The following is a 46,780-nucleotide window of genomic DNA, read 5'->3' as shown; positions in this document are numbered from 1 at the left end:
TTTCCCCCCCTCTCCCCCCCCCCCCGGGCGCCTGACCCGCGGCGCCGTCGCCTGGTCGCTGTTCGAAGGGGCGCGCAACCCCTACGTCATCCTGATCACCATCTATGTCTTCATGCCCTACGTGGCCGCCACCATGGTGGGCGATCCGGTGCGGGGCCAGGAGATCGTCTCGCGCTGGAGCCAGTATTCCGGCTGGCTGGTGATGGCGACGGCGCCCTTCCTCGGCGCTTCCATCGACCAGCTGGGGCGGCGCAAGACCTGGCTCGGCCTCTGCGTGGCGCCGATGGTCGTGATGACCTGGGCGCTCTGGTGGGCGAAACCCGACGGCTCGGGCCTATCGGTGACCATGGTCATGCTGCTGACCACCCTCGTCGGGGTGCTGTTCGCCTTCACCGAGGTGCTGCACAATTCCCTGCTGGTCCGCGCCGCCGGCCTGAAGGCGGCGCACAAGGCCTCGGGCTTGGCGCTGGCGCTCGGTAACGCCTTCGCCCTCCTGGCCCTGGTCTTCGTGGCCTGGGCCTTCGCCTTGCCGGGCAAGGTGGACTGGGGCTTCGTGCCGGCTCAGCCGCTGTTCGGCCTCGATCCCCTGGCCCACGAGCCGGAGCGTGTGGTGGGGCCCATATCGGCGCTGCTCTTCGGGCTCTTCGCTCTGCCGCTCTTCCTGTTCACCCCGGATGCGGCGCCGACGGGCGTGCCGGTCCTGCGGGCGCTACGCGCGGGGGCGATGGAGCTCTGGCGCATGGTGGCGGGCATGCGCCGCTATCGGGACGCCGCCGTGTTCCTGGTCAGTCGGATGTTCTTCGTCGACGGCATGACGGCGATCCTCATCTATGCCGGCATCTATGCGTCCGGCGTCATGGGCTGGGGCGCGCTGGAGATGCTGTTCTACGGCATCGTCCTGACCATCCTGGCGGTGCTGGGCGGCTTCGTCGGTCGCTGGCTCGACGCAGGCCTCGGGCCCAAGCGTGCGGTGCAGGTGGAGATCGGCATGTCGATCCTGGGCATCGTGGCGATGCTCGGCATGGCGCCCGACCGGATCCTCTACTTCTGGACCTTCGATGCGGCCACTCGCGCCCCGCTGTGGAACGGGCCCTTCTTCACCACCCTTCCGGAATGGATCTTCCTGCTGATCGGCTTCTCCAACGCCGTCTTCATCACCGCCCACTACGCCTCCAGCCGCACCCTGCTGGTGCGCCTGACCCCGCCGGAACAGACCGGCGCCTTCTTCGGGGTCTATGCGCTGTCGGGCACGGCCACGATCTGGCTGGGCTCGTTCCTGGTCAATCTGGGCACCAACATCTTCAAGACACAGCAGGGCGGGTTCGCCATGATCATCCTGCTCCTGACGGTGGGGTTTGCGGGCCTGTTCTTCGTGCGCGGCGGCGGGCGGCGGATCTGACTTCCCAGGGCGACGCCCGGGGTCTAAGGCGCACGCCATGCGCAGCCTCGCCCAGATCGAGTTGGCCTGGCGGGATCCCGCCGAGGCGGCCCAGCCCTTCGCCGAGGAGCCCTGGACGCTGGCCCTGTTCTCGGGCGGAAACGACGAGCGCGCACGCTGGTCCTATCTGGCCCGCGCGCCGGACGCGACCCTGATCCTCTCCGCCGACGAGCCGCGCGACGCCTTCGCAGCCCTGCGCGAGCTTCTGGGGTCGCCGGTCCCCTCCGGCCAGGACGGGCCGCCCTTTCAGGGCGGCGTGGCGGGGCTCGCCGCCTATGAGTTCGGCGACCGGACCGAACCCGTCGGGCTTTCGCGCCAGCCGGACTGGCCGGATCTGGCCGCGGCCCGGTATCCGGCGGTGCTGGCCTTCGACCATGCGCGCGGGCGAGTGCTGGCCCTGGGCCGCGGCGCCGGGGCGAAAGAGGCGGAGGCGGCCGCACGGCGCGCCGCCGGCTGGCTGGATGGGCCGAGGCCTTCCAACGGTTCGCCCATGCCTGCGACCGCCCTGGAGGCGGCGAATGGAGCCGCCTATGAGTCCGCGGTCGCCGAGGTGGTGGGCCGCATCGCCGCCGGCGAGATCTTCCAGGCCAATATCGCCCGCGCCTGGAGGGGCCGGCTGGCGGCCGGCGCCTCGCCCTTCGACCTGATGCGCCGCCTGCGCGCCGGGAGTCCCGCGCCTTTCGCCGCCTATCTCCGCCTGCCCGGCCGGGCGGTGGTCTCCAACTCGCCCGAGCGGTTCCTGTGCGTTCGGGACGGGCTCGCCGAGACCCGGCCGATCAAGGGCACCCGGCCGCGCGGCCGCTCGCCGGCGGAGGACGCAGTCCTGGCCGCCGAACTCCTCGTCAGCGCCAAGGACCGGGCCGAGAACCTGATGATCGTCGACCTGATGCGCAACGACCTGGCCCGCGTGTGCGCGCCCGGCAGCGTACGGGTTCCACAGCTCTTCGAGATCGAGAGCTTCGCCAACGTCCATCACCTGGTGTCCACGGTACAGGGCAAGCTTGCGCTCGGCCGCTCGGCGCTGGACCTCCTGCGCGCCGCCTTCCCGCCCGGCTCGATCACCGGCGCACCCAAGGTGCAGGCCATGAAAGTTATTGCTGGGTTGGAGCCGCCGCGCGGCCCCTATTGCGGCTCGATCTTCTGGGCCGGGTTCGACGGGGCGCTGGATTCGAGCGTGCTGATCCGCACCGTCGCCTGCATCGAGGAGGCCGAGGGTTGGCGAATCGAGGCTCGCGCCGGCGCCGGGATCGTCGCCGATTCCGATCCGCACGCCGAACGCCTGGAGACGGAGGCCAAGATCGCCGCCATCGTCCGCGCGCTGGGGGGCTGCCCTGGATGACCGGCGCCGTTCCCCTGGACGACCGCGGCCTGCTGCTGGGCGACGGCCTCTTCGAGACCCTGCTCGCCCGCGAGGGGCGCCTGCGGGACCTTGAAGCCCATCTCGATCGGATGGATCGGGGTTGCGCCGCCCTGGGTCTGCCCGCGCTGGACCGCCGGGAAGCCGAGGCTGCGATGGCCCGGGCCGTCGAAGGCGTCGGGGGGCTGGCGGCGGTCCGCCTGACGCTGACGGCCGGGTCCGGCGGCCGGGGGCTCGACCGCCCGGCGAACGTCACCCCCCGGATCTTCGCCTCGGCCTCGCCCTACGCCCCGCAAGAAGGGTCCGCGCGGCTCGTCACCGCCTCGGTTCGGCGCAACGAGGCTTCGCCGGCCTCACGGCTGAAGACGCTCGCCTATCTGGACAACGTACTGGCCCGTCGGGAGGCCGCGGCGGCGAGAGCCGACGAGGCCCTGATGCTGAACACTCGCGGCGAGGTCGCTTGCGCCGCGGCGGCCAACCTCTTCTGGATCGCCCAAGATCGGCTGTTCACGCCGGCCCTCGCCTGCGGCGTGCTGGACGGGACGATGCGGACGAAGGTCCTTACCGCAGCGACAGGCCTCGGGGTGGAGATCGCCGAAGTCCAGGTCGGGGCCGAGGTCCTGGCGCAGGCCGAGGGGCTCTTCCTGACCAACAGCCTGATGGGCGTCCGCGAGGTGGGCGAGCTGGACGGGCGGCGCCTGCCCGCCTTGCCCCTGGCCGCGACACTGGCGCGGCGGGTGGAAAACTAGTTCCGCACCACCGCCACGCCCTTGCGCGGACGCAGGTACATCGTGTGGCGGAAGGTCAACGGCGTCGGGATCACCTGCTGGATCGGCGACTTGTAGGAATAGATGGTGTCGGTGCGCACCAGGGCCTCGCTCGGCAGCAACAGCGCCGGCGGCAACCCGACAAGGGCGCCGGAGAACTCGCCGGTTCCCCGGGTCTGAGACCACACCACCTTCGGCGTGCCGGCCGCATCCGTCTCGATGCTGGTGACTCGGATGGAAAGGGCGGCCACCGGTTGCGGTCGCAACAGGGCCTCGCTGACGTTGAAGACGTCCTCGATTTCGGAGGTTTTCCACTCGCCGCGCTGCGCGATCAGGTCGCCGATGGTGGTCGCCACGTGGCTGGCGCGACGGTTGGCCATCAGCCCCTGGGTCACCTCGACCATGCCGAAATAGAGCAGGATCAGGATAGGGGCGACCAGGGCGAATTCGACGGCCGAGGCGCCGCCGCGGTCCTTGACGAGGCGCTTCAGCATTTCGCACCCACCGGGCCGTCGTTGCTGTAGGGCTCGTTGCGGAAGGCGCGCGCCGATCCGATCAGGCGGGTCCCGTCGCCGCGGTTCTGGAGCGAGGCGTCGAGCAGGGGCGTGAACAGCGGCCAGACGTAATAGGCCCGCACCAGCACGATGTCGCCCGGCGCGCCTACCGACCAGCAGCGGGGGCTGTCGTCCTCGAACTCGTCCGGCGCCTGCGGCGTGGACGCGCCGGCCGCGGTGAAGGTGGCGAAGGTCTCGGCCTCCACCGAGAGCCGCGAGGTGCAGCCGGAAGCGAGCCAGGTCATGTTGCGGCAGACCCTCTCTTCGAAGTCCTTGGCGGTGATCTTGCCGCTGGTCTGGAAGTTGCCGGTGCGGATGTCGCGCGAGGCGAAGTCGATGGCGGTGTCCAGGGTCGCCGAGACCAGCAGCACGAGGCCGAGCTCCAGCAGCCCGAACACCAGCATGAACAGCGGGATGCCGATGATGGCGAATTCGATCGCCGTCGCGCCGCTGCGGGCGCGGGTGAAGCGCCGAAGCCTTGCGAGAGGTGAAGCGATGCGCGTCATGCCGGTCCCGGATCCAATGGCCGCGACCCTAGCTGGAGCTTGCCTAACGCCGCGTTTAAGGCGCCGCTACTTGCCGTCTGCGTCGCCCGCGCGCTCGCAGCCGGTGGCGCAGGCATATTCCTCGACCTTCGGCCCGCGGATGACCGAGACGCGGCCCGCCTCCGGCGCGGAGACCACGATCTGGCGTTCCATCACCGTGCGGCCCAACTGGTCGATGACCAGCAGGTTGGTCACCCCATAACCCTTGCCCAACACCACGGCGTTGCGCCCGTCCAGCACGCTGACGTCGGCGATGGCCGGATTCCCGATCATCACGTCGCGCGTTCCGGCGGGCAGGGCGACGCGCGCGCTCTGGTCGATGGGCACAGAAAGGGTCGGCGCGGCCGCCTGCGAGCCGCCGGCGAGGGCGGCGAAGGCGACCGAAAGGCTGATCAGGGCGTGGCGCATGGAACCATCCGCAGGGGTGTCTGGCCCGCCGAGGGTCGCCCGGAATGGTCAATAAAGGCTGAAAGAATCACGACTCGCGCGCGCGCGAGAATCATTATGTCGAAACGGCGATTTTAGCCGGATTCCGCGCCATGGTTAACCAAAAATAACAGTAAACTAAAGTAAACCATAGAAATTTTTCCGTCAATACTGTGCTGTTTACTGGCAATTAAGCGTGGCCTGCGAAAGTGAAGCTGCAATTCGGGGCGAGCAGGCCAAAGGCTTGATCCCTCAACTGGCTGCTCGCAACAAAGGAGATCGAGCAATGTCGAAGTTCATGAATCGCTTCCTCAAGGACGAATCCGGCGCCACCGCCATCGAATATGGCCTGATCGCCGCCCTCATCGCCGTCGTGCTGATCACCGCCATGAGCGCCCTGTCGGGCAAGATCGGCGGCCTGTTCGACAGCATCGGCTCCGAGCTGGACGCGGCCGGCGGCGGCGGCGGCGGCGGCGGCGAAGGCTAATTCGCCCTAGTTGAGTGAGAACGGAGCCGCGGCGGTTCGCATCGCCGCGGCTCTTTTTCTAGGCGGCTCCGCAGCCGAAGGGAGAAGACCATGAAGACCTTCCTCGACCGCTTCATGCGGGATCAGACCGGCGCCACCGCCGTGGAATACGCCCTGATCTGCGCCCTGATCTCCATCGTGCTGATCAGCGCCTATTCCGCCCTGACGCCGAAGATCGCCGCGGTGTTCGAAAAGGTCGGCAACGCCGTGCCGCAGTCGGACGGCTGAGGCTCGCCCTCGCCATCTGGCCGGCGCCGGCACTAACGCTCCATTCACCGCCGGGCGTGATCATCCGCGGGTCAGGCTCCTCGCCGTTCGGTTGGATATGCTTTCACTTCAGGTCGCCTTCCTGCTGGTCTTCCCCGCCCTCGTCATCGTCGGCGCCTTGAAGGACGCGACCAGCTACACGATCCCCAACTGGATCTCCGCCGTACTCATCCTGGCCTTCTTTCCGGCCGCGTTCGCCTTAGGGGCCGCGCCGGCCGCCATCGGCGTTCACGCAGCCATCGGTGCGGTCGCGCTTGTCATCGGCATCGCGATGTTCGCCCTCGGCTGGATCGGCGGCGGCGACGCCAAACTCTTCGCTGCAGCCGGGCTCTGGCTCGGCTGGCCGGCCGCCTCGACCTACCTCTTCGTCACCTGCATTGCGGGCGGCGTGCTGGCGGTGGGCCTGCTCAATCTCCGTTCCACGCAGATGCGCTCCCTGGTCCAGATGGGCCCGCCCTGGTTCGTGCGCCTGGCGACGCCGGGCGAGAACGTGCCCTATGGCCTGGCCATCGCCATCGGGGCCCTGGTCGCCTTCCCCGGCTCCACCCTGATGCAGGCCTTCGCCGCCGGCTGAGCGCCGCCTTAGGCGCGCGTTAACTATGCCCCCGTCAAATGGCCCGAACGTCCGCGAGAACCGCGGATTTCAGATCATGCGCGCGCATCGCCTGAAGGCGGGCCGCCGCCCGTCCTCCGTCAAGAGCGGGAGCTTCGAGCCAAGACCATGGGCGCCGTCCGGATCGCCATTCTCGCCAGCGCGGCGCTTGCGGCCATCGTGCTGGCCTTCCTCGTCCGCGGCATGCTGTCCCCGCCGTCGGCGCCCCAGACCGCCGCCGTCGAGGCGCCGCCCAAGCCGATGGCCAAGGTGCTGGTGGCCAAGCGCGACCTGCCGGTCGGCGCACGCCTGACGCCCACCGACATGGGCTGGCAGGACTGGCCGGCCGAGGCGTTGAACGAAGCCTTCGTCACCGACGGCTCGCCGCCTGCGGTCCCCGCCCAGGGCGCCGACAAGGCCGTGGAGGCCGCCGGCCGCGCCGCCGCCGAACTGGTCAAGACCCAAGGGCCGATGCAGGCCTTCGAAGGCGCCATCGTCAAGGAGCCGTTCCTGAGCGGCGAACCCATCGTCGCCCGCAAGGTCATCCGCGCCGGACAGAGCGGCCTGATGGCCGTGGTGGTCCAGCCCGGCATGCGGGCGATGGCCGTGCCGATCAACGCCGAAACCGCCGCCGGCGGCTTCATCCTGCCGGGCGACCGGGTGGACGTGATCCAGAGCCGCCAGGCCGAGGAAGGCAAGGGGCGGATCACCGAGACCCTGATGCGCAACGTGCGCGTATTGGCCATCGACCAGCAGACCGCGCCCGGCAAGGACGCCAACGCCATGGTCGGGGCCGTTGCGACCCTGGAAATTCCCGCCTCCGACGTGGAGGTGATCGCCCGCGGCCGCAGCCAGGGCGAGATGCAGCTGGCCCTGCGCTCCTACGCCGACATCGGCGGCGCGCCGGGACGCGGCGTGGCCCGCGGCGACGAAGTGAGGGTCTATCGCGCCGGCGCCATGAAGGAGGTGGCTTCCCAATGAAGTCGAGACGCCTGATCGCCCTCCTCGGCCTCGCCGCCGCCCTGCTGTCGCCGCTCGCTGCGTCGGCCCAAGCGCCGGCGGCCACCACCGCGGTGGTGCGGGTCGACCTGGCCGCCGCCGGCGGCGGGTCGCAGTCGCTTTCCCTGCCTCAGGGCAAGTCGGCCATCGTCGAGCTGCCGGTGGACGCCCGCGACGTGCTGGTGACCAATCCCGGCGTCGCCGACGCCATGCTCCGCTCCCCGCGGCGCATCTTCATCATGGGCATGAAGGGCGGCCAGACCGACGCGGTCTTCTTCGACAACGCCGGCCGCCGGATCCTGACGCTGGACATCCGCGTCGACCAGGACACCGCCGCCGTCGCCCAGACCATCAACCGCATCGTGCCGGCCGCCCGGGTGCGGGTGGACGCCATGAACGAAAGCCTGATCCTTTCGGGCGAAGTGCCGAGCCTGGCCGACGCCGATCGCGCCGTGCAGATCGCGAGAGCCGCCGTGGCCAAGCCTGAGCAGGTGCTGAACATGCTGAGCATCGCCGGCAAGGACCAGGTGATGCTGAAGGTCCGCGTCGTCGAAATGCAGCGTACGGTCATCAAGCAGCTCGGCCTCGATATCAATGCGGTGATCGGCCAGCTGGGAGAGACCCAGTACGTGATCGGCACCGCGGCTCAGTTCGCGGTGAACGGCGCCCTGCTCGGCGGTCTGACAGGCGGGTACCAAGCCGACACCACCAAGCAGCCGACTATGCTGATGCCCTGCATTGGGCCGGGCTGGCAGCCGGACGACAAGTGTCCTGTCGTTGTCCGCGACGGCAATCTCCGGCCCGATGGTACTCGCGGACCCGACAATTGGGATACGGCCACCATCCAGGACACGGCGGGCGATCCCGGCCTCAACAAGGCCGAAGCCAAGATCAAGGCGTTCGAGCGCGTCGGTCTGGTCCGCACCCTGGCCGAACCGAACCTTACCGCCGTTTCCGGTGAAGCCGCCCGCTTCCTGGCCGGCGGCGAGTTTCCCGTGCCGGTGGCCCAGGACAACACCGGTCAGATCAGCGTCGAATTCAAGCCCTTCGGCGTCGGTCTCGGCTTTACCCCCGTGGTGCTCTCCGGCGGCCGGATCGCGCTGAAGCTCTCCACCGAAGTCTCGGAGCTCACCACCGACGGGGCCTTCACCCAGCGCAGCTCCAGCACCAATACCGCCCTGGTCATCCCGGCGCTGACCGTGCGCCGCGCCGAAACGGCCGTGGAGCTGCCCTCCGGCGGCTCGATGATGATCGCCGGCCTCCTGCAGGAAAAGACGCGCCAGAACATCGACGCCCTGCCGGGCATGACGACCCTGCCGGTGCTGGGTTCACTCTTCCGGTCGCGCGACTATCTCTCCGGCGAGACCGAGCTGGTCATCATCGTCACGCCCTATCTGGTCCAGCCCACCAGCCCCGACCGTCTGCAGACGCCGGTGGACGGCCTGCGCATCGCCGACGATTCCTCCACCCTGCTGCTCGGCCAGCTGACCAAGGCCTATAAGGCCAAGCCGCCCTCGGCCGCGGGCCGCGCCTATCAGGGGCCCTACGGGTACGTGATCGAATGAGCCGCAAGATGATCCGCCACGCCGTCCTTCTCGCCGCCGCGGGCGTGCTGGCCGCCTGCGCCACCACCGTGGACCAGCAGGGCCAGGTCGCCGAGCCCCTGACCCCGACCGAGCAGTGGCGGGCCGAGCTCTCCACCCATCCGGAGGAGATCCTGCTGGCGGCCCACGCCTCGGGGCTGTCGCCTCGCCAAGCCGACGCCCTGGCCGCCTTCGCCGCCGGCTGGCGGGAGGTGGAGGGCGGGACGATCACCATCCAGGCGCCCTCCGGCGGCGCGGAGCCCGCGTCCGCCTATCGCGCCGCCGAAGCCGCCCGCGCCTTCCTGGTGGCCCAGGGCGTGCCGGGCGACCTGATCCGTACCGTCGGCTATCGCCCGGGCGACGAGGGGCCGGCGCCCCTGCGCATCGGCTATCTGCGTCACTCGGTCCTGCTGCCGGAATGCGGGCGGGAATGGACCAACATCGCCCGGTCAGCCTCCAACCGGGTGCAGCCCAACTTCGGCTGCGCGGTGACCGCCAACATGGCCGCCCAGATCGCCAATCCAGCCGATCTGGCGGGGCCGCGGAGCTTCGAGCCGGGCGACGCCCAGCGGCGGGGCGTGGTGCTGGACAAGTATCGCAAGGGCGAGCCGACCGCGACGGCGGTGGACAAGCAGGCCAACGGCGCGGTCTCGCGCGTGGTCAACTGATGCGGGGCAGGATGTGATGAAGCCGCAGCCGGACAGGGACCCCTTCGACCTCGAGTTCGAGTCCGACGACGAGTTCGCCCCGCCTCAGGAGGAGGTCTGGCGCGGCGAGGCGGCCGACCCGTTCGCCGACCTGCCGCCGCCGCGCCCGCGGCCGGAGCCCGTGGAGGCGGTCGAGGAGACGCCGCGACCGGCCGCGACTGGCCTGGCCAACCCGGTGCATGAGATGATCTCGGGGGCGGAGGCCGCCTTCGGCGAGGTCAGCCTGCCGCGCATCACCATCCATGTGTTCTGCGAAACCCAGGCGACGGCCGAGCTGGCCGACCGCGCCGCCGGCGACCGCCGCATGGAACGCGCCGTGGTGGTCAACCGCATGGGCGGGCTGGCCGCGGCCTGCGAGCTCTACCAGGGCCAGCCGACGCCCTCCCTGGTCATCGTGGAGAGTCTGGACGCCGGCCCCGGCCTGCTGGCCGGCCTCGATCGCCTGGCCGAGATCTGCGATCCCGGCACCAAGGTGGTCGTCGTCGGCGCGGCCAACGACATCGCCCTCTATCGCGAGCTGATGCGCCGGGGGGTGTCGGAATACCTGGTCCCGCCGCTCAACCCGCTGCAGCTGGTCCGCGCGGTCACCGGGCTCTACGCCGATCCGTCCGCGCCGTTCGTCGGGCGGCAGATCGCGTTCTGCGGCGCCAAGGGCGGGGCCGGCGCCTCGACGGTGGCTCACAACATCGCCCATTCCATCACCGAGCGCCTGCAGACCGGCGCGGTGCTGGTGGACCTCGACCTGCCCTTCGGGACGGCCGGCCTCGACTTCAATCAGGACCCGCTGCAGGGCGTGGCCGACGCGCTCACCCAGCCGGACCGGCTCGATCCGGTGCTGATGGATCGGATGATGGTCCGCTGCACCGAACGCCTGTCGCTCTTCGCCGCCCCGGCGACCCTGGACGCCGACTACGACATCGGCCCGGAGGCCTATGAAGAGGTCACCCAGAAGATCCGCACGGCCGCGCCCTTCGTGGTGCTGGACCTGCCGCACGTCTGGAGCGCCTGGAAGCGCAAGATCCTGCTCTCCTCCGACGACCTGGTGATCGTGGCGACGCCGGACCTGGCTTCGCTCCGCAACGCCAAGAACATGGTCGACCTGGTCCGCCGGGCCCGGCCGAACGACGCCCCGCCGCGACTGGTGCTGAACCAGGTGGGCGTGCCCGGCCGGCCGGAGATCCCGGTGAAGGACTTCGGCGAGGCGCTCGGCCTGACCCCGGCCCTTTGCCTGCCCTTCGATCCCAAGCTGTTCGGCCAGGCGGCGAACAACGGCCAGATGCTGGCGGAGGTGGCGCCCAAGTCCCGCTGCGTGGAAGGCCTCGACGCCCTGGCCCAGCAGATCGCCCGGCGGGACCCGCCCGCGTCGCCCAAGACCTCCCTCTTCTCGAGCTTGTTCAAGAAGAAGTAGATGTTCGGCAAGCGTCCCTCGGCCACCGACACCCTGGCGCCCCGCCAGCCGCCCCCGCCCACCGCGGGGAGCGCGGCCATCGCCACCCGGCCGCCGCGGGCCGAACCCGCCGCCGCTCCGCCGGAGGCGCCGGCCAAGCCCGAGCGCGCCGCGGCCGGCCCCAAGCCGACCCTGGGTTTCGAGCAGCTTCGCGCCGCCCAGGGCCCAGCGCCGGCGACCCAGGTCGTGCGCGAGCAGAGCGACTATTATCACGCGACGAAGACCACCATCTTCAACGCCCTGATCAACACCATCGACTTGGCCCAGCTCGCCCAGCTGGACGCCAAGCAGGCGGCGGAGGAGATCCGCGACATCGTCGCCGAACTGGTGGCGATCAAGAACGTCTCCATGTCGGTGGCCGAGCAGGACCATCTGGTCCAGGACATCATCAACGACGTCCTCGGCTATGGGCCGCTGGAGCCGCTGCTGGCGCGCGACGACATCGCCGACGTGATGGTGAACGGCGCCAACCGCGTGTTCATCGAAGTCAGCGGCAAGGTCCAGCTCACCAACGTCCGCTTCCGCGACAACGCGCAGCTGATGAACATCTGCCAGCGGATCGTGAGCCAGGTCGGTCGCCGGGTCGACGAAAGCTCGCCGATCTGCGACGCGCGCCTGCCCGACGGCAGCCGCGTGAACGTCATCGCCCCGCCGCTGGCGCTCGACGGCCCGACGCTCACCATCCGGAAGTTCAAGAAAGACAAGCTGACGATGAAGAACCTGGTGGAGTTCGACTCCATCAGTCCCGAGGGCGCGCGGGTGCTGGGCGTGATCGGCGCCTGCCGCTGCAACGTCATCATCTCCGGGGGCACCGGCTCGGGGAAGACGACCCTGCTCAACACGCTCACCGCCTTCATCGACCCGACCGAGCGCGTCATCACCTGCGAGGACGCCGCGGAGCTGCAGCTTCAGCAGCCGCATGTGGTGCGCCTCGAAACCCGGCCGGCGAACCTGGAAGGCCAGGGCCAGATCACCATGCGCGACCTGGTGAAGAACTGCCTGCGGATGCGCCCGGAACGGATCATCGTCGGCGAAGTTCGCGGGCCCGAGGCCTTCGACCTGCTGCAGGCCATGAACACCGGCCACGACGGCTCGATGGGCACGCTGCACGCCAACAGCCCGCGCGAAGCCATCAGCCGCCTGGAGTCCATGATCACCATGGGCGGCTACGGCCTGCCGTCCAAGACCATCCGTGAGATGATCGTCGGCTCCGTCGACGTGATCATCCAGGCCGCTCGCCTACGCGACGGCTCGCGCCGCATCACCCACATCACCGAGGTGGTGGGGCTGGAAGGCGACGTGATCATCACCCAGGACCTGTTCGTCTACGAGATCACCGGCGAAGACGCCGAAGGCCGCGTGCTGGGCCGCCACCGCTCGACAGGCATCGCCCGCCCGCGGTTCTGGGACCGCGCCCGCTACTACGGCCTGGAGCGCGAGCTCGCCGAGGCCCTGGACTCGGCGGAATAGGCGGTGGGCGGAAACCTGACCATCCTGCTGGCGGCCGTCCTCGGCTTCGTCACCATCGCTGGGTTGGGCTTCGCCCTGGCCGGCCCCAGCCAGGGCGGCGGTCGTGCGGCCAAGCGCGCCCAGGCCATCGCCGGATCGCGGGAGCGCGACGGGCCCTCCGCCCGGCGCAAGGGTTCCGCGGCGGCCCAGGACCAGCGGCGGCGGCAGATCCTGAAGACCCTGCGCGACCAGGACCGGCAGCAGAAGAAGGCTACGCTCAGCATCGCGGCCAAGATGCAGCAGGCCGGGCTCGGCGATAACCTGCGCGGCTTCTGGATCGCCAGCGGCGTGGTCGGCGTGGTGGTCTTCCTGGTCGTCCTGCTGCTCGGCCAGGCGCCCTGGGTGGCGCTGGGCCTCGGCTTCGGTGCGGGGCTGGGCCTGCCGCGCTGGGTCTTGGGCTTCCTGGCCGGCCGGCGTGTGAAGAAGTTCACGGAGGCCTTTCCGGACGCCATGGACATCATCACCCGCGGCATCAAGTCGGGCCTGCCGGTGCACGATTCCTTGCGGGTGATCGGGGCCGAGGCGCCCGAGCCCCTGGCCGGCGAGTTCAAGCGCATGGTCGAGTCGCTCGGCATGGGCGTCTCCGTCGACCAGGCGCTGGAGAAGATGTACGAGCGGATGCCGACGCCGGAGGTGCGCTTCTTCTCCATCGTCCTGGCCATTCAGCAGAAGACCGGCGGCAACCTGGCCGAGGCGCTGGGCAACCTCTCCACCGTCATCCGCGCGCGCAAGCTGATGCGCGAGAAGATCAAGGCGCTGTCGGGCGAGGCGGTGGCCTCGGCGTTCATCATCGGCAGCCTGCCGCCGGGCGTGGTTGTGCTGATCTCGATGCTGGCGCCCGACTACATGAAGCCGCTCTTCACCGATCCCCGCGGCCATCTGATGCTGCTCGCCGGCGGCTTCTGGATGTCGATGGGCGTCTTCGTGATGCGCAAGATGATCAACTTCCGGATCTAGGGGGCGGCCATGGACATCGTCGGCCTGCTGACCGATCCGGACAACCTGCTCACGGGTTTCGTGGCGGTGGTCTGCTTCGCCACCATCCTCACCATCGTCAATCCGATGATGAACCGTTCGAGCCTGGAAGCGCGGCTGAAGTCGGTTTCGACGCAGCGCGAGGAGTTGCGGCGCAAATCCCGGGAGGCGCTCGCCAAGAAGCATGGCGGACAGCTGCGTCACGCCGACGAAGGCCTCTACAAGAAGGTGGTGGAGCGGTTGCAGCTCTCGCGCCTGCTGGAGGACCCGCAAGTGGTCGACAAGCTGGCCCAGGCCGGCTACCGCGGCCCGCGCCCGGTCTCGACCTTCTACTTCTTCCGGTTCGTCCTGCCGTTCGTCTTCGCAGGCGTCACGGCCATGTACCTGTTCCTGATCAACGACTTCGGCCTGCCGCCGATGACGCGGGTCGCGCTTTCCGTCGGCGGCCTGACGCTGGGCTACTATGCGCCCAACGTCTACATCCAGAACGTCGCCCAGAAGCGCCGGGAGTCGATCGTCGGCGCCTTTCCCGATGCGCTCGACCTGCTGCTCATCTGCGTGGAAAGCGGCATGTCCATCGAGGCGGCGATCCAGAAGGTGAGCCAGGAGATCGGCGGTTCCTCCATCGAGCTGGCCGAGGAACTGACCCTGCTCACGGCCGAGCTCTCCTACCTGCCCGAACGCCGGCAGGCCTATGAAGGCTTGGCCCGGCGCACCAACCATCCGGGCATCAAGTCGGTGACCACGGCGATGATCCAGGCCGAGCGCTACGGCACCCCGCTGGGCGCGGCCCTGCGGGTGATGGCCAAGGAGAATCGCGAAATGCGCCTGGCCGCCGCCGAGAAGAAGGCCGCCCAGCTGCCGGCCAAGCTGACCGTGCCGATGATCGTGTTCTTCCTGCCGGTGCTGTTCGTGGTGATCCTCGGGCCGGCGATCATCAAGGTCCAGGACATGATGTCCACCAATCCGGTGGGCTGACGCGAAACAGCTGTCGAAAGGTCTACTGGGGGCTTCTCAGCGAGTCCCAGCTGCGCGTGGTCTCGCCGCCGGCCGCCACGGCTCGCAGCCAGGCCAGGTTGTTGGCCACCGCCTCCGGCGGCAGGTCCTGGCGCGCCAGGCGTTCGGCCTCGTCGAAACGGCCCTGCAGGCCCAGCACCAGGGCCAGGTTCTGCCGTACGGCGATGGGGGCGTTCGGCTGGGCGGCAGCGCGGCGCAGCAGGGCCTCGGCCTCGCGGGCTTCGCCGCGGTTGGCGTAGAACAGGGCCAGGTTCGACACTGCCGAAGGTTCGTTCGGCGCCAGGGCTACGGCCTGGCGGTGGGCGGCGAGCGCCTCCTCCTCCCGCAACGCCTGCTCGTAGGCGACTCCCAGCAGTGAGGGCGCGCGCCAGTCCTTCGGCGCCAGCGCCTGGGCCCGGCGCGCAGGCTCGATGGCGTAGAAGCCCTGGCCGCGGCCGATGTGCGCCCGGGCTGACTCCAGCAAGGCCTCCACGTGGTCCGGCTGCACCACCAGCACCCGTTGGGAGGCCTGCAGCGCGTCCGCATGGTTCCCCATAGCCCGCAGGGCCTGGGAGAGCTGGACCCCGGCCTCGGCGTCCCGCGGGTCGAGATTGGCCTCCCGCGCCCAGAAGGCGGCGCGCGCCAGCGGATCGAGGCGGGCCACCTGGGCGCGTTCCTCCGGCGTCGCCCGGCGCGGGGCGGGGACAGCCGGGGCTTGGGCCGCCGCCGCGGCGGGCGCCTCCGGCTCGGCCTTCTTCTTCCCCCAGGGCGCAGCCAGCGCAGGCTGGGCGGCGATCAGGGCCGCGGCGGCGGTTGCGGCGAGGGCCGACATGCGACACATGGAATTCGACGGGCTCCGGATTGCGGAAGGCCAGCATCCGCCGCCCGCTTAAAGGAAGCGTTAAGCATAACCGCGCGGGCGACGCCCGCCGGGCGGAGGCCCAGATGTCCGATACGGTTGTTGCGTCCCTGGAAGGCGCCGTTCCCGTCCACGCCCTCTTCGAGGAGGGGCTGGAGGCGTTCCTGGCGGGCCAGAGCCCGTTCGTGGCCGGCTTCGCGCGGATGTCGGAGTTCAAGGCCAAGGCGGGCCAGCTCCTGGCCGTGCCGGACGGCGACGGCGCGCTGCAGATGGCGCTGTTCGGCCTGGGGGCCGAGGCCCGCGCCGACGCCATGGGCTTTCGCGCCCTGGCGGCCCGCCTGCCCAAGGGCGACTTCCGCATCGCCTCCGCCCCGGCCGGATTCCAGCCCGACGAGATCGCCCTGGCCTTCGCGCTGGGGAGCTACCGCTTCGATCGTTACAAGAAGAAGGATGAGCCTCGGCCGCGCCTGGCGGTGGAGGGCGCCGACCTTGCCGAGGTGCGCAGCATCGCCCACGCCTGCGCGCTCGCCCGCGACATGGTCAACACGCCGCCCAACGACCTGGGCCCCCTGCAGATCGAGACCATCGCCCGGGAGATCGCCGAACAGCACGGGGCGCAGATCACCGTGATCGTCGGCGAGGGCCTGCTGGAGGGCAACTATCCCGCCGTCCACGCGGTCGGCCGCGCCGCCGCGCCGGAGCGGGCTCCGCGGATGATCGAGATCGCCTGGGGTGAGGCTGGCGCGCCGCTCGTCGCCCTGGTCGGCAAGGGGGTCGTGTTCGATACCGGCGGGCTGGACATCAAGCCGGCCGCCGGCATGCGACTGATGAAGAAGGACATGGGCGGGGCGGCCCATGTGCTGGCGCTGGCCCGAATGATCATGGCCGCCAGGCTGCCTGTCCGCCTAGCGGTGCTGGTTCCGGCCGTGGAGAACGCCATTTCCGGCGACGCCATGCGCCCGGGCGACGTGCTGGACAGCCGCAAGGGCCTGACCATCGAGGTGGGCAACACCGACGCCGAGGGCCGGTTGATCCTGGCCGACGCTCTGACCCGCGCCGCCGAGCTTGAACCGGCCCTGACCCTGGACCTCGCCACCCTGACCGGCGCGGCGCGCGCGGCGCTCGGGCCGCAGCTTCCGCCCTACTACACCGACGACGAGGAACTGGCCGCCCAGATCGAAACGGCGATGAAGGCGGTCGCCGATCCGATGTGGCGCATGCCGCTGTGGAAGGGCTACGCCGAGGCGCTCGATTCCGACGTCGCCGACCTGAAGAACGATCCCGATGGCTGGGCTCAGGCGGGTTCGGTCACAGCCGCGCTCTTCCTGCAGCGCTTCGCGCCGCCGGGGCCCTGGGCGCACTTCGACATCTTCGCCTGGAATCCGAAGGGCCGCCCTGGCTGGCCCGCCGGCGGCGAGGTCCAGGCGGTGCGCGCCCTTTACCGCATGATCCGGGATCGGTTCGCGTGAGCTTCGACCCGCGCGTCACCCTGGTCCGGCCGGATCTCGCCGCCCGGGCGCTGGAAGGGATCGCGCCGGCTGGGCGATACGCCGACCCGCAGGCCACGGTCGCGCACATTCCCGCCGCCGCCGTCCGGCGCGCGCCCGATCCGGCCGCCGAGCAGGTCGACCAGCTGCTGTTCGGCGAAACCTTCGACGTGCTGGAGGAAGCTGACGGCTTCGCCTGGGGGCAGGCGCGCCGGGACGGCTATGTGGGCTTCGTCGAGGCGGTCTCGCTGGCCCCGCCGGAAAGCCGACCGAGCCACCGGGTGGCGGCGATCCGCACCTACGCCTTCGCCGAACCCAGCATCAAGTCGCGGGCGCTCGGCCCCTATTCGATCAACGCCCTGGTGGTCGCCGAGGCCGAAGAGGGCCGTTTCCTGAAGGCGGCGGGCTCCGGCTGGTTCGTGGCCGATCATCTGGCGCCGGTCGGCGTGTTCGAGCACGACCCTGTCGCCGTCGCCGAACGGTTTCTCGGCGCGCCCTATCTCTGGGGCGGGCGCGAGAGCCTGGGGCTCGATTGTTCGGGGCTGATCCAGCAGGCGCTCTTCGCTTGCGGCCGATCCTGCCCGCGCGACACCGATCAGCAGCAGGGCCTGGGGCGGGAGATCGGCGAGGTCGATCTCGCACGGGGGGACCTGGTCTTCTGGAAGGGGCACGTGGCGATCATGCTGGATCGCGAGCACATCCTGCACGCCAACGCCCATCACATGGCCGTCGCTATCGAGCCCTTGGCGGAGGCGCGCGCGCGCTATCTCGCCGCCAGCGTGGGCGAGCCGACGGCGTTCCGCAGGATTTGAAAGCGACGCGTTAAGCGATCACGCCGCGGGCGCGGGTTCCGGGGCCGCAGCAGGCGCTCCGCCCTCGACGGCGGTCGGCGCGCCCTCGGGGGCCGCGCCTTCGGCCGGGGCCGCCACCGGGTTCGGCGGCGGCGGCGGCAGGTTCGAGCCCTGGGCGTTCAGATAGGCGATCATGTTGACGCGTTCGTCGGTGCGCTTGAGCCCGACGAAGGTCATCTTGGTGCCGGCGATGTGCTTCTGCGGCGCCTTCAGGAACTCCGACATGTCCTCGAACTGCCAGGTTCCGACCTGGTTGCCGTGCTCGATCATGGCCGGCGAGTAGGCGAAGCCGGCGTGGGTTCCGGGCTTCTGGCCCATCACGCCGTAGAGGTTGGGCCCGGTTCCGTTGGCGCCGCCCTGGTTGATCGTGTGGCAGGAGCGGCACTTGGCGAAGGAGGCCTCGCCCGCGGCGATGTCGGCCACCGGCAGGACCGTGCCCCAGTCGATCGGCGCCTCGGCCGCCGCGGCCCCGCCGCCGCCGGCCTCTTCCGGCACGTCGATCGCGTAGCCGGGCTTTTCCAGCGGATGAGGGGCGAACACGGCGGTGGAGACTTCGCGAAGGCCGACGATGGCCAGACCGGTCGCCAGCACGGCGCCGGCGATCTTGTTGAACGTGAGGTCGCTCATAGTCCTAGAATCGGCCCTCTCCAAAGCCGGCCGTGTAGGCCGGCTCAAGCACGGGAATCCCCGCCCCTTATTGCGCCCGGCTCTCTTACACGCTACCGCCGCTCGCGCAACCGGCCAGTTGGTCGCCGTGAAGCCCATGAACCCGATCGTCCTCATTCCCGCGCGCATGGCGGCCACCCGGCTGCCCGGAAAGCCCCTCGCCGATATCGCCGGTCTTCCGATGATCGTCCGTGTGCTGCGCCAGGCTGAGCGCGCCCAGGTCGGACCTGTGGCCGTCGCCGCCGGCGACATCGAAATCGTCGAAGCCGTTCGCGCTGCGGGCGGCCAGGCGGTGCTGACCGATCCGGGCCTGCCCTCCGGCTCCGACCGCATCGTGGCGGCGCTGAAGGAGCTGGACCCGGGCGGCCGCCACGACGTGGTGGTCAACCTGCAGGGCGACATTCCCTTCCTGGCGCCCGAGGTGACGGCCGCCAGCGTGGCGCTTCTGGCCGACCGGCCCGCCTGCGACATCGGCACGGTGATGGTCGCCGAGAGCGGCCCGACCGACCGCGCCAATCCCGACATGCCCAAGGTGGTGGCGGCCATGCAGCCCGACGGCCGCAGCGGCCGGGCGCTCTACTTCACCCGCTCGGTCCTCTATGGCGACGAGCCGGTCTGGATCCATCACGGCGTCTACGCCTATCGCCGCGAGGCGCTGGAGCGTTTCACGGCCGCTCCGCCCTCGCCGCTGGAACGCCGTGAGAGGCTGGAGCAGCTCCGGGCGCTGGAGCTCGGCATGCAGATCTGGGCGGCGGTTATCGAGGAGGCGCCGATCTCGGTGGACAGCCCCGCCGACCTCGAGCGCGCGCGCGCCTATGCGAAGGAGCACCCATGACCACCGGACGGATCGCCTTCCAGGGCGAGCTCGGCGCCAACAGCCACGAAGCCTGCGTCGCCGCCTTTCCGGACATGGAGCCCGTTCCGCACGCCACCTTCGAAGAGGCGTTCGAGGCGGTGAAGTCGGGCGACTGCCAGCTCGGCATGATTCCGGTGGAGAACTCCATCGCCGGCCGGGTGGCCGACGTGCACCATCTCCTGCCGTCCTCCGGCCTGAAGATCGTCGGCGAGCGGTTCAAGCCGATCCACTTCCAGCTGATGGCCAATCCCGGCGTGAAGCTGGAGGATGTGAAGACCGTCGCCTCGATGCCGATCGCGCTTGGCCAATGCCGCAAGACGATCCGGCGGCTGAAGCTGAAGACCGAGGCGGTGGGCGACACCGCGCTCGCCGCCAAGCTGCTGGCCCAGAACCCCGATCCCACACGAGCGGCGATCTCGCCGGCCCTGGCGGCCGAACTCTACGGCCTGGAGATCCTCGCCCGCGACATAGAGGACGAGCACCACAACACCACCCGCTTTCTGGTGATGACCGCCGACAAGGCGCCGCCGTCGCCGCCCTTCACCAGCCCCTGCATCACCAGCTTCGTCTTCCGGGTGCGGAACCTGCCCGCCGCGCTCTACAAGGCGCTCGGCGGCTTCGCCACCAACGGCGTCAACATGACCAAGCTCGAAAGCTACATGGAGAACGGCGCCTTCACGGCGACCTTCTTCTACTCGGAAGTCGACGGCCGGCCGGAGGATCGGGGCGTGGCGCTCGCCTTCGAGGAGCTGCGGTTCTTCTCCGAGAAGTTCGAGATCCTGGGGGTCTATCCGGCCGACCCGTTCCGCTCGCGCGCCTAAGCGGCCGCTCTGCTAGGCTTCCGCCGTGACGCGGATCAGCCTGAAATTCCATTTCGACAACGGCGAGCGCCTTGGCCCCGGCCGGGTGGAGCTCCTGGAGCACGTGCGCGAGCTGGGCTCCATCGCCGCCGCCGGGCGGGCCATGGGCATGAGCTATCGGCGGGCCTGGACGCTGGTCGACAGCCTCAACCGCACCTTCCGCGAGCCGGTGATCGCCACCCAGTTGGGCGGCCGCGGCGGCGGGGCGGCCGTGCTGACCCCGTTCGGCGAGGAGGTGACGCGGCGCTATCGCGCGCTCCAGGCGCGGACGGCCGCGGCGGTCGCCGAGGACCTGGCGGTTATCGAAGCGGCCCTCAATCCGGAGCCAGATCGAGAATAGCCGCGATCTCCGCGTCGGCCGGCGCGGCCATCACCTCCCCGGGCGTCCCGGTCTGGCGGGTCCGCCCCGCCTGCAGTACCGTCAGCCGGTCCGCCAGGGCGGCCGCTTCGCCCAGATCGTGGGTCACTAGCACGATGGGAATGGCCAGCGCCCGGCGCAGTTCGGCCAGGTCCCGCTGCAGCTTGCGCCGGGTCATCCGGTCCACGGCCGAGAACGGCTCGTCCAGCAGCAGGACCGCCGGGTCCCGCGCCAGCGCCCGCGCCAGGGCCACCCGCTGCTGCTGGCCCCCCGACAGCTCCGATGGCCGGCGCTGGGCCATGTCCTCCAGGTGAACGCGGGCGAGCAGGTCGCGCGCGCGCTCCAGAGCTTCGCTCTTGGGCGCTCCTCCCATGGCGCTCGCGACGTTCTGGATGGCCGTCATGTGCGGGAAGAGGGCGTAGTGCTGAAACACCAGACCCACCCGCCGCGCCTGCGGCCGCGCGGCGATCCCCCGCTCGGTGTCGAGCCAGACGGCGCCGTCGCAGGCGATGTAGCCGGATTTCGGATGGGTGAGGCCGGCGATGGCGCGCAGCAGGGTGGTCTTTCCGGCGCCCGAGGGGCCGACCAGGGCGAGAAGCTCGCCGGGCCCGCAGGCGAGTTCCGCCTCCAGGGGAATGGGGCCGGCTTGCGCCGCCCGCAGCACCAGGCCCCCCATGTCCGCCGCCTCAGCCACGCAGCCGCACCGCCCGCCCGCCGACCGCATAGACGGTGGCGATGGCCGCCAGGCTGCCGACCAGCAGCACCGCCGACATCAGGCCCGCGGCCTGGGTGTCGAAGGCCTGGACCCGATCGTAGATCGAAATCGCCAGGGTCCGGGTTTCGCCGGGAATGGAGCCGCCGACCATCAGCACCACGCCGAACTCCCCCACCGTATGGGCGAAGGTGAGCACGAAGGCGCTGAGCAGGCCCGGCCAGGCGAGCGGCGCCTCGACCTTCACGAAGGTCTTCCACGCCGACATGCCGCCGACCCAGGCCGCTTCGCGCAGGTCGCGGCCGACGCCCTCGAAGGCGCGCTGCAGCGGCTGGACCGCAAAGGGCAGGTTGAACAGCACCGAGGCCACGACGAGGCCGGAGAAGGAAAAGGCCAGGGTTTGGCCGGTCAGGGCCCGGAAGGCCTCGCCCAGCGGGCTCGCGGCGCCCATGGCGACCAGCAGGTAGTAGCCCAGCACCGTCGGCGGCAGGACCAGCGGCAGGGCCACCAGCGCCTCGACCAGCCGCTTGCCGCGAAAGTCGCGGAAGGCCAGCAGGCGCGCCAGCACGACGCCCAGAGGCAGCAGCACGGCGCAGGTCCAGGCGGCGAGCTTCAGTGAGAGCGAAAGGGCGGTCCAGTCCATCGCTCAGCGGCCGCCGGGGGGCAGGGTGAAGCCGTGCCGGGCCAGGATGTCGCGCGCGGGCTTGGTCTGCATATACGCGTAGAACCTCTGCGCCGTGTCGCCGGCCTTGCGGGTCAGCACCATGCGCTGGTCGAGGGGGTCGTGCCAATCGGCGGGAATCACCGCGCTCTTCCCGCGCCGCGCCACCTCCGGCGCCAGCGACAGGGAGTAGGGGATGATCCCGCCCTGGGCGGAGCCGGCGCTGGCGAACTGGGCGGCTTGGGCGGCGTTCTCCCCGCGCACCAGCCGCGGCTGCGCCTGGCTCCAGAGCCTGGCGCGGGCCAGGGTCTGCTGGGCTGCGCGGCCATAGGGGGCGTGCTCCGGATTGGCGATGGCGAACCGCCGGATGCGCCCTTGGGCCAGGGCCTGGCGCAGGCCGCGGAGCTGGGAGTCCACCTGCAGGGGCGATCCATGCGGGGCGAACACCACGATGCGCCCACGGGCGTAGAGCACGCCGCGGTCGCGTGTCAGGCCTTTGTCCGCCAGCCGGAAGACATAGGCCTGGTCGGCCGAAAGGAACATTTCGAACGGCGCGCCCTGCTCGATCTGGGTGGTGAATGCGCCCGAGGAACCGAAGGTCAGGCGCACCTTGCGCCCCGTCTCCGCCTCGAACCGGCGGGCGACTTCCTCGAGGGCGAACTTCAGGTCGGCCGCCGCGGCGATCACCGGCGCCTCCTGGGCACGGACGGTCGCGGGCGCCAGCGCCAGCACGAACAACAGGCCAATGAGGATGCGGCGCATGAGGCGCTCCGAGCGCTATATTCGCTCGGATATAGCGGTCGGCCGGCGGAGAGGTCCAGCGGTTGCGACGCCGCAGTCGCTCAGTCTCCTTCGGCCCAGGACTTCAGCAATTGGTGGGCGATGGCGAGCGGCCCGGGCGCCATGACCCCGTCATAGCCGCCCGCGAGCACCTGCCGCGCCTCGGCCCGGGTGAACCAGCGCACTTCCGACAGCTCGGTCTGGTCGGGCGTGGCTTCATCGCTCTCCACCTCGGCGATCAGCCCGATCATCAGCGACGAGGGGTAGGGCCAGGGCTGGGTGGAATGGTAGCGGACCGACAGCGTCTTCAGGCCCGCCTCCTCCTCCAGTTCGCGGGCGCAGGCCTCCTCGATGGATTCGCCCGGCTCCAGGAAACCGGCCAGGGCGGAGAACATGCCTTTGGGCCAGGCTTCCTGTCGGCCCAGCATGCACCGGTCCCCGTGCACGGCGAGCATGATCACCACCGGATCGGTGCGGGGAAAATGCTCGGCCTTGCAGGCGGGGCAGACGCGCTTCCAGCCGCCGTCGACCACCTGGGTGGGCTCGCCGCAGGCGGCGCAATGGCGATGACGCCGGCGCCACTCGAACATCGACTTCGCGGTCGCCACTATGGCGGCGTCGGTCGCCGGCAGCCGCAGGGCTGTAGCCCGCAAGTCTTCGAATCGCCCCAGCCCCGCGAGCGGGCCGTCGGCCGGGTCCGTGCCGCCCTCGATGTCCACGGCGAAGACGGCGGTCTCCTTCCACAGGCCCATGAACAGCAGCCGCTCGGCCCCGCCGGACATCTCGTCGGCCATGTTGGCGGGCAGGTAGGCGAGTTGCAGCCCGCCGTCCTTTCCCTGCTCCAGCAAGGGCTTGCCGTTCCAGAGCGCGAGGGCGAGCGCGTCGTCCGAATTCAGGCGCTCGGATAGCCAGGAGGCGTCGCCGCGCCTTTCGCTGGCGCGGTTCAGGGGGTTGCCGGCGAAGGTGTTCTGGAAGGACGTAAGAGGCATGGCGACCTTCTAGCTCAGTCCGGCGGCGACGGACACGCTTGCGTGAGCGGGCGCGGGCCGCGATATAGGGGGCGGAGATCGGCGACGGGCGGACGCCTCGCCAACCCGGTCAGGTCCGGAAGGAAGCAGCCGTAACGAGTTACGCTCCGGGTCGTTGTCCGGTCTCCACCTACCCCTTACTCTGGCGCTTATGGCCGACGAAGACCTCACGCTCGAAGACGCGACGCCCGAGCGTGACCCCAACACCTCGGACATGTTCGGCGCGCCGCCAGCGCCGGCGCCCGCCGACGAATCGGCCGCCTACACCGTCATCGCCCGCAAGTACCGGCCCCGGACCTTCGAGGACCTCTACGGCCAGGAGGCGATGGTGCGCACCCTGCGCAACGCCTTCGCCTCCCGGCGGATCGCCCACGCCTTCATGCTGACCGGCGTGCGCGGGGTGGGCAAGACCACCACCGCGCGCCTGCTGGCCCGCGCCCTTAACTACGAGACCGACGCGCTCCACGAACCCAGCCTCGACCTCGCCGAAGAAGGCCGCCACTGCCGCGCCATCATCGAGGGCCGGCACATGGACGTGCTGGAGCTGGACGCCGCCAGTCGCACCGGCGTGGCCGACATGCGCGAGCTGCTGGACGGGGTGCGCTATGCGCCGGTCGAGGCGCGCTACAAGGTCTATATCATCGACGAAGTGCACATGCTCTCCACGGGCGCATTCAACGCCTTGCTGAAGACCCTGGAAGAGCCGCCGCCGCACGCCAAGTTCATCTTCGCCACCACCGAGATCCGGAAGGTGCCGGTGACGATCCTCTCCCGCTGCCAGCGCTTCGACCTGCGCCGGGTGGAGCCTGAGGTGATCGTCAGGAACCTGGAGATGATCGCCGAGAATGAGGGCGCGCGGGTGGAGCACGAGGGGCTTCTGCTGATCGCCCGGGCGGCGGAAGGCTCCGTGCGCGACGCCCAGTCCATGCTGGACCAGGCCATCGTCCAGGCCGAGCCGGGCCAGACGGTCACCGCCGCCTCGATCCGCGACATGCTGGGCCTGGCCGACCGGGCCCAGACCATCACCCTGCTCGAGCAGGTGATGCGCGGCGAGGCTGGCCCCGCCATCGAGACCTTCCGCACGCTCTACGGCTTCGGCGCCGATCCGGGTCAGGTGATGCTGGACCTGCTGGAGCACTGCCATGGGGCGTCCGTCGCCAAGGCGGTCGGGGTCCAGGCGCTGACCCTGCCCAAGGAGCAGGCCCAGCGGCTCGCCGCCGTGGGAGCTGCGGTTTCGGCCGGCGCGCTCTCGCGCATCTGGCAGATGATGCTGCGGGCCTATGACGAAGTGCGTCGCGCGCCCGACGCCGCGGCGGCCTGTGACATGGTGCTGATCCGGCTGGCCTACGCCGCCGACCTGCCGGGGCCGGAGGAGGCGCTGAAGCGCCTGCAGAGCGGCGAGCCTCTCAATCCCGGCGGGCCGTCGGGCGGCGGTTCCGGCGGCGGATCGGCCATGGGCGGGGGCGGGGGCGTCGTCGCCCAGGCCCGGATGGTCGCGCCCCAGCCGCAGGCCGCCGAGCCGGCGCCGACCCTGCAGTCCTTCGCCGACGTCCTGGCCCTGATCGAGAAGAAGCGCGACATCACCCTGCGCCTCGACGTGGAGCGCTATGTCCGCCCGATCGCCTTCCGCCCCGGCGTGCTGGAATACGAGCCGGCGCCCGGGGCGCCGGCCAACCTCGCCCAGCGCCTCGTCTCGCGCCTGAAGGAATGGACCGGCCAACCCTGGCTGATCGCCGCCCAGGGCGGCGGCGGGGCCGAAAGCGCCTGGGAGCGCCAGAAGCGCGAGGAACGCGAAGTCCGCGCCGAGATCGAGGCCGATCCCTTCATCCGCTCGGTGATGGAGGCGTTCCCCGGCGCCGAGATCGTCAGCGTGCGCAACCTGCCCCAGCCCGAGGCCTCCACCCTGACGGACGCCCCGGACGAGGACGAAGACGAGTGAGGCCCGTACCATGAAAGATCTCGGCTCCATCATGAAGCAGGCCCAGGCCATGCAGCAGAAGCTGGCCGACGCCCAGGCGCGGCTCGCCGAGCTGACTGTGGAAGGCACCTCCGGCGGCGGCATGGTCAAGGTGACGCTGAAGGGCACGGGCGAGCTTTCCGGCGTGGACATGGACGAAAGCTTGCTGGTCCCCGGCGAGGCCGACGTGCTGTCGGACCTGATCGTCGCGGCCCATGCCGACGCCAAGCGCAAGCTCGACGCCGAACAGGCCGAACTGATGCGACAGGCCGCCGGTCCGCTCGCCGGCATGGGCCTGCCCGGCATGCCGAAGTTCTGAATTGGCAGGCTCCGCTGGACCCGAGATCGAGCGGCTGATCGGCCTGCTCGCCAAGCTGCCGGGCATGGGGCCGCGGTCGGCCCGCCGCGCGAGCCTGGCCCTGCTCAAGCGGCGCGACCAGCTGCTGCTGCCTCTGGCGGAGGCCCTGTCGGTGGCCGCCGAGCGGGTGAAAACCTGCAGCGTCTGCGGGTCGCTCGACACTCAGGATCCCTGCGCCATCTGTTCCGACCCCCAGCGCGACGCCTCGCTGATCTGCGTGGTGGAGGAGGTCGGGGCGCTTTGGGCGATGGAACGAGCCGCCGCCTTCCGCGGCCGCTATCACGTGCTTGGTGGCCTGCTTTCGGCCCTGGACGGGATGGGCCCGGACGCCCTGCGCGTCGGTCCCCTGATCGCCCGCGCGGGCGAGCCGCAGGTGCTGGAGGTGGTGCTTGCCCTTCCCGCCACCGTCGACGGCCAGACCACAGCTCACTATCTCGCCGAGCGGCTGGCAGGGGCCAATGTCGCCGTCACCATGCTGGCCCGCGGCGTGCCGGTCGGTGGCGAACTCGACTGGCTGGACGACGGCACTATCGCCCAGGCGCTTCGCGCCCGGCGGCCGGCCTAGCGCCTACGCCCGACTCCGGCTAAAGAACGTAGCATGAACTTCGAGCTTCTTCTCGCGTTCGCCGCCACGGCCGCCGCTGCGGTCGGGTTCGCCTGGGCCTTTCTCGAGCGTGCTCGGGCCAATCGCGCCGAGGCGCGCGCCTGGGAACTTCAGGAGGCGGCGGCCCGCGCCAGGGTGCTGGAGGACCAGGCGGAGAAGAACGCCGCCTTCCTGCAGGCTCAGGCGGCGGAGGCTATCGCAGCCCAGGTTCTGAAGCGCGCGGACGAGACCTTCCACAGCCGTGAGCAGCTGGCCCAGGCGAGGCTGGAGGCGCAGCTGAAGCCCGTGGCGGAGACGCTGGCCAAGTTCCAGGAACAGGTGGTGGCGGTCGAGAAGACTCGGGCCGAGGAGACCGGGGGCCTGAAGGCCCAGATCGCCCAGCTGCTGGCCGCCTCCACCGCCACTCAGGAGGAGGCGCGCAAGCTCTCGGCCGCCCTGCGCCGCGGCGCCGGCGTCCAGGGGCGTTGGGGCGAGCAGACGCTGCGCAACGTGCTGGAGGCCGCCGGCCTTTCCAAGCACTACGATTTCGACGAACAGACGGGAACAGACACCGAGGAAGGCCGTCGCCGGCCGGACGTGACCGTGCGTCTGCCGGGCGGGGCGGTGTTCGTCATCGACGCCAAGTGTTCGCTGAACGCCTTCCTGGAGGCTCAGGACGCGGCGGACGAAGCCGTGCGCGACGCGGCCTATGCGCGCCACGCCCAGAGCGTGCGGGCCCACATGCAGGGGCTTTCGGCCAAGGCCTATTGGGACCAGTTCACGGCCTCGCCGGATTTCGTGGCCATGTTCATCCCCGGCGACAGCTTCCTGGCCGCGGCGCTGGAGCGCGCGCCGGACCTGATGACCGAAGCCATGGACCGCCGGGTTCTGGTGGTGACGCCCACCACGCTCTTCGCCCTCTGCAAGGCCGTGGTCTACGGCTGGCGCGTCGAGGAGCAGGCGGCCAACGCCCAGGAGATCTCGAAGCTCGGTCGCGAGCTCTACAAGCGCATCTCGGTGATGGGCGGCCATGCGGCCGGCGTCGGCAAGGCGCTGGAGCAGGCGGTCGGCAGATACAACCAGTTCGTGGGCTCGCTGGAGACCCAGGTGATGACCCAGGCCCGGCGCTTCGAGGACTTGAAGGTCGATCACGAAGGTCGCGACCTGCCTGAACTCGGCGCCGTGGAGACCGGCGTGCGGCCGCTGGCCAAGCTGGCGCCGCAGATGCGGATCGTCGGCGGCGACGAGGCGTGAACTCGCCGCGGCGATGTCCCACCTTGACGCTCGGACATAGGGAAACTACCTCCCCGTCATGGCCTTGCGCGAAATCCTCGTCGTTCCGAACCCCGTCCTGAAGCAGGTCTCCGAGCCCGTTGAAAAGGTCGACGACGCCCTGCGCGCACTCATGGACGACATGCTCGAGACGATGTACGCCGCCCCCGGCATCGGCCTGGCCGCCATCCAGATCGGCGTGCCCAAACGGGTGATCGTCATGGACCTCGCTCGCCCGGACGAAGAGCCGCAGCCCCGCTATTTCGTGAACCCCGAAATCCTCTGGGCCTCGGACGAAACAGCCCCCTACGAGGAAGGCTGCCTTTCGATCCCGGAGATCTACGACGAGGTCGAGCGGCCGGCGCGGGTGAAGCTGAAGTACCTCAACTACCAGGGCGAGGAGATCGTCGAGGACGCCGAGGGCCTGTTCGCCGTCTGCATCCAGCACGAGATGGATCACCTGGAAGGCGTGCTGTTCATCGACCATCTCTCGCGCCTGAAGCGCGACCGGGCTGTGGCCAAGGTGAAGAAGCAGGCCCGCGCGGCCTAATTCCCAGTGTCATCCCGGAAAGCACGCAGCGGCTATCCGGGACCCATTCGCGCCGTCTTTGCGGAAGAGGGCTGGGGCGCCCCGTATCTGGCGTGATCGGGTGTTCATGGGTCCCGGTCTTGCTGCGCAAACCGGGATGACGCTCCGGTCGGGACTATTGACTGGCCTTCTCCGAGGCGTCCGGGGCGGTCGCCTCGTGGATCGTCTGCCGGGCTTCGCCGAGCGCCTCCTTCGCCTCCGAACCGGCCTGCTTGGCGGCTTCCTTCACCTCGGCCCCTGCGGCCTTGAGGCGTTCGTTGTCGGCCAGCGCCTTGGCCTCGGCGGCGGCCGTGTCGGCGGCGCTCTCGATCTCGGCCTTGGTTTCTGCCCGGTCCGCGGGCGAACACGCGACGAGGCCGGCGGCGGCCAGGGCGATGATCAGGATGCGATGCATGGCGTGCTCCTTTCAGGCCGCTAACGGCCAAGCTTCGCAGCGGGTTCCGAAAATCCGCCGCTGCGGCTAAACCCGAGCCGCCATGCGCCTCGCCTTCCTGGGAACGCCCGATTTCGCCGTCGCCGCCCTCGCCGCCCTGGTCGAGGCCGGCCACGAGGTCGCCTGTGTCTATTCCCAACCCCCTGCGCCGCGCGGCCGGGGCCAGGCGCTGCGGCCCTCGCCGGTGCACGCCTATGCCGAGGCGCACGGAATCCCTGTGCGAACACCCGCCTCCATGCGCGACCCCGCCGAGGTCGAGGCGTTCCGCGCCCTGGACCTGGACGCCGGCGTGGTCGTCGCCTTCGGTCAGATCCTGCCGCGGGAAATCCTGGAAGCGCCCAGGTTCGGCTGCTTCAACCTCCACGCTTCGCTGCTGCCGCGCTGGCGAGGCGCCGCCCCGATCCAGCGGGCCATCATGGCCGGCGACCGCGTGACCGGCGTGCAGGTCATGGAGATGACGGAAGGCCTGGACGAGGGGCCGGTGCTCGCCTCCGAGACCCTGCGCATCGACGCCCTGGAGACCGCCGGAACCCTCCATGATCGCCTCGCCGAAGCCGGCGCTGGCCTGCTGACGCGCGCCCTGGCGGCGGTGGAGCAGGGCGAGGCCCGCGCCGTCCCGCAGGAGCCCGAGGGCGTCACCTACGCCAAGAAGATCCGCAACAAGGAAGCGCGCATCCGTTGGGACAGGCCGGCGGTCGAGGTGGACCGGAAGATCCGCGGCCTCTCGCCGTTTCCCGGGGCCTGGTTCGAGCTGCCGACCGAAAAGGGCCCGGTGCGGGTCAAGGCCCTGCTGTCGCGCGCAGAAGAAGGCGAGGGTGCGCCGGGAACCCTGCTGGACGACGCCCTGCTGGTCGCCTGCGGGGAAGGGGCGGTGCGCCTGCTGCGCGTGCAGCGCGAAGGACGCGGTCCCCAGGACGCCGAGGCCTTCCTGCGGGGCCGTCCGGTTGCGGCCGGAACGAGGTTCGGCTGATGCCGCGCTACCGCTTGACGCTCGAGTATGACGGCGGCCCGTACAAGGGCTTCCAGGCACAGGGCGACCTGCCCACCATCCAGGCTTCCATCGAACGGGCGGTGAAGGCGTTCTGCGGCGAGACCCTGCGCCTGCAAGCGGCCGGCCGCACAGACACCGGCGTTCACGCCACCGGGCAGGTGATCCATGTCGATCTGGAGAAGGACTGGCCCGCGGAGGTGGTGCGCAATGCGCTGAACGCCCACCTCGTCCCCGAACCGATCGTGGTGCTCGAGGCGGCGGTGGCGGAGGGCGACTGGCACGCTCGCTTCTCGGCCAAGGAGCGGCGCTATCTCTATCGGATCCTCAATCGGCCGAGCCCGCCGGCTCTCGATCAGGGCCGGGTCTGGCATTTCCGCAAGCCGCTGGACGCGGAGGCGATGCACCAGGCCGCCCAGGTGCTTGTCGGCCATCACGACTTCACCACCTTCCGCGACCTGCAGTGCCAGGCGAAGTCGCCGATGAAGACGCTGGACCTCGCCGCCGTGCGACGGGCGGGCGACTATGTGCTGCTGGAGTTCGCCTCGCGATCCTTCCTGCACCGCCAGGTCCGGTCCATGACCGGCACCCTGGCCGAGGTCGGCGTCGGCCGCTGGACCGCCGCCGACGTCGAAGCTGCCCTGGCCGCCCGGGACCGCAGGGCCTGCGGTCCCGTCGCCCCGGCCGAGGGGCTCTATCTCACCGGCGTGAGCTACTAGCCCTTACAGGGCCCGATAGGCCGGCAGGGTCAGGAACTCCTCGAAGGCGTCCGACAGGCTCATCTCGGTGAAGATCGAGATCGCCTCGGCGAAGCGGCCGTTCTCGAAAGCGCCGGCGGGCAGCACCTGGCGCAGGGCCGCCATCTCCTCGTCGAGAAGCTGCTTGAAGAGCTCCGGCGTCACCGTGCGGCCGTCGTTCAGCGTGGCCTTCTGCTGGATCCACTGCCAGATCTGCGCACGGCTGATCTCGGCGGTCGCCGCGTCCTCCATCAGGTTGTAGAGCGGCACAGCCCCGCGGCCGCGCAGCCAGGCCTCGATGTACTGCACGCCGACGCGGATGTTTTCGCGTAGGCCGTGCTCGGTGCGTTCGCCCTCGTGGACCTTCAGCAGATCCTCGCGGGTGACGGTCACGTCCTCGCGCAGCTTGGAAAGCTGGTTGGGCGTCGGCATGACCCGGTCGAACACCTCCATGGCCACGGGGACGAGGTCGGGGTGGGCCACCCAGGTGCCGTCGTGGCCGTTATTGGCCTCGCGCTCCTTGTCGGCGCGGACCTTGGCGAAGGCCGCCTGGTTGGCGTCGTCGTCGCCCTTGACCGGGATCTGGGCCGCCATGCCGCCCATGGCGAAGGCGCCGCGGCGGTGGCAGGTCTGGATCAGCTTCAGCGAATAGGCGGCCAGGAAGGCCGAGCCCATGCCCATCACCGCGCGGTCGGGAGTCAGGGCGTCGGACTGCCGGCCCAGGCGCTTGATGTAGGAGAAGATATAGTCCCAGCGGCCGCAGTTCAGGCCCGCCATGTGGTCGCGCAGCTCGTAGAGGATCTCGTCCATCTCGAAGGCGGCCGGCAGGGTCTCGATCAGCACCGTGACCTTGATGGTCCCGTTCGGCACGCCCAGCGCTTCCTGCGCGTAGACGAAGACCTCGTTCCAGAGCCGGGCCTCCAGATGGCTCTCCATCTTCGGCAGGTAGAAGTAGGGACCCGTGCCGGCGGCCAGCGTCGCCTTGGCGTTGTGGAAGAAATAGAGGCCGAAGTCGAAGAGCGAGCCGCTCATCTCCTCCCCGTCCACCAGGGCGTGGGCTTCCGGCAGGTGCCAGCCGCGAGGGCGGACGATCAGGGTCGCGACCTTGTCCTTCAGCGCATAGGACTTGCCGCTGTTCGGGTCGGTGAAGCCCAGCTTGCCGGCCCAGCGGTCTTTCAGGTTCACCTGGCCTTCGACCATGTTCTCCCAGGTGGGGGAGGAGGCGTCTTCGAAGTCGGCCATGAACACCCGGGCGCCGGAGTTCAGCGCGTTGATGATCATCTTGCGGTCGACGGGGCCGGTGATCTCCACCCGGCGGTCCTGCAGATCGGCGGGGATCGGCGCGACCTTCCAGTCGCCCTCGCGGATCGACTTGGTCTCGGGCAGGAAGTCGGGCTTCTCGCCGCGGTCGAATTGGGTCTGGCGCTCGGCGCGGCGGGCGAGAAGCTCCAGGCGGCGGTCGTTGAACCGGCGGTGCAGCTCGCCCAGGAAGACCAGCGCTTCGGGAGTCAGCACCTCAGCGGCGCGACCCTCCACGGGACCCTTCAGCTCGACGGGCGAACGGGGGGCGACATCGACGGTCATGGCGAAGATCCTTGATCTCCGGGACTTAGGCGCCCGGCGGCCTGAAATCAAAAAATGAGCCCGCCCGACACGCAAGGCCGGACGGGCTCCAGGAGAGACTCTGTGGCGTCAGGAGCCCTGGCCCGTCACGCCGGCAATACGATCTGCTCGGCGGCGATGGAGTAACGCGTGGTCGCCTGGCTGCGGGTCTCCTGGGAGAGACGCTTCCAGACCTCCTTGGCCTCCTCGCGCGTCCGGTAGGGCCCCAGAGCCTGGGGCGCGCCGTTCAGCTCGGAAAAGCGGGTGCAGGCGTACTGCCCTCCGACAACCCAATAGCGTTCCGTCGTCATGGTCCTTGCTCCTCCCCCGCCCGGAGGCGGGGGTCGGTTCTGTGGTCAGGCGAACTGGTTCATCGTGTTGTGGACGCCGCCGGCCTTCAGGGCCGCTTCGCCCGCGAAGTATTCCTTGTGGTCGTCGCCGATGTCCGAGCCCGACATGTTCTGGTGCTTCACGCAGGCGATGCCCTGGCGGATCTCCTCGCGCTGGACGTTCTTGACGTAGCCCAGCATGCCGTCGTCGCCGAAGTACCGCTTGGCCAGGTTGTCCGTGGACAGGGCGGCCGTGTGGTAGGTCGGCAGGGTGATCAGGTGGTGGAAGATGCCTGCCCGCTTGGCCGCGTCGCGCTGGAAGGTGCGGATCTTCTCGTCCGCCTCGATCGCCAGGTCGGTGGCGTCGTAGTCCACGCTCATCAGCTTCTCGCGGTCATAGGCCGAGACGTCCTTGCCCGCCGCCTGCCAGGCGTCGAACACCTGCTGACGGAAGTTCAGCGTCCAGTTGAAGGACGGCGAGTTGTTGTAGGCGAGCTTGGCGTTCGGGATGACCTCGCGGATGCGGTCGACCATGCTCGCGATCTGCTCGATGTGCGGCTTCTCGGTCTCGATCCACAGCAGGTCCGCGCCGTTCTGCAGCGAGGTGATGCAGTCGAGCACGCAGCGGTCGGCGCCGGTGCCTTCGCGGAACTGGAAGAGGTTCGAGGGCAGGCGCTTGGGACGCAGCAGCTTGCCGTTGCGGGTGATCACGACGTCGCCGTTGCCGACCTGCGTCGCGTCGATCTCTTCGCAGTCCAGGAAGGCGTTGTACTGGTCGCCCAGGTCGCCCGGCTCCTTGGAGAAGGCGATCTGCTTGGTCAGGCCCGCGCCGAGGGAGTCGGTCCGCGCGACGATGATGCCGTTGTCGACGCCCATTTCGAGGAAGGCGTAGCGCAGGGCGCGGATCTTCTGGATGAAGTCCTCATGCGGGACCGTGACCTTGCCGTCCTGGTGGCCGCACTGCTTCTCGTCCGAGACCTGGTTCTCGATCTGCAGGGCGCAGGCGCCGGCCTCGATCATCTTCTTGGCCAGCAGATAGGTCGCCTCGGCGTTGCCGAACCCGGCGTCGATGTCGGCGATGATCGGCACCACGTGGGTTTCGTAGTTGTCGATCGCGTCGATCAGCTTCTGCTCCTTGGCCTTGTCGCCGGCCTTGCGGGCGGCGTCGAGGTCGCGGAACAGCATGCCGAGCTCGCGGGCGTCGGCCTGCTTCAGGAAGGTGTAGATCTCTTCGATCAGGGCTGGGACCGAGGTCTTCTCGTGCATCGACTGGTCCGGCAGCGGGCCGAACTCCGAGCGCAGGGCCGCGACCATCCAGCCCGACAGGTAGATGTAGCGCTGCTTGGTGGTGCCGAAGTGCTTCTTGATCGAGATCAGCTTCTGCTGGGCGACGAAGCCATGCCAGCAGCCCAGCGACTGGGTGTAGTTGGCCGGGTCGGCGTCATAGGCCGCCATGTCCTTGCGCATGATGTCGGCCGTGTACTTGGCGATCTCCAGGCCGGTCTTGAACCGGTTCTGCATGCGCATGCGGGCCACGGCTTCCGGATCGATCCCGTCCCAGGTCCCGTTCTTGCCTTTGATGAGCTGGCTCATCTCGATGATATGGTCTTGGTAGGGCATCTGTACTCTTCCGCGAATGGGCGCCGGTCGGTTGTGACAAGCCGTTGCAGCGTCCTAACGCTTGAGATTGCTGGCGCGAAGCCTTAACGCAGTTGCCAAAAGGCCATTCTGTCACAGCGCGACCTTGTAAAACTTGTAAATCTGTGACAACAAGACTCATGGCCGTCTCCACCGATCGCAAGCTGTTCCTGGGCGCCCGGCTGAAGCGCCTGCGCCGGGATCTCGGCCTCACCCAGACGCGCATGGCCGAGGATCTGGGGGTCTCCCCCAGCTATCTGAACCTGCTCGAGCGGAACCAGAGGCCGGTGACGGCCCAGGTGCTGCTGCGCCTGGCCGAGGCCTACGATCTCGACCTGAAGAGTCTCTCGGCCGACCCGGAATCGGCCTCGGCCACCGGCCTGACCGAGGTCTTCTCCGACCAGATGTTCCGCGACCTGGGCGTCGCCCGCCACGAGGTCGCCGAGGTGGCCGACTCCGCCCCTGGCGTTTCCGAAGCCATCGTCCGGCTGTATCGGGCCTATCTCGACCAGCGGCGGCTGGCCGATCTGGGCCAGCTCGGCCGCCCTGAAGAGGGCGCGGGACCTGCGCCGGTGGTGACGCCCTCGGACTGGATCCGCGACTACATCCAGTCCCAGAAGAACTATTTCGCCGAGCTGGAGGAGGCCGCCGAGCAGATGGTGGCCGAACTCGCCTACGAGCCCCAGGACTTCGCCAGCGCGGCGCGCGAGCGCCTTGCGCGGCGACATGGCGTCCAGGTGCGGGTGGTGCCGTTGGAGGTGCTACCGGAATCGGTCCGCCGCTACGACCACCACCGCAAGCGGCTGTTCCTTTCCGAGGTGCTGACCGGGGCGGGGCGCTCCTTCTCCCTCGGCTATCAGCTTGCGGTTCTGGAGTTCGGGCCCCTGCTGGAGGCCATGGCCGAACGGGCCGCGCCGCCGGACCGGCCGACGCGCAATCTGACGAAGGTGAGCCTGGCCAACTATCTCGCGGCGGCGTTCATGATGCCGTACGACGCCTTCCACGAGGCGGCGGAGCGCACCGCCTACGACATCGAGCTGGTCCGGGCGCGGTTCGGCGTCTCGTTCGAGCAGGCCTGCCATCGGCTGACCACGCTCTCGCGGCCGGGGGCGCGGGGCGTGCCCTTCTTCATGCTGCGGGTGGATTCGGCCGGCAACATCTCCAAGCGCTATGCGGGATCGACCTTTCCGTTCTCCCGCTTCGGCGGCACCTGCCCCCGGTGGAACATCCACTCCAGCTTCCGCACGCCCGGCCGCATCGTCACCCAGATCGTCGAGACGCCGGACGGCCAGCGCTATTTCACCCTTTCGCGAACGGTCAGCCGCATCGCCACGCCCTACGCCGGCGATGATTCTGAGCTGGCGGTAGGCCTGGGCTGCGAGCTCAAGTACGCCGAGCGGTTGGTCTATTCCCGCGGCCTCGACCTGCGCGACCCGGTGGCCACGCCGATCGGCCCCGCCTGCCGGATCTGCGAACGGCCGGCCTGCCCGCAGCGGGCGGCCGAACCGATCAACCGCACCCTGACGGTCGACGACTTCACCAAGTCGATCTCGCCCTATCCCTTCGCCTCAGGCTGACACCGGTTGCGCCGGGCCGCCCGTGGGATACTAAGGGGTTACGTTGGGGAAGCGCCTCTGGAGGCGGGGGAGCGGCGAAGGGTTCATGGTTCAGCGTAAGGGCGTCCGCTCGACCGGCCGGTACGAGAAGAAGCGCGAGGCCATCCTCGACGCCTCCACCGAGCTGTTGAACCATCGCGGCGTCAAGGGCCTGACGCTCAGCCTGGCGGCCTCGGCCGTCGGGCTGTCGACCACCAGCGTCACCTATTATTTCAAGCGCAAGGACGACCTCGCGGCCGCCTGCATGATGCGCGGCGTCCAGTGGCTCCAGGAGACGGCCGAGACGGCGCTTTCCGAGGCCGACCCGCCCGCCCGCCTGCACAGGTTGCTGGAGCTCTATCTGGAGCGCCTGCGCCTCACGGCGACGGGGGAGGCGCCGGCCCTGCCGGTGCTGGCCGACATCCGCGCGCTCAACAACCCCCAGCGCGCGACGGTGATGGAAGCCTATATGAAGCTGTTCCGGAAGGTCCGGACGCTCTTCGAGGCGCCGGAGCTTTCCTGGCTCGGCCGCGGCCGCCGCACGGCGCGCACCCACCTTTTGATGGAACAACTGTTCTGGGCGGCCGCCTGGCTGCCGAAATACGACCCCGAGGACTATCCCCGAATCCGCGAGCGGATGTTCGACATCCTCCTCGGAGGGCTGGCGGTGGACGGCGCGCAGTGGGCGCCGGAGCCTGCGCCCCTGGCTGAACTCGCCGCCCGCACCGTCCAGGAGGAAAGCCGCGAGACCTTCCTGCTGGCGGCGACCCGGCTGATCAACGCGCGCGGCTACCGCGGCGCCTCCGTCGACAAGATCTCGGCCGAGCTCAATGTGACCAAGGGCTCCTTCTATCATCACCACGAGGCGAAGGACGATCTGGTGGTCGCCTGTTTCGACCGCACCTTCGAGGTGATGCGCCGGGTCCAGAGGCTGGCCATGGCCCTGCCCGGCGACCAGTGGCTGAAGCTCTCGAGCGCGGCCGCGGCGCTGGCCGAATACCAGCTTTCGGAGCACGGGCCGCTGTTGCGCACCTCGGCGCTCACCGCCCTGCCTGAGCCGATCCGCAAGGTCCAGGTGGATGAGGCCAACCGGGTATCCGATCGCTTCGCGGCCATGATTTCCGACGGCGTCGCCGAAGGTTCGATCCGGCCGGTGGACCCCTTCATCGCCGCCCAGATGCTGAACGCCACCCTGAACGCCGGCGCCGAACTCGGCTTCTGGGTGCCCGGCGTCACCCAGAAGGCCGCGCCCTCGGTCTTCGCGCGGCCCCTGCTGACGGGCGTGTTCGTGCGCTGAGCGCCGTAGCTTAGTGCTGGCTTTCCGGCATGCGGACGACCAGGCCGTCCAGCTCGTCGGTCACCTTGATCTGGCAGGAGAGGCGGCTGTTCTCCTGAACGCCCTCGGCGAAGTCGAGCATCGACTCCTCCATGGCGGAGCGCTCGCCGGTCTTGGCCAGCCAGGCGTCGTCCACATAGACGTGGCAGGTGGCGCAGGCGCAGGCGCCGCCGCAGTCGGCGTCGATACCGGGGATATTGTTCTTCACCGCGCCTTCCATCACCGTCAGGCCGGTCTTGACGTCGATGACGTGCTCGGCGCCGTCATGCTCGATGTAAGTGATCTTGGCCATTTACTCCCCTTCGCCCCGCTTAGGCGGTGACCTCTTTCATGGATATGGACGGGTCCGCAAGCTTGGCCGGGTCGACCGGTTTGCGGTTGGCGATGAGCATCTTGCCCATCATGAACTCGGGCGGGGCGTTGACCGCCTCCACCGCCTGGACCTGATCGCCCTTCAGGTGGAATACCGCGAACTTGGCGCCGGCCGGGTCGCCGCGCAGCAGGATCCTGTCGGCGTCGAACGGCAGGCCGGCGATCTGGAGTTTCAGGTCGTACTGGTCCGACCAGTTCCAGGGCACTTCCGGCGCCGGCGCCGGGCGGCCGACGATGGCGCAGGCGGCCTGCTTGGCCTGTTCCAGGGCGCTCGGCACGCTCTCCGGATTGAACATCCGATCATAGTGCGGCATCGGGCGATGGGTGACGTCGCCAATGGCGAAAACCGACGGGTCGGCCGTGCGGGCCTCCAGGTCCACCACGATCCCGCGGGCGCATTCGAGGCCGGCGTCGCGGGCGATCTCGTCGTTGGGCGTCGCGCCCACGCCCACCAGGATCGCATCGCAAGGCACGATGCGGCCGTCGGCCAGCTCCACGCCCGTCACATGGCCGTTCTCGCCCACGAAGCGGGCGACGGCGCAGCCCAGCTCGAACTGCACGCCGCGCGCCAGGTGATAGTCGCGGAAGAAGTTCGACAGCGCCTCGCAGGCGCTGCGGGCCAGGATGCGGGGCTCGCGCTCCAGCACGACGGCCTCGGCGCCGAGGGCGCGGGCGGAGGCTGCGACCTCCAGGCCGATATAGCCGCCGCCGACGATGGCCAGGCGCTTGCCGGGCGCAAGGTCGGCCTTGATCGCTTCGGCGTCGGCGGCCGTACGAAGGGTGTGCACCCCGCCCAGGTCCGCGCCTTCGATCGGCAGGCGGATCGGCCGCATGCCGGTGGCGATGATCAGGATGTCGTAGCCGATCGTCTCGCCGGTGGAGAGCGTCACCGCCCTGTCGGAGCGGGCGAGCTTCACCGCCGTGCAGCCCGGCCGGAAATCGATGTCTTGCTCGGCGTAGAATTCCAGCGGCTTGAGGGCCAGGGAGTCGGCGTCGGCCTCGCCCTTCAACCAGGCCTTGCTGAGCGGCGGGCGCTGATAAGGCGGGATGGGTTCCTCGCCGATCAGGGTGATCTTGCCGGTGTGGCCGTACTGGCGCAGCAGGGCGGCCGCCGTGCCGCCGGCATGGCCCGCCCCCAGGATCACCACATGCGCGTCCAACTGGCTCATGCAGCCCCCATGCAGAAAAGTGACGGCCCCGTCAACTTTTCAAACGCTGTTCGGATCAGACGACCCGGTCCACCAGCATCTTCTTGACCTCGGCGATGGCCTTGGCGGGGTTCAGGCCCTTGGGGCACACCTGGGCGCAGTTCATGATGGTGTGGCAGCGATAGAGCTTGAACGGGTCTTCCAGATTGTCCAGCCGCTCGCCGGTGGCTTCGTCGCGACTGTCGATCAGCCAGCGATAGGCGTGCAGCAGGGCGGCCGGGCCCAGGTACTTCTCGCCGTTCCACCAGTAGCTCGGGCAGGAGGTCGAGCAGCAGGCGCAGAGGATGCACTCATAGAGGCCGTCCAGCTTCTCCCGGTCCTCCGGCGTCTGGCGCCATTCCGCCTGGGGTTCCGGCGTGGTGGTGTGCAGCCAGGGCTCGATCGAGGCGTACTGGGCGTAGAAGTGGGTCAGGTCCGGCACCAGGTCCTTCACCACCGAGGCGCTGGGCAGGGGGCTGATCTGGCATTCCTTGCCGGGGACCTCCTCCCAGCCGTGGGTGCAGGCCAAGGTGTTGCGCCCGCCGATGTTCATGGCGCACGAGCCGCAGACCCCTTCCCGGCACGACCGGCGGAAGGCCAGCGTCGGGTCCATGGTGTTCTTGATGTGGATCAGAACGTCCAGGACCATCGGCCCGCAGGCGTCCACGTCCACGTCGTAGGTGTCCCAGCGCGGGTTCTCGCTCGACTCCGGGTCGTAGCGATAGATCTTGAACGTCTTGACCTTGGACGCCCCTTCCGGCGCGGGGTGGTGCCGGCCCTTCTGGACGCGCGAGTTCTTGGGGAGGGTCAGTTGGACCATCGGACTCTCTTCCTCGAAGGGCTCAGTAGACCCGCGGCTTCGGCGGGATGTAGGCGATGTCGTTGGTCATGGTGAACGAGTGCACCGGGCGGTAGTCGATCTTGGTCGTCCCGCTGGCGTCGTCGAACCAGGTGAGAGTGTGCTTCATCCACTCGGCGTCGTCGCGCTCCGGGAAGTCCTCGTGGGCGTGGGCCCCGCGGCTTTCCTTGCGGTTGTGAGCGCCCACCACCGTCACCATGGCCTGACCGATCAGGTTCTCCAGCTCCAGGGTCTCGACCAGGTCGGTGTTCCAGATCATGCCGCGGTCCGAGACCTTCAGGTCGCCGCGCTTCTCATGCACGGCCTTCAGGCGCGAGACGCCCGAGGCCAGGCTGGCGTCGGTGCGGAAGACTGCGGCGTCCTCCTGCATGGCCTTCTGCATCTCCAGCCGCAGGGCCGCCGTCGGCGTGCCGCCGCTGGCGTGGCGCAGGCGGTCGAAGCGGGCCAGGTGGCCGTCGGTCATGTGGGGCTTCAGCTCCGGCTGACTGGCACCAGCCTTGATCGTGTCGGCGGCGCGCAGAGCCGCCGAGCGGCCGAACACGACGAGGTCGATCAGAGAGTTGGAGCCCAGGCGGTTGGCGCCGTGCACCGACACGCAGGCCGCCTCGCCGACGGCCATCAGGCCAGGCACCACCTTGTCCGGATTGTCGCCCTCGCGGGTGACCACCTCGGAATAGAAGTTCGTGGGAATTCCGCCCATGTTGTAGTGCACCGTGGGCAGAACCGGGATCGGCTCCTTGGTCACGTCCACGCCGGCGAAGATCTTGGCGCTCTCGGAGATACCAGGCAGGCGCTCGGCCAGGATCTTCGGGTCCAGGTGATCCAGGTGCAGGAAGATGTGGTCCTTCTTCGGGCCCACCCCGCGGCCTTCGCGGATCTCGATGGTCATGGCGCGGCTGACCATGTCCCGGGGCGCCAGGTCCTTCACGGTCGGCGCATAGCGCTCCATGAAGCGCTCGCCCTCGGAATTGGTGAGATAGCCGCCCTCGCCGCGGGCGCCCTCGGTGATCAGGCAGCCGGCGCCGTAGATCCCCGTCGGGTGAAACTGCACGAATTCCATGTCCTGCAGGGGCAGGCCGGCGCGCAGCGCCATGCCGCCGCCGTCGCCGGTGCAGGTGTGGGCGCTGGTGGCCGAGAAGTAGGCCCGGCCATACCCGCCGGTGGCGAGGATCACGAGCTGCGCCTGGAACCGGTGCAGGGTGCCGTCGTCCAGCTTCCAGGCGGTGACGCCGCGGCAGACGCCTTCGTCCATGATCAGGTCGAGGGCGAAGTACTCGATGAAGAACTCGGTGTCGTGCGCCAGGCTCTGGCCGTACATGGTGTGCAGCATGGCGTGGCCGGTGCGGTCGGCCGCCGCGCAGGTGCGCTGGATCGGGGCCTCGCCATAGTTGCGGGTCATGCCGCCGAAGGCGCGCTGATAGATCTTGCCGTCCGCCGTGCGGCTGAAGGGCACGCCCCAGTGCTCCAGCTCGTAGACGGCGGCCGGGGCGTTGCGGCACAGGTATTCGATGGCGTCCTGGTCGCCCAGCCAGTCCGACCCCTTGACGGTGTCGTACATATGCCAGCGCCAGTCGTCCTCGCCCATATTGCCGAGGCTGGCCGAAATCCCGCCCTGCGCCGCTACGGTGTGCGAGCGGGTGGGGAAGACCTTGGTGACGCAGGCGGTCTTCAGGCCCGCCTGGGCGCAGCCGAGGGCGGCGCGCAGGCCGGAGCCGCCGGCGCCCACCACGACGACGTCGAACTTGTGGTCGATGAATTGATAAGCCGCCATGGGATCAGAACGCGCCTCCCAGCGCGACCTTCAGGATGGAGAAGATGGCCAGGGCGCCGGCCAGCACGCAGACGAACAGGTTGAGGATCAGCAGCCCGGCGCGGTTCAGCTTCTCTTCGATGTAGTCTTCGACGATCACCCGCAGGCCGGCGTGCATGTGCCAGAAGCCGACGGCGATCAGCAGGACCAGCAGGGTCGGATTGACGGGATTGCCGGTCAGCCAGGCCACGGCGCCGTAATAGTCCATGCGCGCCAGGGCGAGGCCCGAAAACACCGCCCAGAGAACCAGCGGGACGAGGGCGATGGCGCTCACGCGTTCGGCCACCCAGTGCCCGACCCCGTGCTTGGCGGCGCCCAGCCCGCGGGCGCGGGAAAGCGGCGTGCGATAGCTGGCCATCAGAGGGCTCCCGTCATGGCGGCGATCAGCCAGACCGCGATCGTGGCGGCGGCGGCGAAGGCGAAGGCGGCGACCGCCGAGGCGTTGGCGCTCTTCACGTCCAGCCCGTGGCCGGCGTCCCAGACCAGGTGCCGGATCCCGTTGGCGAGGTGATAGAAGAGCGAAAGCGTCAGGCCGAACATGACGAGCTTGCCCAGCGGGGATCCGAGGATCGCCTTGTAGGCGCCATAGACCTCCGGCCCCGCCGCGAGCGCGATCGCCCATCCGGCCAGGATCAGCGCCCCGGCATAGAGCGCCACACCCGTCATCCGGTGCAGGATCGAGGTCCACATGGTGATATGCCAGCGCCACACCTGCAGGTGCGGCGAGAGCGGACGGGCGCGCGGGGTGTCGGTCATGGGACCCTTGGCTTTTTCCAACACGAGAAGGCGGCTCCGCTTTTAAGCCGCCCGAGGGGGGTGTCAACGAAAGCGCCGCCCGGGCGCCGCCACGTCAAGGCCAGCCTTCGTCGATTGGGAAGTGTGTCGCGAAAACGCGAGCGCGCAATGAGTTTGTTCTGTAGTTATCCTTCGCAGGAGGCGAAGGATGCGCTTCGATCTGACGGACCTGCGCCTGTTCTGCGACATCGCCGACGCCGGCTCGATCACCCATGGGGCCGAACGCAGCGCTCTGGCGCTCTCGGCCGCGTCCACCCGGATCCGCAATATGGAGGAGGCGCTGGGGGCGCCGCTGCTCGCCCGCTCCCGCGCAGGCGTCGCCCTGACGCCGGCGGGCCGCACCCTGCTCAAGCACGCCCGCGCCATCCTGGTCCAGAGCGCACGGCTGCGGGAGGACCTGGGCGCCTTTGCGGGCGGCGTATCGGGCGAGGTGCGTCTGCTGGCCAACACCAACGCCCTGACCGAATTCCTGCCTGAGGCGCTGGGGCGGTTCCTGGCCGAACATCCCCAGGTCAGCGTCGATCTGGAGGAGCGGCTGTCGGACGAGATCGTCGGCCTGATCGCCGAGGGCGTGGGCGACATCGGCATCGTCGCCGGTACGGTGGATGTCGGCGCGCTCCAGACTTTCCCCTTCCGCTCCGACCGCTTCGTTGTGGTGACGCCGGCCGATCACGCCCTGGCCGGCCGGCGCGCGGTCGCATTCTCCGAGGTGCTGGACCAGGATTTCGTGGGGCTCGACCGGGCCAGCTCTCTCCAGCGCTTCCTGGCGTCCAAGGCGGCGCGCGAAGGCCGGCCGCTGCGCCTGCGCGTCCAGCTTCGCAGTTTCGACGCGGTCTGCCGGATGGTGAAAAGCGGCGTCGGGGTCGGCATCGTGCCCCAGACCACGGCGATCCGGGCGATCCGGACCATGGACCTGGCGGTGCTGGACCTCAGCGACGACTGGGCGCTGCGCGAACTCACCATCTGCGTGCGGAACCTGGACGATCTGGCGCCCTACGCGCGGGACCTCGTGGAGAGCCTGCGGTCCCGGGGATGACGTTCAGGCCGCGTCGTCGCGGTCCTGCAGCCAGTCGGCCGACCGCATCTCCTGCAGGCGTGAGGCGGTGCGCTCGAACTCGAAGGCGCCGTCTCCCTCGGGATAGAGAGCGGCAGGATCGGTTTCGGCCAGTACGATCAGCCGGGTCTTCGCCTCGTAGAGGGCGTCGATGAGGATGACGAAGCGGCGGGCCTCTTCCCGGCGGCTGGGCGTCAGTCGCGGCACATCCTGCAGAAAGACGGTGTGGAATCGCTCGGCTATGGCCACATAGTCGTTGGGGCCCAGCGCCACAGAGCAGAGACTGGCGAAGGAGGTCCGCACCAGCCCGCCAGCGGCGTGCGGCAGGTGCACGTGCCGGCCCAGCACCTCCAGGCTCTCGCCCACCTCCTCCTCGCCGCCCAGCATGTCGCGCCACAGCGCCAGGAAGCTGCGCTCGTTGTCCGGATCGTTCGGCGAGAACCAGGTTCCGGCGGCGCGCAGCCGGTCGAGGCGGTAGTCGTGGGGCCCGGCCACCCGCACCACCTCCACCTTCGACTTCAGGAGTTCGATGAACGGCAGGAAGAGCTGACGGTTGATGCCGTCCTTGTAGAGTTCGTCTGGCAAGCGGTTCGACGTGGCGGTCAGCGTCACGCCGCGGGCGAACAGCGCCTCGAACAGCCGGCCCAGGATCATGGCGTCGGCGATGTCGGTGACCTGGAACTCGTCGAAGCACAGCAGCCGCGCCTGGCCGGCGACCACCTCGGCGACCGGCGGGATGGGATCGTCGCCCTTGTGCTGGCCGAAGCGGGCTTTCCGCGCGGCCGCGTCGCCCTTGCGCCAGGCGTCGATCAGGCGGTGGATCTCGCCCATGAAGACGTGGAAGTGGACCCGCCGCTTGGCGGCGACGGACGCCGTCTCGAAGAAGAGGTCCATCAGCATGGACTTGCCGCGCCCCACGGGTCCCACGAGATACACGCCGCGCTGGCTTTCGGGCTTGCGAAACAGGGCTACGAAACGCCCGGGCTCTGCGCCTGAAAGATCGGCCTCCAGCCGCCCTAGAGCCCGGACGGCGGCGGCCTGGGCGGGGTCGGGCGCGATGTCGCCCGCAGCCAGGCGGGCTTGGTAGGCGGCTTCGATAGCGGACGGCATCTGCATTCCCGCCTAGCGGGCGACCGCGCCCGCGGCAAGCGGAACAGGCGTGCGGGCCGCGCGGTTGGGGGTTGGATCACCAGAAACCAAGGAGACTCCGAAATGGCCGACGAACCGCGCACTCCCGCCGCCGACACGGTCGCCGCAAACCGCGCGCGCATGCAGGGCTCCGGCGTTGGGCAATCGGAGATGGACGCCCAGCGGGATCCGAACCGGTTCCAGAGCGCCACGGCTCCGGAGCGTAACGAGGCCTTCGACACTCAAGCGGCCTTCGACCAATCGGGCGACCGGCCGGCCGCGGCGACCTTCGAGGAGGCGGACTCTTCCAGCGCGGACGACGGACAATCGGAAACTGGGGGAGAAAAGCGCAGTTTCGACACGGCGCCTGATCCGCGCCTGATCGGCACGCCAGCCAATCTCGATCTGCACGACGTCGAGGCCCGCGGCGACAGCCCGCAGCTCGACTGGGGAGATCCCGAGCCAGAGGCCCAGCACGGCCAGACCCACACCCGCCGCCCCGCCAAGACCGAGGCCGATCGCGGGCAGGGCCCGAAGACCCGCATGCGCAACAAGCAGATCGTCAGCGGGCGGCCCTACGGCTGAGGCCGCTTTCAGATCAGAGGGCGGCGACCACCGCATCGCCCATCTGGGCGGTGGAGAGGTTTCCGCCCAGGTCGCGGGTGCGGGCGCCGCCGTCCAGCGCCTTCACCACCGCCGCATAGAGCCGGTCGGCGGCCTCGGCCCGGTCCAGAGACCAGCGGAGGGCCATCTCGAACGACAGGATGGCCGCGAGGGGGTTGGCGACGCCCTGGCCGGCGATGTCCGGCGCCGAGCCGTGGATGGGCTCGTACAGGCCAGGCTTGCCGGGCTCGCCCAGGGCCGCGGACGGCAGCATGCCGAGCGAGCCCGTCAGCTGGGCTGCGGCGTCCGACAGAATGTCGCCGAACAGGTTGTCGGTGACCATCACGTCGAACTGCTTGGGGTTCTTGACGATCTGCATGGCCGCGTTGTCGGCCAGGATGTGCTCCAGCTCGACGTCCGCATACTCACGGGCGTGCAGGTCGCTCACCACCTGACGCCAGAGCAGGCCGGAATCCATGACGTTGGATTTCTCGGCCGAATGCACCTTGTTGCGCCGTCCCCGGGCCAGTTCGAAGGCCACCCGCGCCACCCGCTCGATCTCGTGGGTGGTGTAGACCTGGGTGTCGACCGCCCGCCGCCCGCCGCCGGGCAGGTCCTCGATGAAGCGGGGGCTGCCGAAATAGATCCCGCCGGTCAGTTCCCGGACGATCATGAAGTCCAGGCCTTCGACCACCTCGCGCTTGAGGCTGGAGGCGTCGGCCAGCGCCTCGAAGCAGAGCGCCGGTCGTAGGTTGGCGAACACCTCCATGCCGGCGCGCAGGGCCAGGAGGCCGGCCTCCGGCCGCCGGTCGCGCGGAGCGTCCGCCCACTTCGGTCCGCCCACCGCGCCCATCAGCACCGCCTTGGCCGCCTTGGCCGCAGTCAGGGTGTCGTCGGTCAGGGGAAGGCCGTGGGCGTCGTAGCTCGCCCCGCCGAACGGCCGTTCATCGATGACGAGGTCCGGGGTCAGGGCCTTCGCCACCTTCCGGACCTCGGCGGTCACCTCGGGCCCGATGCCGTCGCCGGGCAGCAGAAGCAGGTCGGTCATATGGTGGTCCCCCGATGCGGTTCGGCGCCGTCCTAAGCGAAGCCGGAGCTCGGGGAAACCCCTCCCGGTGTTTGAGTTTATTTGAAGTATTTAGGAACTTGAACGCTAGATGAACAAGCGAAGCAGAAAATTATACTTCTCCAAACCGGAACATATGTCGCGGGGCGAAGTTCTTTCGGCCGAGGGGCAAGCAATAAGAGCCAAGCGTAACAGGAGCTCTAGATCATGAAGTTGAAGCACATCATTCCCGCCGCCGCCGTCTGTTTCGCTATGGGCGCGGCGCCCGCCGCCTTCGCCGGCGAAAAGCAAGCCGGCGCCACCGCCAAGGCCTATGGCGAAGGCGTCGCCTCCGCGGGCCGTGACGGCGCCGTGGCCGGCGGCATGGTTGGCGCCCGCGGCGAAGTCCGGGCCAACCGCGACAACCGCCGCGACCGCCGGGTGGAGCGCCCCAGCGTGAACTCCGCCACCACCTACGGCTCCGGCGCCGTCTATACCGACCGCCGCAACGCCAGCGCGGCGGTGACCACCGGCGGCGCGGCCTCCGGCCAGGGCGTGCAATCGGCCGGTTCGACGGTCGACGCCTATGCCGAGACGACCCGCGACGGCTCCAGCGCCGACATGTACGGCGACTCGGTGGCCACCTCGGGCGAGCGCCCGCGGAACTAAGGGCTTCGGCGCGGTCCCCAGCGGGGCCGCGCCGA

51 protein-coding genes and 1 other RNA gene are annotated in these 46,780 nt (G+C 69.6%); 31 read left to right on the top strand and 21 right to left on the bottom strand.

Translation table 11 applies throughout. The annotated features are described in order from the left end of the window. The 3 genes from ACK41C_RS03725 to ACK41C_RS03715 form a co-directional block, all read left to right on the top strand. The coding region (locus ACK41C_RS03725) for an MFS transporter (RefSeq protein ID WP_409650617.1) at positions 1–1,399 on the top strand (1,399 nt) is incomplete at its 5' end. Between the two features lie 37 nt (positions 1,400–1,436). Next, positions 1,437–2,777, top strand: coding sequence for an anthranilate synthase component I family protein (locus ACK41C_RS03720; RefSeq protein WP_409650615.1), 1,341 nt, complete (start codon positions 1,437–1,439; stop codon positions 2,775–2,777). After that, positions 2,774–3,544 (top strand): aminotransferase class IV, encoded by a 771-nt coding sequence (locus tag ACK41C_RS03715; protein WP_409650613.1) that lies wholly within the window; start codon positions 2,774–2,776, stop codon positions 3,542–3,544. The genes ACK41C_RS03720 and ACK41C_RS03715 overlap by 4 nt, the downstream gene beginning before the upstream one ends. Here the strand turns inward: ACK41C_RS03715 and ACK41C_RS03710 are convergent. The 3 genes from ACK41C_RS03710 to ACK41C_RS03700 form a co-directional block, all read right to left on the bottom strand. Continuing rightward, complete coding sequence (locus ACK41C_RS03710) at positions 3,541–4,056, bottom strand: TadE/TadG family type IV pilus assembly protein (RefSeq protein ID WP_409650611.1); 516 nt, start codon at positions 4,054–4,056, stop codon at positions 3,541–3,543. The genes ACK41C_RS03715 and ACK41C_RS03710 overlap by 4 nt on opposite strands. Then, positions 4,050–4,622 (bottom strand): TadE/TadG family type IV pilus assembly protein, encoded by a 573-nt coding sequence (locus ACK41C_RS03705; RefSeq protein WP_409650609.1) that lies wholly within the window; start codon positions 4,620–4,622, stop codon positions 4,050–4,052. The genes ACK41C_RS03710 and ACK41C_RS03705 overlap by 7 nt, the downstream gene beginning before the upstream one ends. 66 nt (positions 4,623–4,688) lie before the next feature. Then, on the bottom strand, positions 4,689–5,069 hold the full coding sequence (locus ACK41C_RS03700) for a pilus assembly protein N-terminal domain-containing protein (protein ID WP_409650607.1): 381 nt from the start codon (positions 5,067–5,069) through the stop codon (positions 4,689–4,691). Positions 5,070–5,373: 304 nt separating this feature from the next. Between ACK41C_RS03700 and ACK41C_RS03695 the strand changes: the two genes are divergently transcribed. From ACK41C_RS03695 to ACK41C_RS03650, 10 genes are all read left to right on the top strand, one after another. Further along, positions 5,374–5,574: a Flp family type IVb pilin gene (locus tag ACK41C_RS03695; protein ID WP_409650605.1), complete on the top strand. Its 201-nt coding sequence runs from the start codon at positions 5,374–5,376 to the stop codon at positions 5,572–5,574. A 90-nt stretch (positions 5,575–5,664) separates the two neighbouring features. Further along, on the top strand, positions 5,665–5,841 hold the full coding sequence (locus ACK41C_RS03690; RefSeq protein ID WP_409650603.1) for a Flp family type IVb pilin: 177 nt from the start codon (positions 5,665–5,667) through the stop codon (positions 5,839–5,841). A 97-nt stretch (positions 5,842–5,938) separates the two neighbouring features. After that, entirely contained in the window at positions 5,939–6,454 is a 516-nt protein-coding gene (locus ACK41C_RS03685) for a prepilin peptidase (RefSeq protein WP_409650601.1), read from the top strand. A 147-nt stretch (positions 6,455–6,601) separates the two neighbouring features. Then, the gene (cpaB, locus tag ACK41C_RS03680; RefSeq protein WP_409650599.1) at positions 6,602–7,453 is read left to right on the top strand and encodes a Flp pilus assembly protein CpaB; all 852 of its coding nucleotides are present in this window, start codon (positions 6,602–6,604) and stop codon (positions 7,451–7,453) included. Continuing rightward, on the top strand, positions 7,450–9,036 hold the full coding sequence (locus ACK41C_RS03675) for a type II and III secretion system protein family protein (RefSeq protein ID WP_409650597.1): 1,587 nt from the start codon (positions 7,450–7,452) through the stop codon (positions 9,034–9,036). The genes cpaB and ACK41C_RS03675 overlap by 4 nt, the downstream gene beginning before the upstream one ends. An 8-nt stretch (positions 9,037–9,044) precedes the next feature. Further along, positions 9,045–9,722 (top strand): CpaD family pilus assembly protein, encoded by a 678-nt coding sequence (locus tag ACK41C_RS03670; protein ID WP_409650595.1) that lies wholly within the window; start codon positions 9,045–9,047, stop codon positions 9,720–9,722. A 16-nt stretch (positions 9,723–9,738) separates the two neighbouring features. Further along, complete coding sequence (locus ACK41C_RS03665; RefSeq protein ID WP_409650593.1) at positions 9,739–11,169, top strand: CpaE family protein; 1,431 nt, start codon at positions 9,739–9,741, stop codon at positions 11,167–11,169. Beyond that, positions 11,170–12,678, top strand: a complete 1,509-nt coding sequence (locus tag ACK41C_RS03660) for a CpaF family protein (RefSeq protein ID WP_409650591.1) — start codon at positions 11,170–11,172, stop codon at positions 12,676–12,678. It abuts the gene before it with no gap. Between the two features lie 15 nt (positions 12,679–12,693). Next, positions 12,694–13,674 (top strand): type II secretion system F family protein, encoded by a 981-nt coding sequence (locus ACK41C_RS03655; RefSeq protein WP_409653890.1) that lies wholly within the window; start codon positions 12,694–12,696, stop codon positions 13,672–13,674. Positions 13,675–13,683: 9 nt separating this feature from the next. Beyond that, complete coding sequence (locus ACK41C_RS03650) at positions 13,684–14,670, top strand: type II secretion system F family protein (RefSeq protein WP_409650590.1); 987 nt, start codon at positions 13,684–13,686, stop codon at positions 14,668–14,670. A gap of 22 nt (positions 14,671–14,692) precedes the next feature. Here the strand turns inward: ACK41C_RS03650 and ACK41C_RS03645 are convergent, their stop codons facing one another. Then, positions 14,693–15,520 (bottom strand): tetratricopeptide repeat protein, encoded by an 828-nt coding sequence (locus ACK41C_RS03645; RefSeq protein ID WP_409650588.1) that lies wholly within the window; start codon positions 15,518–15,520, stop codon positions 14,693–14,695. Positions 15,521–15,633: 113 nt separating this feature from the next. Here ACK41C_RS03645 and ACK41C_RS03640 point away from each other — a divergent pair, with 113 nt between their 5' ends. Beyond that, positions 15,634–17,016: a leucyl aminopeptidase family protein gene (locus ACK41C_RS03640; RefSeq protein WP_409650586.1), complete on the top strand. Its 1,383-nt coding sequence runs from the start codon at positions 15,634–15,636 to the stop codon at positions 17,014–17,016. Beyond that, a complete protein-coding gene (locus ACK41C_RS03635) occupies positions 17,013–17,846 on the top strand; it encodes an NlpC/P60 family protein (protein WP_409650584.1) in 834 nt (277 codons plus the stop codon). Before ACK41C_RS03640 ends, ACK41C_RS03635 begins: the two co-directional genes overlap by 4 nt. Before the next feature lie 18 nt (positions 17,847–17,864). Here ACK41C_RS03635 and ACK41C_RS03630 read toward each other — a convergent pair whose 3' ends face one another. Further along, positions 17,865–18,512 carry a c-type cytochrome gene (locus ACK41C_RS03630; RefSeq protein WP_409650582.1) on the bottom strand — a complete coding sequence of 216 codons (648 nt, stop codon included), beginning with the start codon at positions 18,510–18,512 and terminating at the stop codon, positions 17,865–17,867. Between the two features lie 136 nt (positions 18,513–18,648). Between ACK41C_RS03630 and ACK41C_RS03625 the strand changes: the two genes are divergently transcribed. The 3 genes from ACK41C_RS03625 to ACK41C_RS03615 are packed head-to-tail and all read left to right on the top strand — an operon-like array spanning position 18,649 to position 20,607. After that, the gene (locus ACK41C_RS03625; RefSeq protein ID WP_409650580.1) at positions 18,649–19,386 is read left to right on the top strand and encodes a 3-deoxy-manno-octulosonate cytidylyltransferase; all 738 of its coding nucleotides are present in this window, start codon (positions 18,649–18,651) and stop codon (positions 19,384–19,386) included. Next, the gene (locus ACK41C_RS03620; RefSeq protein ID WP_409650578.1) at positions 19,383–20,228 is read left to right on the top strand and encodes a prephenate dehydratase; all 846 of its coding nucleotides are present in this window, start codon (positions 19,383–19,385) and stop codon (positions 20,226–20,228) included. Before ACK41C_RS03625 ends, ACK41C_RS03620 begins: the two co-directional genes overlap by 4 nt. A 25-nt stretch (positions 20,229–20,253) precedes the next feature. Beyond that, complete coding sequence (locus ACK41C_RS03615; protein ID WP_409650576.1) at positions 20,254–20,607, top strand: winged helix-turn-helix domain-containing protein; 354 nt, start codon at positions 20,254–20,256, stop codon at positions 20,605–20,607. On the opposite strand, the gene ACK41C_RS03610 is transcribed toward ACK41C_RS03615, so the two are convergent. The 4 genes from ACK41C_RS03610 to nudC form a co-directional block, all read right to left on the bottom strand. Beyond that, positions 20,582–21,319, bottom strand: coding sequence for an ABC transporter ATP-binding protein (locus ACK41C_RS03610; protein ID WP_409650574.1), 738 nt, complete (start codon positions 21,317–21,319; stop codon positions 20,582–20,584). The two genes, ACK41C_RS03615 and ACK41C_RS03610, sit on opposite strands and share 26 nt — an antisense overlap. Continuing rightward, on the bottom strand, positions 21,312–21,980 hold the full coding sequence (modB, locus tag ACK41C_RS03605; protein ID WP_409650572.1) for a molybdate ABC transporter permease subunit: 669 nt from the start codon (positions 21,978–21,980) through the stop codon (positions 21,312–21,314). The genes ACK41C_RS03610 and modB overlap by 8 nt, the downstream gene beginning before the upstream one ends. Before the next feature lie 3 nt (positions 21,981–21,983). Then, the gene (gene modA / locus ACK41C_RS03600; RefSeq protein ID WP_409650570.1) at positions 21,984–22,760 is read right to left on the bottom strand and encodes a molybdate ABC transporter substrate-binding protein; all 777 of its coding nucleotides are present in this window, start codon (positions 22,758–22,760) and stop codon (positions 21,984–21,986) included. An 80-nt stretch (positions 22,761–22,840) separates the two neighbouring features. Next, a complete protein-coding gene (gene nudC / locus ACK41C_RS03595; protein WP_409650568.1) occupies positions 22,841–23,767 on the bottom strand; it encodes an NAD(+) diphosphatase in 927 nt (308 codons plus the stop codon). Positions 23,768–23,839: 72 nt separating this feature from the next. Here nudC and ffs point away from each other — a divergent pair. The 6 genes from ffs (at position 23,840) to def (ending at position 28,526) form a co-directional block, all read left to right on the top strand. Further along, positions 23,840–23,938, top strand: an RNA gene (gene ffs / locus ACK41C_RS03590) — signal recognition particle sRNA small type. Between the two features lie 19 nt (positions 23,939–23,957). Beyond that, a complete protein-coding gene (locus ACK41C_RS03585; RefSeq protein ID WP_409650566.1) occupies positions 23,958–25,745 on the top strand; it encodes a DNA polymerase III subunit gamma/tau in 1,788 nt (595 codons plus the stop codon). A 10-nt stretch (positions 25,746–25,755) separates the two neighbouring features. Then, a complete protein-coding gene (locus ACK41C_RS03580) occupies positions 25,756–26,082 on the top strand; it encodes a YbaB/EbfC family nucleoid-associated protein (RefSeq protein WP_409650564.1) in 327 nt (108 codons plus the stop codon). A 1-nt stretch (position 26,083) separates the two neighbouring features. Continuing rightward, positions 26,084–26,686, top strand: a complete 603-nt coding sequence (gene recR / locus ACK41C_RS03575; protein WP_409650562.1) for a recombination mediator RecR — start codon at positions 26,084–26,086, stop codon at positions 26,684–26,686. Positions 26,687–26,719: 33 nt separating this feature from the next. Continuing rightward, positions 26,720–27,958: a DNA recombination protein RmuC gene (locus tag ACK41C_RS03570; protein ID WP_409650560.1), complete on the top strand. Its 1,239-nt coding sequence runs from the start codon at positions 26,720–26,722 to the stop codon at positions 27,956–27,958. Between the two features lie 58 nt (positions 27,959–28,016). Next, the gene (gene def / locus ACK41C_RS03565) at positions 28,017–28,526 is read left to right on the top strand and encodes a peptide deformylase (RefSeq protein ID WP_409650558.1); all 510 of its coding nucleotides are present in this window, start codon (positions 28,017–28,019) and stop codon (positions 28,524–28,526) included. Between the two features lie 154 nt (positions 28,527–28,680). Here the strand turns inward: def and ACK41C_RS03560 are convergent, their stop codons facing one another. Continuing rightward, entirely contained in the window at positions 28,681–28,959 is a 279-nt protein-coding gene (locus tag ACK41C_RS03560) for a hypothetical protein (RefSeq protein WP_409650556.1), read from the bottom strand. Between the two features lie 82 nt (positions 28,960–29,041). On the opposite strand from ACK41C_RS03560, the gene fmt reads away from it, so the two are divergent. Further along, positions 29,042–29,968 carry a methionyl-tRNA formyltransferase gene (gene fmt / locus ACK41C_RS03555; RefSeq protein ID WP_409650554.1) on the top strand — a complete coding sequence of 309 codons (927 nt, stop codon included), beginning with the start codon at positions 29,042–29,044 and terminating at the stop codon, positions 29,966–29,968. Beyond that, positions 29,968–30,705, top strand: coding sequence for a tRNA pseudouridine(38-40) synthase TruA (gene truA, locus ACK41C_RS03550; protein ID WP_409650552.1), 738 nt, complete (start codon positions 29,968–29,970; stop codon positions 30,703–30,705). Before fmt ends, truA begins: the two co-directional genes overlap by 1 nt. A gap of 3 nt (positions 30,706–30,708) precedes the next feature. On the opposite strand, the gene aceB is transcribed toward truA, so the two are convergent. The 3 genes from aceB to ACK41C_RS03535 all read right to left on the bottom strand — a co-directional run bounded on the left by aceB (position 30,709) and on the right by ACK41C_RS03535 (position 34,274). Further along, the gene (aceB, locus tag ACK41C_RS03545) at positions 30,709–32,307 is read right to left on the bottom strand and encodes a malate synthase A (protein ID WP_409650551.1); all 1,599 of its coding nucleotides are present in this window, start codon (positions 32,305–32,307) and stop codon (positions 30,709–30,711) included. 125 nt (positions 32,308–32,432) lie between these two features. After that, positions 32,433–32,636: a hypothetical protein gene (locus ACK41C_RS03540; protein WP_409650549.1), complete on the bottom strand. Its 204-nt coding sequence runs from the start codon at positions 32,634–32,636 to the stop codon at positions 32,433–32,435. Between the two features lie 45 nt (positions 32,637–32,681). Further along, a complete protein-coding gene (locus ACK41C_RS03535; protein ID WP_409650547.1) occupies positions 32,682–34,274 on the bottom strand; it encodes an isocitrate lyase in 1,593 nt (530 codons plus the stop codon). Between the two features lie 158 nt (positions 34,275–34,432). Between ACK41C_RS03535 and ACK41C_RS03530 the strand changes: the two genes are divergently transcribed. Continuing rightward, a complete protein-coding gene (locus ACK41C_RS03530; protein WP_409650545.1) occupies positions 34,433–35,869 on the top strand; it encodes a short-chain fatty acyl-CoA regulator family protein in 1,437 nt (478 codons plus the stop codon). Positions 35,870–35,954: 85 nt separating this feature from the next. After that, entirely contained in the window at positions 35,955–37,184 is a 1,230-nt protein-coding gene (locus ACK41C_RS03525; protein ID WP_409650543.1) for a TetR/AcrR family transcriptional regulator, read from the top strand. Between the two features lie 10 nt (positions 37,185–37,194). Here the strand turns inward: ACK41C_RS03525 and ACK41C_RS03520 are convergent, their stop codons facing one another. Genes ACK41C_RS03520 through sdhC form a run of 6 tightly spaced genes read right to left on the bottom strand, consistent with a single transcriptional unit; the run spans position 37,195 to position 42,207 of the window. Further along, positions 37,195–37,515, bottom strand: a complete 321-nt coding sequence (locus ACK41C_RS03520; protein WP_409650541.1) for a 2Fe-2S iron-sulfur cluster-binding protein — start codon at positions 37,513–37,515, stop codon at positions 37,195–37,197. A 19-nt stretch (positions 37,516–37,534) separates the two neighbouring features. After that, positions 37,535–38,764, bottom strand: coding sequence for an NAD(P)/FAD-dependent oxidoreductase (locus ACK41C_RS03515; RefSeq protein ID WP_409650539.1), 1,230 nt, complete (start codon positions 38,762–38,764; stop codon positions 37,535–37,537). Between the two features lie 55 nt (positions 38,765–38,819). Then, entirely contained in the window at positions 38,820–39,602 is a 783-nt protein-coding gene (locus ACK41C_RS03510; RefSeq protein ID WP_409650537.1) for a succinate dehydrogenase iron-sulfur subunit, read from the bottom strand. Between the two features lie 22 nt (positions 39,603–39,624). After that, positions 39,625–41,412: a succinate dehydrogenase flavoprotein subunit gene (sdhA, locus tag ACK41C_RS03505; protein ID WP_409650535.1), complete on the bottom strand. Its 1,788-nt coding sequence runs from the start codon at positions 41,410–41,412 to the stop codon at positions 39,625–39,627. 4 nt (positions 41,413–41,416) lie between these two features. Beyond that, positions 41,417–41,809 (bottom strand): succinate dehydrogenase, hydrophobic membrane anchor protein, encoded by a 393-nt coding sequence (gene sdhD, locus ACK41C_RS03500; RefSeq protein ID WP_409650533.1) that lies wholly within the window; start codon positions 41,807–41,809, stop codon positions 41,417–41,419. Continuing rightward, complete coding sequence (sdhC, locus tag ACK41C_RS03495) at positions 41,809–42,207, bottom strand: succinate dehydrogenase, cytochrome b556 subunit (RefSeq protein WP_409650531.1); 399 nt, start codon at positions 42,205–42,207, stop codon at positions 41,809–41,811. Before sdhC ends, sdhD begins: the two co-directional genes overlap by 1 nt. Positions 42,208–42,394: 187 nt before the next feature. Between sdhC and ACK41C_RS03490 the strand changes: the two genes are divergently transcribed. After that, a complete protein-coding gene (locus ACK41C_RS03490; protein WP_409650528.1) occupies positions 42,395–43,282 on the top strand; it encodes a LysR family transcriptional regulator in 888 nt (295 codons plus the stop codon). A 3-nt stretch (positions 43,283–43,285) separates the two neighbouring features. Here ACK41C_RS03490 and zapE read toward each other — a convergent pair whose 3' ends face one another. Next, positions 43,286–44,410: a cell division protein ZapE gene (zapE, locus tag ACK41C_RS03485; protein ID WP_409650526.1), complete on the bottom strand. Its 1,125-nt coding sequence runs from the start codon at positions 44,408–44,410 to the stop codon at positions 43,286–43,288. A gap of 102 nt (positions 44,411–44,512) precedes the next feature. Here zapE and ACK41C_RS03480 point away from each other — a divergent pair, with 102 nt between their 5' ends. After that, positions 44,513–45,013 carry a hypothetical protein gene (locus ACK41C_RS03480; protein ID WP_409650524.1) on the top strand — a complete coding sequence of 167 codons (501 nt, stop codon included), beginning with the start codon at positions 44,513–44,515 and terminating at the stop codon, positions 45,011–45,013. 13 nt (positions 45,014–45,026) lie between these two features. Here the strand turns inward: ACK41C_RS03480 and leuB are convergent, their stop codons facing one another. After that, positions 45,027–46,079, bottom strand: a complete 1,053-nt coding sequence (gene leuB / locus ACK41C_RS03475; protein WP_409650522.1) for a 3-isopropylmalate dehydrogenase — start codon at positions 46,077–46,079, stop codon at positions 45,027–45,029. 225 nt (positions 46,080–46,304) lie between these two features. Between leuB and ACK41C_RS03470 the strand changes: the two genes are divergently transcribed. After that, positions 46,305–46,745, top strand: a complete 441-nt coding sequence (locus ACK41C_RS03470) for a hypothetical protein (protein WP_409650520.1) — start codon at positions 46,305–46,307, stop codon at positions 46,743–46,745. The last annotated feature ends 35 nt before the right edge of the window (positions 46,746–46,780 follow it).

Source organism: Phenylobacterium sp., from assembly GCF_046290725.1.
Classification (GTDB): Bacteria; Pseudomonadota; Alphaproteobacteria; order Caulobacterales; family Caulobacteraceae; genus Phenylobacterium.
This window is presented reverse-complemented; position numbering and strand designations above follow the sequence as displayed.

Coding starts and splice junctions, on each gene's coding strand:
- fmt (WP_409650554.1), top strand. CDS start 29,042: ATGCGCCTCGCCTTCCTGGGAACGCCCGATTTCGCCGTCGCCGCCCTC.
- ACK41C_RS03690 (WP_409650603.1), top strand. CDS start 5,665: ATGAAGACCTTCCTCGACCGCTTCATGCGGGATCAGACCGGCGCCACC.
- ACK41C_RS03710 (WP_409650611.1), bottom strand. CDS start 4,056: ATGCTGAAGCGCCTCGTCAAGGACCGCGGCGGCGCCTCGGCCGTCGAA.
- ACK41C_RS03630 (WP_409650582.1), bottom strand. CDS start 18,512: ATGAGCGACCTCACGTTCAACAAGATCGCCGGCGCCGTGCTGGCGACC.
- ACK41C_RS03695 (WP_409650605.1), top strand. CDS start 5,374: ATGTCGAAGTTCATGAATCGCTTCCTCAAGGACGAATCCGGCGCCACC.
- ACK41C_RS03515 (WP_409650539.1), bottom strand. CDS start 38,764: ATGAGCCAGTTGGACGCGCATGTGGTGATCCTGGGGGCGGGCCATGCC.
- ACK41C_RS03580 (WP_409650564.1), top strand. CDS start 25,756: ATGAAAGATCTCGGCTCCATCATGAAGCAGGCCCAGGCCATGCAGCAG.
- ACK41C_RS03670 (WP_409650595.1), top strand. CDS start 9,045: ATGATCCGCCACGCCGTCCTTCTCGCCGCCGCGGGCGTGCTGGCCGCC.
- ACK41C_RS03620 (WP_409650578.1), top strand. CDS start 19,383: ATGACCACCGGACGGATCGCCTTCCAGGGCGAGCTCGGCGCCAACAGC.
- leuB (WP_409650522.1), bottom strand. CDS start 46,079: ATGACCGACCTGCTTCTGCTGCCCGGCGACGGCATCGGGCCCGAGGTG.
- ACK41C_RS03645 (WP_409650588.1), bottom strand. CDS start 15,520: ATGTCGGCCCTCGCCGCAACCGCCGCCGCGGCCCTGATCGCCGCCCAG.
- ACK41C_RS03660 (WP_409650591.1), top strand. CDS start 11,170: ATGTTCGGCAAGCGTCCCTCGGCCACCGACACCCTGGCGCCCCGCCAG.
- truA (WP_409650552.1), top strand. CDS start 29,968: ATGCCGCGCTACCGCTTGACGCTCGAGTATGACGGCGGCCCGTACAAG.
- ACK41C_RS03625 (WP_409650580.1), top strand. CDS start 18,649: ATGAACCCGATCGTCCTCATTCCCGCGCGCATGGCGGCCACCCGGCTG.
- ACK41C_RS03525 (WP_409650543.1), top strand. CDS start 35,955: ATGGTTCAGCGTAAGGGCGTCCGCTCGACCGGCCGGTACGAGAAGAAG.
- ACK41C_RS03640 (WP_409650586.1), top strand. CDS start 15,634: ATGTCCGATACGGTTGTTGCGTCCCTGGAAGGCGCCGTTCCCGTCCAC.
- sdhC (WP_409650531.1), bottom strand. CDS start 42,207: ATGACCGACACCCCGCGCGCCCGTCCGCTCTCGCCGCACCTGCAGGTG.
- ACK41C_RS03665 (WP_409650593.1), top strand. CDS start 9,739: ATGAAGCCGCAGCCGGACAGGGACCCCTTCGACCTCGAGTTCGAGTCC.
- ACK41C_RS03540 (WP_409650549.1), bottom strand. CDS start 32,636: ATGACGACGGAACGCTATTGGGTTGTCGGAGGGCAGTACGCCTGCACC.
- ACK41C_RS03535 (WP_409650547.1), bottom strand. CDS start 34,274: ATGCCCTACCAAGACCATATCATCGAGATGAGCCAGCTCATCAAAGGC.
- ACK41C_RS03480 (WP_409650524.1), top strand. CDS start 44,513: ATGGCCGACGAACCGCGCACTCCCGCCGCCGACACGGTCGCCGCAAAC.
- ACK41C_RS03675 (WP_409650597.1), top strand. CDS start 7,450: ATGAAGTCGAGACGCCTGATCGCCCTCCTCGGCCTCGCCGCCGCCCTG.
- ACK41C_RS03530 (WP_409650545.1), top strand. CDS start 34,433: ATGGCCGTCTCCACCGATCGCAAGCTGTTCCTGGGCGCCCGGCTGAAG.
- def (WP_409650558.1), top strand. CDS start 28,017: ATGGCCTTGCGCGAAATCCTCGTCGTTCCGAACCCCGTCCTGAAGCAG.
- ACK41C_RS03700 (WP_409650607.1), bottom strand. CDS start 5,069: ATGCGCCACGCCCTGATCAGCCTTTCGGTCGCCTTCGCCGCCCTCGCC.
- ACK41C_RS03585 (WP_409650566.1), top strand. CDS start 23,958: ATGGCCGACGAAGACCTCACGCTCGAAGACGCGACGCCCGAGCGTGAC.
- ACK41C_RS03570 (WP_409650560.1), top strand. CDS start 26,720: ATGAACTTCGAGCTTCTTCTCGCGTTCGCCGCCACGGCCGCCGCTGCG.
- ACK41C_RS03715 (WP_409650613.1), top strand. CDS start 2,774: ATGACCGGCGCCGTTCCCCTGGACGACCGCGGCCTGCTGCTGGGCGAC.
- modA (WP_409650570.1), bottom strand. CDS start 22,760: ATGCGCCGCATCCTCATTGGCCTGTTGTTCGTGCTGGCGCTGGCGCCC.
- ACK41C_RS03470 (WP_409650520.1), top strand. CDS start 46,305: ATGAAGTTGAAGCACATCATTCCCGCCGCCGCCGTCTGTTTCGCTATG.
- ACK41C_RS03650 (WP_409650590.1), top strand. CDS start 13,684: ATGGACATCGTCGGCCTGCTGACCGATCCGGACAACCTGCTCACGGGT.
- zapE (WP_409650526.1), bottom strand. CDS start 44,410: ATGCCGTCCGCTATCGAAGCCGCCTACCAAGCCCGCCTGGCTGCGGGC.
- cpaB (WP_409650599.1), top strand. CDS start 6,602: ATGGGCGCCGTCCGGATCGCCATTCTCGCCAGCGCGGCGCTTGCGGCC.
- nudC (WP_409650568.1), bottom strand. CDS start 23,767: ATGCCTCTTACGTCCTTCCAGAACACCTTCGCCGGCAACCCCCTGAAC.
- sdhA (WP_409650535.1), bottom strand. CDS start 41,412: ATGGCGGCTTATCAATTCATCGACCACAAGTTCGACGTCGTCGTGGTG.
- aceB (WP_409650551.1), bottom strand. CDS start 32,307: ATGACCGTCGATGTCGCCCCCCGTTCGCCCGTCGAGCTGAAGGGTCCC.
- ACK41C_RS03490 (WP_409650528.1), top strand. CDS start 42,395: ATGCGCTTCGATCTGACGGACCTGCGCCTGTTCTGCGACATCGCCGAC.
- ACK41C_RS03560 (WP_409650556.1), bottom strand. CDS start 28,959: ATGCATCGCATCCTGATCATCGCCCTGGCCGCCGCCGGCCTCGTCGCG.
- modB (WP_409650572.1), bottom strand. CDS start 21,980: ATGGACTGGACCGCCCTTTCGCTCTCACTGAAGCTCGCCGCCTGGACC.
- ACK41C_RS03520 (WP_409650541.1), bottom strand. CDS start 37,515: ATGGCCAAGATCACTTACATCGAGCATGACGGCGCCGAGCACGTCATC.
- ACK41C_RS03705 (WP_409650609.1), bottom strand. CDS start 4,622: ATGACGCGCATCGCTTCACCTCTCGCAAGGCTTCGGCGCTTCACCCGC.
- ACK41C_RS03510 (WP_409650537.1), bottom strand. CDS start 39,602: ATGGTCCAACTGACCCTCCCCAAGAACTCGCGCGTCCAGAAGGGCCGG.
- sdhD (WP_409650533.1), bottom strand. CDS start 41,809: ATGGCCAGCTATCGCACGCCGCTTTCCCGCGCCCGCGGGCTGGGCGCC.
- ACK41C_RS03720 (WP_409650615.1), top strand. CDS start 1,437: ATGCGCAGCCTCGCCCAGATCGAGTTGGCCTGGCGGGATCCCGCCGAG.
- ACK41C_RS03685 (WP_409650601.1), top strand. CDS start 5,939: ATGCTTTCACTTCAGGTCGCCTTCCTGCTGGTCTTCCCCGCCCTCGTC.